Origin of the sequence: Actinacidiphila glaucinigra (genome assembly GCF_035918135.1) — a bacterium.
Taxonomy (GTDB): domain Bacteria; phylum Actinomycetota; class Actinomycetes; order Streptomycetales; family Streptomycetaceae; genus Actinacidiphila; species Actinacidiphila glaucinigra.
In genome coordinates this window covers 3,681,332-3,738,439 of sequence record NZ_CP109144.1, presented here as the reverse complement: position 1 = coordinate 3,738,439, position 57,108 = coordinate 3,681,332, and the positions used below count along the sequence as shown (strand labels likewise).

Sequence of the window (57,108 nt, the reverse complement as noted above, 5' to 3'; positions counted from 1 at the left end):
CACTTCCCCCGGGCGGTGCACGGCGTCGAGCGCGGCTCGCCTGACGCGGGACGGCCGAAGGGCCCGGCCCCCGCAAGGGTGGCCGGGCCCCGTGGAGCACGCGTCACGCGGCGGCGAGGACCGCCTCGGCGTCCAGGGTCGCCGCGACCGCCTGCACGACGGCGGCGATCTTGAAGGCCTCCTGGACCGTCTCGCGCTCGACACCCGCCTTGCGCAGCACCTGCTCGTGCGAGTCGAGGCACATCCCGCAGCCGTTGATCGCCGAGACCGCCAGCGACCAGAGCTCGAAGTCGGTCTGGTCGACGCCCGGGTTGCCGATGACGTTCATCCGCAGACCGGCCCGCAGGTTGCCGTACTCCGGGTCCGACAGCAGGTGCCGGGTCCGGTAGTAGACGTTGTTCATCGCCATGATGGCGGCGGCGGCCTTGGCGGCCTGGTAGGCCTCCGGCGAGAGGTTCTCCCGGGCCTCGGGCTCCAGCGCGCGCAGCACGACGGCCGAGCGCGAGGCGATCGCGGTCGCCAGCACCGTGCCCCACAGCTGCTGCTGCGGGAGCTCGGAGTTGCCGATCACGGAGCCCAGGTTGAGCTTGAGGTCCTTGGCGTAGTCCGGCAGCGCGGACTTCAGCTCATCGAGCGCCACGGTCACTCACCGGCCAGCAGCTTGACGACGTCGAGGGTCTCGTCGCCCTTCTTCCAGTTGCAGGGGCACAGCTCGTCCGTCTGCAGCGCGTCGAGGACCCGCAGGACCTCCTTGGGGTTACGGCCGACGGAGCCGGCGGTCACCATGACGAACTGGATCTCGTTGTTCGGGTCCACGATGAAGGTGGCGCGCTGGGCGACGCCGTCCTCGCCGAGGATGCCGAGGTCGGTGCACAGCTCGCGCTTGATGTCCGACAGCATCGGGAAGGGCAGGTCGCGCAGGTCCTCGTGGTCCTTGCGCCAGGCGTGGTGCACGAACTCGGAGTCGACGGAGAAGCCGAGGATCTGCGCGTCACGGTCGGCGAACTCGTCGTTCAGCTTGCCGAACGCCGCGATCTCCGTCGGGCAGACGAAGGTGAAGTCCTTCGGCCACGCGAAGTAGACCTTCCACTTGCCCTCGTACGACTTGTGGTCGATCTGGGCGAAGGCCTTCTCGGGGTCGAGGTCCACACAGGCGGTCAGTTCGAACAGGGGGAACTTGTCACCGACGGTGAGCACGCACACTCCTAGTGAGGGTCGGGACCCGGGCGCGGGGTGGCCGCGGCGGTCCCTCGATGGGTCCCGATCACCCTGCCATGAGCCCACTGATCAGTGAAATCGTCCCGACGGGTCGCATTGATCGGTCCCTCTTATCGACCAGTGAGGTTACGGCGACCTGCTGCGCAGAGTGACCGGTGCCACAGGGGTGCGGGTGGCGGCCGGGATCCGGCGGCCATTGATCGCCCGCGCAACTAGACTGGAAGCGGTTGATCGGAGGCGGTTATCAGCAGTCAGCGCGCGAGCCGGCGCCAGCCCAGTCTGTCCCAGTTGCGGGCCTTCGCGGCGGTCGCCGAGCACCTGCACTTCCGGGACGCGGCCTCGGCGATCGGGACGAGCCAGCCGGCGCTGTCCGGGGCGGTCGCCGCGCTGGAGGAGACGCTCGGAGTGGTGCTCGTGGAGCGCACCACCCGCAAGGTGCTGCTGACCTCGGCGGGGGAGCGCGTCGCGGTCCGGGCGCGGGCGGTGCTGGAGGCGCTCGGCGACCTGCTGGACGAGGCGGAGGCGGCGCGCGCGCCCTTCACCGGGGTGCTGCGGCTCGGGGTGATCCCCACGGTCGCGCCCTATCTGCTGCCGACCGTGCTGCGGCTGGTCCACGACGCGTACCCGGAGCTCGACCTCCAGGTGCACGAGGAGCAGACGTCCTCGCTGCTGGACGGCCTCGCGGCGGGCCGGCTGGACCTGCTGCTGCTCGCCGTCCCGCTCGGTGTTCCCTCCGTCGCCGAACTGCCGCTCTTCGACGAGGACTTCGTCCTGGTCACCCCGCGGGACCACTGGCTGGCCGGGCGGATGGACATCCCCCGGGAGGCGCTGCGGCAGCTGGACCTGCTGCTGCTGGAGGAGGGCCACTGCCTGCGCGACCAGGCGCTGGACGTCTGCCGGGAGGCGGGCCGCACCGAGGGGGCCACCGCCACCACGACCGCGGCGGGACTGTCCACGCTGGTGCAGCTGGTGGCCGGCGGGCTCGGGGTGACGCTGCTGCCGAGGACGGCGGTCCCGGTGGAGACCGGACGCAGCGCGGACCTGGCTACGGGGTTCTTCGCCGACCCGGCGCCGTCGCGGAGGATCGCGCTGGCGATGCGCGCGGGCACCGCGCGCGCGGAGGAGTTCGAGGCCTTCGCCTCCGCGCTGCGCGGTGCCCTGAAACCGCTTCCGGTGCGGTTCGCCCGCTGACAGGCGAACCGCCCGGGGTCACTCGGTGCGCAGCCCGTCCGGCCGCATCATGCGCCACAGCGGCGGCAGGCTCAGCAGGGTGACCAGGACGACCACCCCCGCGCCGGCGCCCGTCATGACGCCCACGCTCGCCCAGTCGACGCGGGGGCTCTCACCCACCATCGTCCGCAGGACGGCGCCGAGACCGGCACCGCCGACGAGGGCGAGGACGAGCCCCAGGGCGACCGGCAGCGCGGTCTGCCAGAGCACCGACAGTCCGAGCACGGAACGCCGGGTGCCGAAGGCGACCAGGACGGCCAGCAGCCTCCTGCGCTCCCGCAGTTGCTCCAGCATGGAGACCAGCAGGCTGGCGCCGATCAGGGCCAGGGTCGCCGTGGCACCGATGAACAGCCCGCGCCGGATGGTCGTGAACTTGCGGGACTCGTGGGTGGCGGTCAGCGCGAAGACGCTGAGCGCGGGGTCGATCCGCGCCGCGGTGTTGCGGGCGTGTTCGACGGCGTCCGGGGATCCCGGGTCGGTCCGGAGCATGAGCCGGAGGCCGGGCGAGTGCAGTGCCGCCACGTCGAGGGCGGCGGGGGTGGCCAGCACACCCCACGTCTTGTCCCCGTCCGGCGAGACGCGGGACTGCGCCGTGCGGGCGTCGGCCGGGATGCGCCACGGCTGTGGCGTGCCGGTGTACTTGTCCGAGACCGGCGTGTTGAGGTCGAGCGTGTCACCGGGCTCGGCGAAGCTCATGTCGCCGTAGCCTCCGGGATCCTGGACCAGGAACACGTCGCCGTCGGCGCAGCCGGCCCCGACGCGGGCGAGTTCGCGCAGCGTCGGGCAGTCGCCCACGACAAGGGTCGTGTACCGGATGTCCTCGGACTTCAGCGTCGAGGCGTTCCCCTGCACGGCGTCGTCCTGGATGACGCCGAGCACCTCGCGGATGCCCGGGGTGTCGGCGAAGGCCTTCTCCACGCGCTGCGCCTCGGACCCGCTGTCGACGGTCTGCGTGATGGTGAGCTGGGCACGGTCCGGGTCGTCGCCGGTCGCCGTGACGAAGTCGCTCTGCACCCCCGTGAAGAGCGACTGGAGGGCGATCGCCCCCGCGACGGCGACGGTGACCCCGCTGACCATGCGGGCGGCGGCACTGCTGTCGAGCTGGACGCGCCGCGTGGCCAGCTGCCAGGGCAGCGGGCCGCCGCGGAGGCGGCCGACGACCGACTCGACCAGCCAGGGCAGTACGGCGGTGAGACCGACCAGCAGCAGGACCACGCCGGCGGTCACCTGGTAGGGGTTGACCGAGGTGGTCTGGGAGATGCTCCCGAACAGCGGAGCCAGCAGTCCGAGGCCCGCCAGCGGGATCAGCAGTCGCCACCACAGCCGCCGCTTCTGCGCGGTGGCCTTGCGCACCACGCCGAGCGGCTCGACGGCGATGCCGCGCATCGCCAGCAGGGTGACCGCGACCGCCGCGCCGGGAACCGCTATCGCCACGAGGGCCGCCAGCCCGGGACCGGGGGTGATGTCGGACGGGAAGACGCTGATGTCGTACAGCGTCACATCGGTCGAGAACTGCCGGGTGACCAGGAAGATCCCCGTGCCCACGACGAGTCCGAGCAGGGATCCGAACAGTGCCTCCCCGGCCGCGATCCGCCGGGTCATCCTGCTGTCCGCGCCGACCAGCCGCAGCGCGGCCAGCCGCCGGTCGCGGCGCTCGCCGCCGAAGCGGACGGCGGTGCCGATGAACACGGCCACCGGCATCAGCAGTACCACGACGATGATGACGACCAGCATGGTCAGTACGCCGCCCAGGGGCTCGGGCTTCGCCTCACCGCGCCCGAAGTACGGGATGCGGGTGGCGTTCCCGGTGGACCCGTCCTGGCTCCGCGCGACGAGCTTGTCGCTCCCCGCGTAGTAGGCCAGCTCGGCGGGCCCGAGCAGTCCCTGGTCGCCGATGACGCCGGAGATGCGGTAGTCCAGCCGTCCCCGCAGCAGCTTGCTGCCGGGCTGGTCGAGCAGCTTCTTCAGCGCGGGGGAGACCACCATCTCGCCGGACGCGGGCATCGCCTTGACGCCCGGCGGCAGCACCGGCCGGTCGCCGTCGGCCTTGAGGAGCAGACCGCGGATGCTGTCGTCGCGGAAGCTGGTGTCGGCCGAGGAGTACAGCACTGTGCTGGCGGTCTGCCTGGGCGGGTCGTTGAACCAGGAGTAGTCCCGCTCGTATCCCCGGTCGTTGCGGGCGCTCATCATGGCCGGCACGGCGGCCGCCAGCAGCAGCATCGCCACACCGAGCCCGACGCCGACCGCGGTGAGCAGGGTCCGGGTCCAGCCCTCGCGGCCGCCGGTCGCCGCGAAGCGGACGCCCAGGCCGAGGTCGCGGACCCAGGTGGCGAGGGTGCCGCCGTTCGGGGACGGGTCGGTGGTGCTCATGCCACCCTCTCCATGTCGCGGGACTTGCCGTCGCGCACGACAACCTCGCGGTCGGAGTAGGCGGCCACCCGCGTCTCGTGCGTGACGAGGACGACGGCGGCGTCGGTGTCACGGGCGGCGTCGGTGAGCATGCGCATCACGCGCTCGCCGTTGAGGGAGTCCAGGGCGCCCGTGGGCTCGTCGGCGAAGATCACCCGCGGGCCGGTGACCAGGGCCCGGGCGACGGCGACGCGCTGGCCCTGGCCGCCGGAGATCTCGCCGGGGCGCTTGCCCGCCAGTTCGCCGACCTCCAGCCGGGCCATCCACTCCGAGGCGCGCGCCTCGGCCTCCTTGCGCCGGGTGCCGCTCAGCCGCAGCGGCAGCGCCACGTTCTCCACGCAGGTCAGCTCCGGGACGAGCTGGCCGAACTGGAAGACGAAGCCGAACTCGCCGCGGCGCAGCGCGCTGCGCTCGGCGTCGGTCATCGCGGTCAGGTCGCGTCCCCGGTACAGCACGCTGCCGGAGTCCGGCCGGACGATGCCGGCCAGGCAGTGCAGCAGCGTCGACTTGCCCGAGCCGGACGGCCCCATGACGGCGACCACCTCCCCGGCGCGGATCGCGAACTCCGCGCCGTCCAGGGCAGGGGTCGGGCCGTACGCCTTGTGCAGGCCGACGGCCTCCATCAGGTTGTCCGTGGTGCTCACTCGGCTACCTCCGCCGCGAGTAGGTCGAGGCGGGCGGCGGTGAGCTCCAGCCACCGCAGGTCCGCCTCCAGGTGGAACAGGGCGTGGTCGCAGACGAGCTGGTCCGCGAGGTCGCCGTGTCGTTTGCGTTCGGTCAGTTCCCGCATCAGCCGCAGGTGCTCGGACCGCTGGGTGTCGAGCAGACCGGCGGCGCTGCGCCCGGTGAGCAGCGCGAGGACGACCTTGGTGTAGAGGGTGTTCTGCAGGTAGGGCTCGGGCTTCTCCGGCTGCGCGAGCCACTTCTCGACGTCGGTGATCCCGGCCTCGGTGATCGCGTACCGCTTGCGCTCCGGGCCGCCGCCGGGCTCGATGCCCTCGACCTCGACCAGCCCGTGCTTCAGCAGCCGCGCCATCGTCGAGTAGACCTGCCCGTAGTGCAGCGGGCGGTCGTGACCGAACTTGCCGTCGAATGCCCGCTTCAGGTCGTAGCCGTGGCGCGGGCCGGACTCCAGGAGTCCGAGCAGGGTGTGGCCGATGCTCATGACCGAGGACTCTACACGACGCGTATACCTACGGTGTATAGAACTTGTGCATAGTGATGCGCCGGTGACCTAACCCTTTCTGAACAGGCCTTTTCCCGGTTCGTACCCGAGACGGGCCTGATACGCGGTGGGCTCGCAGCCCGGGCCGTTCGGCTGCCACTTGTCGAGCGTGACGTCGACGCGCTCGTCCACCGCGGGCCCGGCCGCGGTCCCCGGGGTGTCCTGCGGGGTGCCGGTGAAGCGCACCGCGACCCGCTTCGGCCCGGCCGCCCCGGGCAGGTCCACGGCGAGCAGCATCTCCTGCCCGTCGCCCGTTCCGCTCCGCGAGCACACCGCGCCGGCGCACAGCCGGTAGGTCGTGCCGGGCTCCGTGTCGAACACGAGCCGCACCCCCGACCCCGCCCCGATGTCGGTGCAGTCGGGGCCGTCCACCCCCAGGACCCCGCAGCCCACCGCCGTCACCAGGGGTATGACGGCCCCCGCCCTCGCCCACAGTCTCGTCGTCCGCATGCCGATGGGATGTGCGCGGGGCCCGCCCGGTTCCGTCCCGGCCGGCGCGATGCAGCCCCGGGGCACGGACGGACATCACGTGCACCGGGGCTGCGGCCGTGGGGAGGTCCGGCCTACAGGCCGTTGACGTTGGCGGCGATGCGGTCGCCGACCTCCTTGTCGATGTTGCGCCAGTACTCGACCGCGCGCGCCAGGACGGGGGCGCTGACCCCGTTCTTCAGATGGCCCGACACGTTGGAGACCAGCCGGTCGCGGGCGGCGTCGTCCAGGACCTTCCGGACCATCGTCCCGGCCTGGCCGAAGTCGTCGTCCTCGCGGTGCAGCTTGTACGGCTCGTGCACCATGTTCCCCGCGACCTCCCAGCCGGCCGGGTCGCCGAAGCGGGCGATGTCGGCCTCGGGCCCGCCGACGGAGTTCGGCGCGTACGGGGCGGCGGTGCGCGACGGCTCGTAGCGCATCGGGCCGTCCTTGGCGTACGAGCGCACCTCGGTGTGCGGCCGGTTCGGCGGCAACTGGGCGTAGTTGGGGCCGATCCGGTAGCGGTGGGTGTCGGCGTACGAGAAGAGCCGGCCGAGGAGCATCTTGTCCGGCGAGGGACCGACGCCGGGCACCATGTTGTTGGGCTCGAAGGCGGCCTGCTCGATGTGGATGAAGTAGTCCTCGGGGTTCCTGTTCAGGGTCATCCGGCCGACCTCGATCAGCGGGTAGTCGCCGTGCGGCCACACCTTGGTGAGGTCGAAGGGGTTGAACCGGTAGTCCGCGGCGTCGTCGAACGGCATGACCTGCACGTACAGCGTCCACGAGGGGTGTTCGCCGCGCTCGATGGCCTGGAAGAGGTCCCGGCGGTGCAGATCGCCGTCGGCGCCCGCGAAGTGGTCGGCCTCCTCCTGGGTGAGGAAGTCGATGCCCTGGTCGGTCTTGAAGTGGTACTTGATCCAGTGCCGCTCGCCGCCGCCGTTGACCCACATGTAGGTGTGGGAGCCGTAGCCGTTCATGTGGCGGTAGGTCTTGGGCACGCCGCGGTCGCCCATCAGCCAGGTGACCATGTGCGCCGACTCGGGGGACAGCGTCCAGAAGTCCCACTGCATGTTGTTGTCACGCAGGCCGGAGTCCGGACGGCGCTTCTGGCTGCGGATGAAGTCCTGGAACTTCATCGCGTCGCGTACGAAGAAGACCGGGGTGTTGTTGCCGACCAGGTCGTAGTTGCCGTACTCGGTGTAGAACTTCAGGGCGAAGCCGCGCGGGTCGCGCCAGGTGTCGGGACTGCCCAGCTCGCCGGCGACCGTGGAGAAGCGGGCCAGCATCTCCGTGCGGCGTCCCGGCTGGAAGAGGTCGGCCTTGGTGAACTGGCTGACGTCGTTCGTCACCTCGAAGACGCCGTACGCGCCCGAGCCCTTGGCGTGCACCACACGCTCCGGGACCCGTTCGCGGTTGAACTGCGCCATCTTCTCGATCAGGTAGTGGTCCTGGAGAAGGACCGGTCCGTCCGAGCCCACCGTGAGCGAATGCGCGTCGCTCTCCACCGGGATCCCGGCGTTGTTGGTGGTGTAGGGGGTGCTCATGTGAGTGTGTCCTCCCGTCGATCTTCGGAAGAGTCCGTCGGGGGCTCCTGGTCGCTAACGACCACACAAACACTGAATCACCGGCTCGGCACGCCGGACAATGGCTTCACGCCATAGATCTGGACAATGTCCAAAAATAAAACGTGTACGGATACGGAGTGTCTACCGGTCGACACCGCCCGGAATGCCCATTTCGAACCAGACCACCTTCCCGGCGCTCAGCCGGGTCGCTCCCCAGCGCTGCGCCATCCGGTTGACCAGGTAGAGCCCTCGCCCGCCTTCGTCCTGCGGCTGGGCGTGGCGCATCCGCGGCAGCGTCGGGGCGTCGTCGCCGACCTCGCAGCGCAGCACGTCGGTGCGGAGCAGCCGCAGCGTGATGGGGCGCTCGGCGTACCGCACCGCATTGGTCACCACCTCGCTGACCAGCAGCTCCGTCGCCTCGGCCAGCGGCTCCAGGTTCCAGCGGCTGAGCGCCTGGCGCACCAGCCGCCGGGCCCGGCCGGCCGTCTGCGCCCGCGGCTCCAGGAACCAGTAGGCCACGTCGCGCGGCGCGATGCCGTCGAAACGGGCGGCCAGCAGCGCGATGTCGTCGTCCCGGTCGCCCGGGCCCACGATCTCCAGCACCTCGTCGCACAGCGGCTCCAGCGGTGGCGGGCACACCACCGCCGACGCCGTGTGCAACCGCTCGCGCAGCATCTCGATGCCGCCCCACACGTCACGGGCGCGGGACTCCACCAGGCCGTCGGTGTACAGCAGCAGCGTCGCCCCGGCCGGGGCGGGCAGCTCCACCGCCTCGAAGGGCACACCGCCCACGCCGATCGGCGCGCCCGGCGGCACGCGCAGCACCTCGGCCAGGCCGCTGGCGTGCAGCAGCACCGGCGGCGGATGGCCTGCGTTGGCGATGGTCACCCGGTGCGCTATCGGGTCGTAGACCGCGTAGATGCAGGTGGCCATGCGGTCCTGGCCGAGCCGCTGGGCCTGCTCGTCCAGGTGGTAGAGCACCTCCTGCGGCGACAGGTCCAGGCCCGCCAGGGTCTGCACGGTCGTCCGCAGCTGGCCCATGATCGCCGCCGAGGTCATGGAGTGGCCCATGACGTCGCCGACCACCAGCGCCACCCGGCTGCCCGGCAGCGGGATCGCGTCGTACCAGTCGCCGCCGACCCGGGCCGACTCGGCGGCGGGCAGGTAGCGGCTGGCCAGCCGGACCCCGGTGGGTTCCGGCAGGGAGTCCGGCAGCATCTCGCGCTGCAGGGAGTCGGCGATGGACGCCTCGCGGTCGTAGAGCACCGCCTTGTCCACGCCGAGCGCGGTGTGGGTGGCCAGCTGGGCCGCGATCAGCAGGTCGTCCGGGTCGAACGGGGCGCGCTCGGGACGGCGCAGCAGCACGGTCGCGCCGATCACCCGGCGGCGGCCGCGCAGTGGTGCCAGGATCGCCCGGCGTCCGGCCGGAAGGTCTAACGTCTCGCCGAACTCCGCGTCCCGGCAGCCCCCGACCAGCTCGCGGAGGGCCGCCGTGGACTGGGCGTTCTCGGAGAACACCGGACGCACCCCGCGCAGCACCTCGGCGAGCGGGCCGTCCATGGGGACGTTCACGACCTCGGCGGCCGAGCCGTAGGCGCCCTCCGTGGAGGGGACGACCGGCATGAGCAGGCCCTCCACCGGCTCCGGGGCGTCCTCGTCCGGAACCCGGTCGGTGCGCCGCAGCCGCAGCACCAGCGGACCGGAGGGGCGCTCGTCGCCCACCGGCAGCGGGTCGCGCAGGTAGACCAGGATCGCGTCGGCGAAGGCGGGCACCGCCGAGCGGCACAGGCCCAGCACGATCTCGTCCAGGTCCAGGCCGCGCGCGATGCGGCGGGTGGCCGCGCCGATGTAGCGCAGCCGATCGGTCTCGGCCTGTCCCGCCCGGCCGCGGTTCTGCGGGCCGATCTTCTTCAGCGGCTGGCCGCCGGTGGAGTCCTCGTCCACGGGGTGCCCGCCTGCGGGGCCGCCGCGGCCGCCCTGCCGGCCGGTCGCCCGGGAGGTGGGCAGTGTCGTGTCGGGGGTGCGCTGCCGGGTGCGGGACTCGCCGCCCTCCGGCTGCGCGGGGCCGGGAACGCCCGGGACGTCCGGGGTCCCGCCCCCCGCGGTGGCCCGGCGGCCGGGCTCCACGGGGGCGGCCATCGCGGTGGCGGCCCGCCGGTCCCGGCCGGCGGAGCGGTTCCAGGGCTCACCGGTCGCCGGGTCGCCGCTGGGGGCCTCGGGGGTGCGCAGCCGTACGGTCTGCCGTCCGCGCGCGCCGTCCGCGGGGACGGCGGTCATGTGCTGGACGGCGGCCACGCCCTCCCCGGCGACCACCCGGGCGGCCTGACGGTCCCGCACCTCGGAGGACTGCCGCGCGGAACGTCCGCCGCGCGCACGCCGGCCGCCACGGCCGGGTTTGGCGGGGGCGGGGGCCGACGCGGGGGCGTCGGAGGGGGTCTGACGCTGCGCCGGCGGCGTGGACGCGCCGCCGGGATCGCCGGCGCCACCGGCAGCCGCGCCGCGCTTGGCGCCGCCGCTCCGGCGGCCCCGGCGCGGGCGGTCGCCCGCCGCGGCCGGGTCCGGGGACCGTCCGGGGGCCTTCGCCCCGGACGGGGGCGCGGCCGCCTCGTCGCCCGGGCCGTCCGCGGGCAGCCGGAAGCCGGCCCGTGGATCCGGTACCGGTTCGGTGTCGCCCGGACGTGCCGGGCCCGCCGTCGTCCCCTGGACGGCGGCCTGCTCAGAAATGCGCTCCGTGCTCACGCTGGTCGTTCCATCCGGTCGGGTGCGTCACATGCCGGGCACGTGGCGGGGCGGCCGCGTCAGGCGGGTCGTCGGCAGTGCAGGAAGAGCTGCTCCTCCGGCGGCACTTCGGTGGTGTGCGGCGCGTACGCGTACGAATCCTCCTCAAGGACCGCGAATCCCGCTTCGGCGACCACCTGGCGCAATTCGTCCCGTAGATAACCCGATACCCGGATGGTGTTACCAAGGAACGGAATCGCGAAGTCGTCCACGTCGGCTTCCACCATCGAAAGGGTGAACATACCGCCCGGGAGGAGGAGGTCGTGGACGCTGCGCAGGGCCAGCGGGATCTCCACGCGAGGCAGCATCAGCAGCGAGAAGAAGGCCACGACGGCGTCGAAGCGGCCCAGGTCCTCCGGGCCGCCCGGTCCGTAGCGGCCGCCGGTCCGCAGATCGGCGATGTCGGCCCGGTGGAAGTCCGCCCGCGGTACATGCCGGCGGGCGAGGGCGAGCATCCCCGCGGAGAGGTCCACACCCGTCACCTTGTGCCCGGCCTCGACCAGCTGACGGCTGGTCGGCAGCCCCGTGCCGCAACCCAGGTCCAGGACCCGGGAGCCCGCGGGGAGCCGCGTCAGGAGCCGTTCGCCCGCGGTGACCTGGCCCCCCTTGTGCGGGAAGGCCTCGTCGTAGCGGTCACCTATGGCGTCGAACCCCTCGGCCTGGCCGGTGCGGTCCAGCCGTATGTCCTCGTAGCCGCCGACTCCCACAGCCCGGGCCTCCCGTATGACCTTGGTGACATAGCGTCAAACTCTAGTGTGAGCCTGTGTTTTGTGCAGCACTATGGGCCACGATCTTACGTTTGGGGTAGGGGTCCCGGGCAAGCCGCTCACGCGGTCACCTTGCCGGACGATCCCAGTCAACCGGAAGGGCCGGTACCGGCCACGCCGGATTCGGACGCCAGTGCTCCCATCCGTCCCGGAAGGGCCGCCCCCAGGCGCCGATCACCCCGACGGCCCGGCGGCCGGCCTCCCGCACCCGCTCGGCCGTGGCCGCCGTCATCAGGCCGGCGGTCTGCGCCTGCGCGAACTCGTCCTCGTCCCGCCACTGCCAGCCGCGGTCGGGGGTGACGTGGATGTCCAGGAAGTGGTCCTCCGAGTCGACCCCGCCCGACCAGCGTCGCCGCGGCTCCTCCAGGTTCACGTACCAGTTCTTGAAGCGCCAGCCCTGCTCCCAGAACAGCCACACCGACCAGGGCTCCTCCGGCCGGGCCAGCTTCAGCACGCCCGCGCCCCACCAGCGGTCCACGCACGTCGTACGCGGCTTGAGGTAGCGGGTCTCCAGCGGCTCGTGGTGGATCGGCGAGCCGTCCGCGAGGACCGGCTTGACGCACTCGGTGCCCGGCGCCATCCACACCGCCAGCAGTTCCGGGTCGTCGCGGACCACGGTCACCGGACGGCAGATGTGCACCGCGTCGCTGCCGTTGCCGCGGTAACGCCACAGCACCTGCTCGCCGGGGGCCCAGTGGCCCACGCCACCGTCCCGGCCGGCTCCCGGAGAAAGAAGGGTGTCCGCTGTCATGAACGGATCTTACGGACCCCGTGTCACGGAGGCGTCACCCTTGAGCCGAGCGTTCGTCACGCCGGGCGCGGGACGGCCGGGGCGGCGGCGCGCCGCGCCGTCAGGGCCGGGTCATCCGCAGCACGTCCAGCGCCTCGTCCAGCTGCTCCAGGGTGAGCAGCCCGCGCTCCACGTAGCCGGACTCCAGCACCACCTCGCGGATGGTCTTCCGCTCGGCCAGCGACCGCTTGGCGACCTTTGCCGCCTCCTCGTAACCGATGTACTTGTTGAGCGGGGTGACGACCGACGGCGAGGACTCCGCGTACTCACGGGCCCGCTCCGCGTTCGCCGTGATCCCGTCGACCGTGCGGTCCGCCAGCAGCCGGGAGACGTTCGCGAGCAGCCGGACCGACTCCAGGACGTTCCGGGCGATCACCGGGAGCATCACGTTCAGCTCGAAGTTGCCCGCGGCGCCGGCCGTCGTGATCGTCACGTCGTTGCCGATGACCTGCGCGGCCACCATCAGCACCGCCTCGGGGATCACCGGGTTCACCTTGCCCGGCATGATCGACGAACCGGGCTGCAGATCCGGCAGGGCGATCTCGGCGAGACCGGTGCGCGGCCCGGAGCCCATCCAGCGCAGATCGTTGGCGATCTTGGTCAGGCCCACGGCGATCGTGCGGAGCTGCCCGGAGGTCTCCACGACGCCGTCGCGGGCGCCCTGCGCCTCGAAGTGGTCCCGCGCCTCGGTCAGCGGCAGCCCGGTCGTCCGCGCCACCTCGGCGATCACCGCCGCCGAGAAGCCGGGCGGGGTGTTGATCCCCGTGCCGACCGCGGTGCCGCCCAGCGGCAGCTCCGCCAGCCGGGGCAGCGAGGCCCGCAGCCGCTCCACCCCGTACCGGACCTGGGCCGCGTAGCCGCCGAACTCCTGGCCCAGCGTCACCGGCGTGGCGTCCATCAGATGCGTACGGCCGGACTTCACCACGTCCGCGAACTCCGCGGCCTTGCGCTCCAGTGACGCCGCCAGGTGCTCCAGCGCCGGGATCAGGTCGCCGGTCACCGCGGCGGTCGCGGCGATGTGCAGGGAGGAGGGGAAGACGTCGTTGGAGGACTGGCTCGCGTTGACGTGGTCGTTGGGGTGCACCGCGCGGCCGAGCCGCTCGCCGGCCAGGGTCGCGATGACCTCGTTGGTGTTCATGTTGGACGAGGTACCGGACCCGGTCTGGAAGACGTCGATCGGGAAGTGCCCGTCCCAGCGCCCCTCGGCCACCTCGGCGGCGGCCTCCTGGATCGCCTCCGACACGTCCTTGTCCAGGACGCCCAGCTCCGCGTTGACCTTGGCCGCCGCCGCCTTGATCCGGGCGAGCGCCTCGATGTGGGCGCGCTCCAGACCGCGTCCGCTGATGGGGAAGTTCTCCACCGCCCGCTGGGTCTGCGCGCGCCACTTGGCATGGGCCGGGACGCGTACCTCGCCCATCGAGTCGTGCTCGGTGCGGTACTCGTGCTGGTCCCCTGCGTCCTGCTCGGGCATGGCCGGAATTCCTTCCATCGCGGACATCGTCGGGCGTACCGGGTACTTACCAGTAGAACCCCACGGTAGGACAGCGGCACGGCACGTTTCATTCCCCTTCGCGGCCGCCCCGGAGGCGGCCCCGCACGGGCCGGGGGAGGCCGGGGAAACAGGACGGCCCGGCACCGCGCACGCGGTGCCGGGCCGTCCCGGACGGGTCACGCCCGGGGGCGCACCGGGATGCTGGTGAACGTCGGCGCGGGCGCCGGATCGGTGAAGAAGTCGTTGCCCTTGTCGTCGACGACGATGAAGGCCGGGAAGTCCTCGACCTCGATCCTCCAGACCGCCTCCATGCCGAGCTCGGCGTACTCGACGACCTCGACCTTCTTGATGCAGTCCTGCGCCAGGCGCGCCGCCGGGCCGCCGATCGAGCCGAGGTAGAAGCCGCCGTGCGCGGCGCACGCGTCGGTGACCTGCCGGGAGCGGTTGCCCTTGGCGAGCATGACCTTGGAGCCGCCCGCGGCCTGGAACTGCTCGACGTAGGAGTCCATGCGGCCGGCGGTGGTGGGGCCGAAGGAGCCGGAGGCGTAGCCCTCGGGGGTCTTGGCCGGGCCCGCGTAGTAGACCGGGTGGTCGCGCAGGTACTGCGGCATCTCCTCGCCCGCGTCCAGCCGCTCCTTGATCTTCGCGTGCGCGATGTCGCGGGCGACGACCAGCGGGCCGGTCAGCGACAGCCGGGTCTTGACCGGGTACTTGGACAGCTCCGCCAGCACCTCGTCCATCGGGCGGTTGAGGTCGACGCGCACGACGTCCTCGTCCGACAGGTGGTCGTCGGTGGTCTCCGGCAGGTACCGGGCCGGGTCGGTCTCCAGCTGCTCCAGGAAGACGCCCTCGGCGGTGATCTTCGCCACGGCCTGGCGGTCGGCGGAGCAGGAGACGGCGATGGCGACCGGCAGGGAGGCGCCGTGCCGGGGCAGCCGCACCACGCGCACGTCGTGGCAGAAGTACTTGCCGCCGAACTGCGCGCCGATGCCGATCCTCTGCGTCAGCTCGAAGACCTTCTCCTCCAGCTCCTTGTCCCGGAAGCCGTGGCCGGCCGGGGAGCCCTCGCCGGGGAGCTCGTCCAGGTAGTGCGCGGAGGCGTACTTGGCGGTCTTCAGGGCGTACTCGGCGGAGGTGCCGCCGACCACGATCGCCAGGTGGTACGGCGGGCAGGCGGCCGTACCGAGCGAACGGATCTTCTCCTCCAGGAACTTCATCATGGAGGCCTCGTTCAGGACCGCCTTGGTCTCCTGGTAGAGGAAGGACTTGTTGGCCGAGCCGCCGCCCTTGGCCATGAAGAGGAACTTGTAGGCGCCGCCGTCGGTCGCGTACAGCTCGATCTGCGCGGGCAGGTTGGAGCCGGTGTTCTTCTCCTCCCACATGGTGATCGGGGCCATCTGGGAGTAGCGCAGGTTGAGCTTGGTGTACGCGTCGAAGATGCCGTGCGACAGGGCGGCCTCGTCGCCGCCCTGCGTGAGCACGTTCTGGCCGCGCTTGCCCATCACGATCGCGGTGCCCGTGTCCTGGCACATCGGCAGGACGCCGGCCGCGGCGATGTTGGCGTTCTTCAGCAGGTCCAGGGCGACGAAGCGGTCGTTGGGGGACGCCTCGGGGTCGTCGAGGATCCGCCGCAGCTGGGCGAGGTGCGCGGGCCGCAGGTAGTGGGAGATGTCGTGCATCGCCTCGGCGGCGAGCTTGCGCAGCGCCTCCGGCTCCACCTTGAGGAACGTCCGGCCGTCGGCCTCGAAGGTGCTGACGCCCTCGGAGGTGATCAGACGGTACGGAGTGGTGTCCTCACCGAGGGGGAGCAGGTCGGTATAGGCGAACTCCGGGTGGGAGGAAGGGGGCATTTGTGGACATCCTCACTGGCGCTGCGTCATAGAAGCCCAACAAGCGTAGAACGTTCGCGGGGTGCCGGATGTGTGAGGTGACCCTCACCGGGCCTAGTCGCGATCTATCGCGTCTGTGTACGGTAGTCCAGTGGATGAGTCGTCGCTCCAGAAGCGTGAACAGCACCCCGTGCGCCCCGTGGCCGAAGCCGACATTCGCGCGTCCGACGCGGACCGCGACCGGGTGGCCGACATCCTTCGCGATGCCCTCGCGGAGGGCCGTCTGACCACCGAGGAGCACTCCGAGCGGCTCGACGGGGTCTACGCGGCCAAGACCGTCGGCGAACTGGAGCCGTACGTCCGAGACCTCCCCGCGGGGCGCACCGCGAGCGCGCCCGCCCCGTCGCCGGGGGCGCACCAATGGGTGCCCGACGGCTCCGGGGAGAACCCCAACCTGATCGGCATCCTCGGCGGCGCCGAGCGCAAGGGCCGCTGGCGGGTCGGTTCGAAGATCAACGCCGTGGCCATCCTGGGCGGCGTCGTCATCGACCTCACCGAGGCCACCTTCACCAGTCCCGAGCTGGTCATCAACTGCACCGCCATCATGGGCGGCGTCGAGATCAGGGTCCCGGAGAACGTCACCCTGCACGGCGGCGGCGTCGTGGGGATCATGGGCGGCTCCGACGTGAAGGCGTACGAGGCGCCCGATCCGAACGCCCCGGTCATCAAGGTGCAGGGCTTCGCCTTCTGGGGCGGCGTCGAGGCCAAGCCGCGCCGCGGCAAGCGCGTGAAGAAGAAGGGGCTCGGCCCCGCAGAACTCGACGGCTGACCGCGGCGCGGGTCAACTCCCGTGCCACGCAAGGGGATCGGCGGCACACGGCACCGGCCCGGCGGGTGTCGCGCCCGGCACTGTGCGCATGAACGCGCGTACAGCGGGTAGGGCAAGGGGACACGTCGCTCGCCGCAGCCCTCCTCACGCCGACAGACCCGTGGAGAGCACCGGCACCGCAGCGACGGGCAAGGGTGACACCAAGCCGAGCCGTCGTCAGGAGTATCCCGTGCTTCAACCGATCGAGCCCCCGGCAGCCTCCAGGTCCTCCCTGAGTCACCCCCGGGACCTGGGCGGCCCATGGCACTCGGAGGCGGCGTGCCGCAGTGACGAGGCGGGTCTGTTCTTCGCGCCGTCCAAGGAGCCGACAGCGGCGCGGCTGTCCCGGGAGGAGGCCGCCAAGCGGGTGTGCGCGCGCTGCCCGGTGATGCTGGAGTGCCGCGAGCACGCGCTGCTCCAGCCCGAGCCCTACGGCGTGTGGGGCGGGATGACCGCCGCGGAGCGCAGGGTCGTGCTGGCCCGCCGCCGCCGCCGGGAGGCGGAACTGCAAAGGCCCGGAACGCGGATCGCCGCGGCGGGCTGAATCAACGGACGAGGACCGGGAGCCCGCCGCGCCGGCGGGCTCCCGGTCCTCGTGCGCACGGTGCGGCGCGGGCCGCGGCGGCTCAGCGCGCGCGGTCGAAGTCGATGGTGCTGTAGGCGCGCAGCTTCGACAGGCGGTGCGTGGAGTCGATCTGGCGGATCGTGCCGGACTTCGAGCGCATGACCAGCGACTGGGTGATGGCGGTCTCGGCGCGGTACCGCACTCCGCGCAGCAGTTCGCCGTCGGTGATGCCGGTGGCGACGAAGAACACGTTGTCGCCCCTGACCAGGTCGTCCGTGTGCAGGATCCGCTCCAGGTCGTGGCCCGCGTCCAGGGCGCGCTGCTTCTCCGCCTCGTCCTTCGGCCACAGCTTGCCCTGGATCGTGCCGCCGAGGCACTTGATGGCGCAGGCCGCGATGATGCCCTCGGGCGTTCCGCCGACGCCCATCAGCATGTCGACGCCGGTGCCCTCGCGGACGGCCATGATCGCGCCGGCCACGTCGCCGTCGGAGATGAACTTGATGCGCGCGCCGGTCTCCCGGATCTCCTTGACGATGCCCTCGTGACGGGGGCGGTCGAGGATGACGACCGTGACGTCCTCGGGGGCGCTGCCCTTCGCCTTGGCGACCCGGCGGATGTTGACCGAGGGCGGGGCGGTGATGTCGACGTAGTCGGCGGCCTCGGGGCCGGTGACCAGCTTGTCCATGTAGAAGACGGCCGAGGGGTCGTACATCGTGCCGCGGTCGGCGGCGGCGAGCACCGCGATGGCGTTGGGCATGCCCTTGGCGGTCAGGGTGGTGCCGTCGATCGGGTCAACGGCGATGTCGCACTCCGCGCCGTTCCCGTCTCCGATGCGCTCACCGTTGAAGAGCATCGGGGCCTCGTCCTTCTCCCCCTCGCCGATGACGACGACGCCGTTCATCGACACGGTGGAGACGAGGGTGCGCATGGCCTTGACGGCCGCGCCGTCCGCGCCGTTCTTGTCGCCGCGCCCGACCCAGCGGCCGGCCGCCATGGCGGCGGCCTCGGTGACCCGGACGAGCTCCAGGGCCAGGTTGCGGTCGGGGGCCTCGGGGTTCACCTCGAGTTGCGGCGGCAGGTTGTGGTTTTCGTGCTGCTCGGTCATCACAGCGCACCTTTCTGTACGAGGACGGCCGGGATAAGAGGGTGTTACGACCTTATCCGGACCCCGCCAGGATGAGCAGGGCACCCGTCACATGAGCGGATTTCCCGCAGGGTGCGACCCCGGGCGGCCGGACGGCCCGGGGCATGGGGGACCATAGGGGGCGTGGCAAAGAAGCGCGGCACGGAAACACTGCGGGACATGGTGCTCTCGATGGCGGCGATCGGGGTCGTCGCCGGAGGCATCTGGCTCTTCATCCCGCACGATGAGAACCACGACCCCGTCAAGCCCGTCGGCTACCGGGTCGAGCTCGACCAGGCACGGCGCGACGCCCCCTACGGGGTGGCGGCCCCGGAGGGGCTCGGCGAGGACTGGCGGGCGACCTCGGTGACGTACGAGTCCACCGACCCGGAAGCCGTGCGGTGGCACCTGGGCTTCGTCGACCCGAAGAACGAGTACGCGGCCGTCGAGCAGAGCAACGAGGCCACGGAGAAGTTCGTCGCCCGCAAGAGCCACGCGGCGAAGCGGGTCGGCACCCGCACCGTCGACGGCGAGACCTGGCAGCGCTACGAGGGCGACAAGTACGACGCGCTCGTGCGCGAGAAGGGCGGGGTGACCACGATGGTCACCGGCACGGCCCCGATGGCCCGGCTCGCGGAACTGGCCGCAGCGCTCGAGCAGCGGGGCGGCCGGCAGGGCTGAACCGCGTCACCGCCGCCGGCCTCGGGCCGGCGGCGGTGACGGCGACGGGTCCTCGTCAGACGGTGGTGACGACCTCGTCGTACGCCAGGCGGGGTCCGCGCTCGCGCCAGGCGTTCTCGCCCGGCTTGCCGATGTTGACCACGGCCAGTACGGAGTGGTCGCCGTCGGGGAAGAACTCCTTGTCGACGGCACCGGCGTCGTAGCCGGTCATGGGGCCGGCGGCCAGGCCCGCGGCCCGCACGCCCAGGATGAAGTAGCCGACCTGCAGCGCGGCGTTGAAGCCCGCGGACGCCTCACGTGCCGGGCGCTCACCGAAGAGCACCTCCTTGGCCTGCGGGAAGGCCGGGAACTGGGCCGGCAGCTCCTCGTGGAACTCGTTGTCGGCGGCCAGGACCGCGACCAGCGGCGCCGCGGCGGTCTTCGCCCGGTTGCCCTCGTTCATGTGGCGCACCAGGCGCTCGCGGGCCTCGGGGGAGCGCACCAGCACGATGCGCAGCGGCTGCTGGTTGTAGGCGGTGGGGGCGTACTTGACCAGGTCGTACACGTCCTGGACCTGCTCCTCGGTCACCGGCTCGTCGGTGAACGCGTTGGCGGTGCGCGCCTCGCGGAAGAGGAGGTTCTGGGCGGCGGGGTCCAGCTGGAGCGTCATGGGGTACCTCGGTGGGGGTGTGGAGCGGCGCCCTGGGGACGGGCGCGTCGGAACTCCCCATCAGCATAGATGAAATTTCAACTAAACTTTCAACTATTACTCCGTGGAGCGGGTCACACCGCCCGCGCCCCGCTCACTCCTCCCCGGCGGCCTCCGGACCCTCCCCGGCGCCGCCGGACTCCTGCGCCAGGGCCGCGTCCAGCCGGGCGCGAGCGCCCTCCAGCCAGTCGCGGCACACCTTGGCGAGCTGCTCCCCCCGTTCCCACAGGGCGAGGGACTCCTCGAGCGTGGAGCCGCCGGCCTCCAGACGGCGAACGACGTCGACGAGCTCGTCGCGGGCCTGCTCGTACCCCAGCGTGTCCTGATCTGCCATGGCACCAGCCTAGGGCCGCCCTCCGACACGGCGGCCGGGCGCGCGGCGGACCGGCCGGTACCGGTGCCCTCGCGGTCAGCGCGTGACGCGGACGGTGAACTCGCCCTCGGCCACCCGGGCGCGCAGCTTCTCCTCCTCGGCCACCTCGTCCGCGGCGCGCACGACCTGCCCGTCCTCGCGCTGCAGCACCGCGTACCCGCGCTGCAGCGTCGCGGCGGGGGAGAGCGCCACGACCCGGGCCCGGGTGTGCGCCAGCTCGTCGTCCGCCCGCTCCAGCCGGTGCCGAAGATGGCGGCGGGACCGCTCCAGCAGGGCGGCGACCTGCTCCTCGCGCTCGTCGACCATCAGATGGGGCCGCGCCATGCACGGCCGGCTCACCGCGGCGGCAAGGCCGCGCTCCTCCCGGTCCAGGAGCCCGCGCATCACCCGCAGCGACCGCTGCCGCAGCTGCTCGACCCGGGCCAGCTCCTCGCCCACGTCCGGCACGACGCGCTTGGCGGCGTCGGTCGGCGTCGAGGCGCGCAGATCGGCCACCAGGTCCAGCAGCGGGGTGTCCGGCTCGTGCCCGATCGCCGACACCACGGGCGTACGGCACTCCGCCACCGTCCGCACCAGCCGCTCGTCCGAGAACGGCAGCAGGTCCTCCACGCTGCCGCCACCCCGCGCCACGATGATCACGTCGACCTCGGGGTGGGCGTCCAGGCCGCGCACCGCCTCGATCACCTGCGGCACCGCGTACGCGCCCTGGACGGGCACGTTGCGCACCTCGAAGCGGACCGCGGGCCAGCGCAGCCGGGCGTTCTCCAGCACGTCCCGCTCGGCGGCCGAGGCCCGGCCGCAGACCAGCCCGATCAGCTGCGGCAGGAACGGCAGCGGCCGCTTGCGCTCCGGCGCGAACAGGCCCTCGCCCGCCAGCCGCTTCTTCAGCTGCTCCAGCCGCAGCAGCAGGTCGCCGACGCCTATCGGGCGGATCTCCGCCGCGCGCAGTGACAGCTGGCCTCGCGGCGCGTACCACTCAGGCTTGGCGTTCACCACGACCCGGGCGCCCTCGCCGACCGCCCCGTCGAAGGCGTCGAAGACCGCCCGGCGGCACGTCACGCTGAGCGAGATGTCGTGCGACGGATCGCGCAGCGTCAGGAACACCACGCCCGCCCCCGGGCGCCGTGACAACTGGGTGATCTGCCCCTCGACCCACACCGGGCCGAGCCGGTCGATCCAGCCGCCGATCAGCCGGGACACCTCGCCGACCGGGATCGGCGTCTCCGCGGACGTGTTCACAGCCATACGCCGAGACTAGCCCCCGCCACGGACAGTGACGCCCTCCCGTCCGACCCGGATGGCACACCCCGCTGTCCTCCCGCCCCGCCGCCGCGCAGGCTGGGCAGGAGTGTCGCCGGTGACGCCCGCGTCACCGACAGGTCCTGGGAGGTCCCATGCACCGACCCGGCCGGTACGGCTGCCCCCCGTCCGAACGGCCGCCGCGCGTCCACGCCGGGTTCCGCGTCGGCCGCTACGGTCCCGGCTGCGGCTGCTTCACCTGCCTGCCCCTGGCGGGGGCCGCCCTCGCGGCCGGGTGGGTGCTCGCCGCCCGCCGTGCCGCACGGCGCCCGCGGCGCTGCCGCTGAGCCCCGCGTACCGCTCCCCGTCCGGCCTGTCCGGGCGGGTCCGTCGCGTGCGCCCCGGGACGCTCCGGCACCGCCCCCGCACCCCCGGCCGGGGCACCCGGGGCAGCGGTGGGGCCCCGTCCGGGCCCCGTACGATGGGCACATGACCGCTACGACTTCCCGCCGCGTCCTGCTCGCCGCCCCGCGAGGCTACTGCGCGGGTGTGGACCGTGCCGTGATCGCCGTCGAGAAGGCCCTGGAGCAGTACGGGGCCCCGATCTACGTCCGCCACGAGATCGTCCACAACAAGTACGTCGTGCAGACCCTGGAGCGGAAGGGCGCGATCTTCGTCGAGCAGACGGAGGAGGTGCCGCCGGGGTCGATCGTCATGTTCTCCGCCCACGGCGTCGCCCCGGTCGTCCACGAGGAGGCCGCCAAGGGCCGGCTCGCCACGATCGACGCGACCTGCCCGCTGGTCACCAAGGTCCACAAGGAGGCCGTGCGGTTCGCGGGCGAGGACTACGACATCCTCCTGATCGGCCACGAGGGCCACGAGGAGGTCATCGGCACCTCCGGCGAGGCCCCCGACCACATCACCCTGGTCGACGGCCCCGGCGACGTCGAGAAGGTCGAGGTCCGCGACCCGTCCAAGGTCGTCTGGCTCTCCCAGACCACGCTCTCCGTGGACGAGACCATGGAGACGGTCGACGCGCTCAAGGAGAAGTTCCCGCTGCTGATCTCGCCGCCGAGCGACGACATCTGCTACGCCACGCAGAACCGCCAGCTCGCCGTGAAGCAGATGGGCGCCGAGGCCGACCTGGTCATCGTGGTCGGCTCCCGCAACTCCTCCAACTCCGTGCGCCTGGTCGAGGTCGCCAAGCTGGCCGGCGCCCGCGCCTCGTACCTGGTGGACTTCGCCGACGAGATCGACCCGGCGTGGCTGGACGGCGTCTCCACGGTCGGCGTCACCTCCGGTGCCTCCGTGCCCGAGGTGCTCGTCGAGCAGGTGCTGGAGTGGCTGGCCGCCCGCGGCTTCGAGGACGTGGAGATCGTCAAGGCCGCCGAGGAGTCGATCACCTTCTCGCTGCCCAAGGAGCTCCGCCGGGACCTGCGCGCCGAGGCCGGCGAACTGATGCGGGGAGACACCTCCGAGGGGTGACCGGCCGTGCCACGTCGTAGCGTTGGGGCATGAGCGTTTTCGGTGTGGACATCGGCGGATCGGGCATCAAGGGTGCCCCGGTCGACCTCGGGCGTGGTGAACTGGCGGAGGAGCGCTTCAAAGTGCTCACCCCCCATCCCGCGACCCCCGACGCCGTCGCGGAGTGCGTGAAGCAGGTCGTCGACCACTTCGGGTGGACGGGCCCGGTGGGGGCCACGTTCCCCGGAGTGGTGACGCACGGCATGACGCGTACGGCGGCGAACGTCGACAAGGGCTGGATCGACATGGATGCCGCGGGGCTCCTGTCCCAGAAGGTCGGCTGCGCGGTGACCCTGCTCAACGACGCGGACGCCGCGGGCATGGCCGAGATGGAGTACGGGGCGGGCCGCGGCCGCAAGGGCACGGTCATCGTGCTCACCCTCGGCACGGGCATCGGCAGCGCGGTCTTCGTCGACGGCGGCCTGCTGCCCAACACGGAGCTCGGCCATCTGGAACTGCACGGCCACGACGCCGAGAAGAAGGCCTCCACCAAGGCCAAGGACGACGAGGGCCTCACCTGGGAGCACTGGGCCAAGCGCCTGGACAAGTACCTGGCCCACGTCGAGATGCTCTTCTCGCCCGAGCTGTTCATCCTCGGCGGCGGGGTCAGCCGCAAGGCCGACAAGTTCCTGCCGCTGCTGACCGGCGTCAGGGCCGAGATCGTGCCGGCCGCGCTGCAGAACAACGCGGGCATCGTCGGCGCGGGCATGGCGGCGGCCGCGGTCCGCTCCTGACCGCGGCGGCCGGCGGGAGGTGGCCGGGGACCGGCACGCGGAGGCGCCCCCCGGCCCCGGGCCGGGGGGCGCAGGGCGCTCAGCGGCGCCGTTCGCGCATCACATAGGCCACCTTCCGCGCGGCCGCGATCATCGCGGCGCCGACCGTGCCTCCGTACAGCCAGCCCGTCAGGGTGGCCAGCCCGGTCAGCAGGCCCATCACATGGCCCGTGAAGCCCCCGCCCTCGCCGTCGGCCGTCACGGCCAGCGCGATGGTGAAGGCGATGGGCGCGCTGACCGGCGCCGCCGACAGGTCGTACGGCCGTACGAAGAGCCCGGCGGCGAGGCAGGCCAGCAGGAAGACGACCCCGAAGAGGGTGCCGGGCTCGCCGGTGATCAGGGAGTCCGCGGCGCCTCCGGCGAGGGCGGCCAGCGTGATGAAGACGCCCGTGCCCAGTCCGGTCAGCCGGGGCTCCGTCCGGCGCAGCCGGGCGGCCCGCAGCAGCAGCGGCCCCCGGGGCAGACCGCCCCGGACGGCTGTCGCGCCCTGCGGGCGGCGCTGCGGGCGGGCCGGCCGAGGCAGCGGGGAGGCGGCGGTGGGGGCACCGCTGTTCTTGTGGGGTGTGCGCGCACTGTGTTGCTCCACGCACCCAACGTAGGCGCCGAGGAGGGGGAAAACGGGGGCAGGACACGACTTTTCACCGCCTGAGGGGGCCGCTCGGGGCGCGGCCGCTCCGTGGGCCGGTGCGTTCCGTAGACTGGTGGATCGGTCCGCCGGTCGCCCTGCCCGGGCGTGGCGGCCCATTCCACCCACCTCTCGCCCTGGGAAGTCGTCACGTGTCGCTCACGATCGGAATCGTCGGCCTGCCGAACGTCGGCAAGTCGACCCTGTTCAACGCCCTGACCAAGAACGACGTGCTGGCGGCCAACTACCCGTTCGCCACGATCGAGCCCAACGTCGGCGTCGTCGGTGTCCCCGACCCGCGCCTGGACAAGCTCGCGGGGATCTTCGACTCGCAGCGCAAGCTCCCGGCGACCGTGGACTTCGTCGACATCGCCGGCATCGTGCGCGGCGCCAGCGAGGGCGCGGGCCTGGGCAACAAGTTCCTCGCGAACATCCGCGAGTCCGATGCCATCTGCCAGGTCATCCGGGCGTTCGTCGACCCGGACGTGGTGCACGTCGACGGCAAGGTGTCCCCCAAGGACGACATCGAGACGATCAACACCGAGCTGATCCTCGCCGACATGCAGACCATCGAGAAGGTCCTGCCGCGGCTGACCAAGGACGCGCGCCTGCAGAAGGAGAAGGCGGCGGTGCTCGCCGCCGTCCAGGAGGCCCAGCAGATCCTCGAGGACGGCCGCACCCTGTTCTCCGCCGGCATCACCGCCGGCACGGAGAAGGCCGGCCTCCTGCACGAGCTGCACCTGCTGACCATCAAGCCCTTCCTCTACGTCTTCAACGTGGACGAGGACGAGCTGACCGACGAGGCGTTCAAGGCCGAGCAGCGCGCCCTGGTGGCGCCCGCCGAGGCGATCTTCCTCAACGCCAAGATCGAGTCCGAGCTGATCGAGCTGGACGACGAGGAGGCCCTGGAGCTGCTCCAGTCCATGGGGCAGGAGGAGCCGGGTCTCGCCACCCTCGCCCGCGTCGGCTTCGACACCCTCGGCCTGCAGACGTACCTCACGGCCGGGCCCAAGGAGGCCCGCGCCTGGACGATCAAGAAGGGCGCCACCGCCCCCGAGGCCGCCGGTGTCATCCACACCGACTTCCAGAAGGGCTTCATCAAGGCGGAGATCGTCTCCTTCGGCGACCTCGTCGAGTGCGGCTCCATCCCCGAGGCCCGCGCCAAGGGCAAGGCCCGCATGGAGGGCAAGGACTACGTCATGCAGGACGGCGACGTCGTGGAGTTCCGCTTCAACGTCTGATCCCACGTTCCGGCGACGTCGCCCGCGCGATGTCCCGTCCGGCGTCCGGGCCGGGCCCCTCGGGGTCCGGCCCCTCGTTGTTTCGGGCGTACATGCCAGGCGGGGGCCTGACGGGTGTACGGGGGGTCGCCGGGCGATGAATCGTTCGGGTCGCCGGGATGCACATCGTGTGCAGGTCCTTTCGGGCACGCGGGACGCGAGGTGGAATCGGCGCATCCCGGTTCTGAGATGTGAGGAAACGATGGCGTCCCTCGGCAGGCTCTACTCGATGTTCGACGACGTGGCACTCCCCGAGGACATCCCCTACGCCCAGATGAGCGACTGGGAGCAGAAGTTCCTCTACCTGGTGGCCCGTCACCACGTGAACGGCACCGGAGCCCTCGTCGAGCTGGGCTCCGGCGGTGGCGGCTCCACCTACGCCATCGCCAAGGGGCTGCGGGAGAACCCGGCGTTCGACGAGACGAAGGGCCGACTGCACGCCTACGACTTCTTCCGCGTGGGCAAGGGCACCTTCGCGACGCAGCGGTTCTTCAAGGCGGGCAAGGCGCCGGAGGGCGGCAACTCCTTCCGGGAGGACTTCGAGGCGGCGCTGGCCCCGTTCATGGGGTTCGTCGAGGTCCACGCCGGCGACATCTGGAACACCTCCGACCCGCAGGACAAGAGTCCCATCGAGTTCCTGCACGTCGACATCGCCAAGACGGCGCGGGTGTTCCGATGCGTGGCGGAACGTTTCCTCCCCCGCCTGGAGCCCGGTGCCGTCGTGCTGCACCAGGACTTCGCGAGCCCCCGCCTGCCCTGGCTGCACCACAGCACCGGCGCCCTGCTCCCGTACATCGAGATCGCCGGCGCGCCGATCCGTTCCACCCTCGCCTTCGAGGTCGTCCGGCCGATCCCGGCCGGGCTGCTGGCGCGCATCGCCGAGGACGACTACACGGTGGACGAGCGGCTGGCCCTGATCACCGCGGTGCAGGACGAGGTCGATCTCGACCACACCGGCCGGGTGCCCTTCAAGCCGGTCCTGGAGCTGGCCAAGGCGTACGTGTGCCACTACGAGGGCGACCACCGGCGCGCGTGGCGGATCGCCGGGCCGCTGCTGAAGGACCCGTACCTCTCCGAGACCCGCGCCGACCACTTCGCCCAGCTCCGGCGCGCGCTCGGCGAGGACGCCGCCCCCGCCCCCGCGCCGTCGGGGCTACGGCGGCTGCTGCGCAAGGTGACGGGGCGCTGAGCGTCCTCCCGTAGGTCACAGCACGGCGACGGAAACCGCGCACCGGCGGGGGCCGGACGTGCCGCGGGCCACCATGGCGGGCATGCGTACACGCCTCAGCACCGCAGTGCTCCTCGCCGCCGTGCTCCTCGCGCTCCCCGCCTGCAGCTCCGGCACCGGCGACGCCGGCGGCGGGCCCGAGGGCGGCGCCACGCCGTCCGTCGGGGCGCCCGGCTCGAAGGTGCCGGACATCAGCGAGGGCATCCCGGAGGAGCCGACCGGGGTCAAGCGCGCGGCGCTCCTCGCCGCGCTCAAGGCCGTCGACCCGGCCCTGGCCGCCGACGCGGACAAGGCCGTCGCCAACGCGCGCCAGCAGTGCGCCACCATCAACGGAGGCGGCAACGCGGTGGCCGCCGCGCAGTCGCGCTTCGGCAGTGCCGACCACCAGGTCACCGAGGAACAGGCCGAGGCCGTCAACGAGGTGCTGAAGCGGACGCTCTGCACGTCCTGACCCGTCCCCCGCCCCGGCTACGGCGTCGACGCGGCGGCCACCGGGTTGACGCTGTCGAAGCAGACCCGCCCCCGGGAGCGGGACAGGAAGAAGGAACCGCTGCAGGCGTCCGCGGTGATCTCCGCGTCGAAGGAGTCGCCGTGCAGCCACCCCGCGTCCGCCGGGAGGAGGGCGGCGAGACGGCCCGGGAGCACGGGCAGGCGGGCCGGGCGGAAGTCCCGCCGGGCGGTGAGCGCGGCGACCCGGCCCTCGGCGAGGGCGGCGAGGCCGACCACCCGGATGTCCGACGGACCGGGGACCGACCTGCCGTCGTTGCCCGCGACCAGGTGGTACGCCAGCCAGTGGGCACGGTGGAGCCGCCGCAGCAGCGGGAAGCGCCGCTGCAGCGGGGCGGTGTCCGTCCGCACCGGGCCCTCCGCGGCCTCACGCCGCTCCTGCGGCCGCCGCGAGGCGCATCCGGCCACGAGCAGCGCCGCCCCCGCGGCCAGCACCGTCCGTCGAGTCGTCATGTGCCCGCCCCCTGACGGTTCGTGTCGATCGCGCGGCTGCGCGGTGTCGTCCGGAACGTGCCGGCCGCCTCTGCGGACACAGTGCTTCCCCCTCGGGTGCCGGCGCCCGGCCCGGAGAACCCTAGCGGTGGCCGCCGACGGCGGGGGGCCGGGGCCGGGATATATTCGCGCGGCCGTTCGCCACGTTCGTCCGTCCGTGAGGAGCCGTTCCGTGCAGCCTCCGCCGTATCCCTCGTACCCCCACCAGCCCGCGCCGCCGCACGCGTTGCCGGCCGCGCCGCAGCGGCCGCCGCTGAACGGGCTCGCCGTGGCCGCGCTGGTGACCGGGCTGCTGTGCATGGTGCCGGTGGTCGGCGTCGTGCTCGGGGTGATCGCGCTGGTGCAGATCAAACGGACGGGCGCGCGCGGCAAGGGCATGGCCGTGACCGGGCTGGTGCTCTCGGCCGTCGGCACGCTGCTGTGCACGCTCGTGCTCGTCGGCGGCGCCGGCGCCTTCGTCAAGGGCTTCAAGGAGGGCGCCAGGGAAGGGGCCCGGGACGGCGGCGCCTTCTCGCTGCGCCGGGGCGAGTGCTTCGACACCCCCGGCGGCGGCTTGCAGGCCCCGGCCGCCGACATGGACACCGTGCCCTGCGCGCAGAGGCACACCGCCGAGGTGGTCGGGACGTTCCGGCTGCCCGGGCCCCAGGCCTATCCGGGCGACGCGGCGCTCAGGGACCGCGTGGAGGACCGCTGCCAGCGGCTGGCCGACGGCTACGCCATGGACGCGTGGGCGGTGCCGGCGGACGTCAAGGTGTACTACTACGCCCCGGACCGGGAGACCTGGAAGCTCGGAGACCGCGAGGTGACCTGCGTGTTCGGCAAGGAGAAGGGCACGCTCAAGGGCACTCTGCGGCAGGACGCGAGCACGCTCGACGCCCACCAGGTCGCCTATCTGGAGGCCGCCAACGCCCTCAACGAGGCCATGGCCGGGGGGCCGGAGGAGGAGTACGTGGAGGACGACCTCGAGGGCTACCGGAAGTGGGCCGGCGAGGTCACGGTGGCCCTCGCCGTGGAGGCCCGGGCGCTGCGGGCCCACGACTGGCCGGCCGGCGCCGCGGAACCGGTCGCCGCGCTCGCGGCGGAGGCCGGGAAGGCGCGCGCGTACTGGGCCGAGGCCGCCGCGGCGAAGGACGCGGACGCCTACTACGAGCACTACGAGGACGCGGACGCGCACAGCGGCCACGCTGAGGCGGTCAGGGCGCGGGAGGCGCTGGGGCTGGCCACGACGGTCGCTGCGGCGAACCCTTCGGTGTGATCAGCCCGGACTCGTAGGCGTAGACGACCAGTTGGGCGCGGTCGCGGGCGCCCAGCTTGGTCATCGCCCGGCTGACGTGGGTCTTGGCGGTCAGCGGGCTGATGACCATCCGTCCGGCGATCTCGTCGTTGGCGAGCCCGCGGGCGACGAGCGCGAGCACCTCGCGCTCCCGGTTGGTCAGCGCCTCCAGGCCCGCCGCGTGCGTGGCGTCGGGGGGCCGCGAGACGAACTCGCCGATCAGCCTGCGGGTGATGGCGGGGGAGAGCAGGGCGTCGCCGCGCCGGGCGACGTGGATGGCCTGGACGAGGTCGGCGGGTTCGGTGTCCTTGAGCAGGAAGCCGCTGGCTCCGGCGCGCAGCGCGTCGAAGACGTACTCGTCCAGGCCGTAGTTGGTGAGGATGACCACGTGCACGCCGGCCAGCCGCGGATCGGCGGCGATCAGCCTGGTCGCGCCGATCCCGTCGAGCACGGGCATCTGGACGTCGAGGAGCACCACGTCGGGCACGTGCCGCCGGGCGAGTTCGACGCCCTGCTGCCCGTCGCCCGCCTCGGCCACCACCTCGATGCCCTCCTCGGCGTCGAGGAGGGCGCGGAAACCGGCCCGCATCAGCGCCTGGTCGTCCACGATCAGCACGCGGATCACGACACCTCCTCCAGCGGCGCCCCGGCCGCCCCGGCCGCCGTCCCGCCGTCGGCCGGGGGAAGGGGGTCCAGGGGGAGTTCGGCCCGTACGGAGAAGCCGCCCCCGGGCCGCGGCCCGGCCCGCAGCCGCCCGCCGAGCGCGGTCACCCGCTCCCGCATCCCGGTCAGCCCGACCCCGGGCACCGGGCCGTCCCCGGGGGCCGCCGTGCCGTCGTCGTCGACCTGCACCACCAGCTCCCGGTCGCCGTACTCGATGCGGACGGTGGCCCGGGGCTCCGGCCCGGCGTGCCGGGCGACGTTGGTGAGCGCCTCCTGCACGATGCGGTACGCGGCCCGGTCGACCGCGTCGCCCAGCGGCCGTTCGCGTCCGCCGACCGTGACGCCGGTCGGCAGCCCGGCCGTGCGCGAGCGCTCCACCAGGTCCTCGATCCGGTCCAGTCCGTGACCGCCCCCGGTGCCGCGCAGCACCTCCAGGGTCGCGCGCAGCTCCCGCATCGCCTCCCCGCTCGCCTCCTGGATCGCCAGCAGCGCGTCGGGCACCTCCTCGCCGCGCTTGCGGGCCAGATGGACGGCGACCCCGGCCTGCAGCTTGATGATCGAGATGCTGTGGGTGAGCGAGTCGTGCAGCTCCCGGGCGATCCGCAGCCGCTCCTCGCCGGCCCGGCGCAACGCCGCCTCCTCGCGGGTGCGTTCGGCGTCCAGCGCCCGCCGCTCCAGCTGCTCCAGGTAGGCCCGGCGGTGCCGGCCCACCACGGCCATGGCGACCGAGGCCAGGAACCAGCCGAGCAGCAGCGCGGTGGACTGCGCAGACGTGGGCGCCGGCTGCCCGGAGGCGAGATAGCCGGCGAGGAACGCCAGCGCCGACAGCTGCACCGGCAGCCGCTTCCCGCCCGCCCTGACCGCCATGTGGATGGCGACGAGCACGGGGAACGCCGCCGAGGGGCCGGGGTGCACCCGCAGCGCGTAGGCCAGCATGCAGCCGGTGCACAGCAGCAGCGCCGCCGCGGGCCGGCGGCGGCTCCCGGCCACCGCCAGCGCGCCCACCAGACCCAGCGTCAGGTCGAGGGCGTTCGAGGGGCGCGGCACCCCGGGCAGCAGCAGGACGTCGACAGCCAGGACGACGCCGATCACCGCGTCGAAGGCGACGCCCCGCCACCCCCGCAGCCCGGCCAACCCCTGACGCCCGATCAGCGTGCCACCCATGCCCGCAGCCTACGCCGCCGCCCCGGGCGGCACGTCCTCCCCGAAGACGGCTCCGCGGATACTCCCGGTGGAGTAGTCCCGCCCGCGGCCCCGGCGCCCGGAGCAGTGCCGGACCCCTTCCCCCGGACGACGACCGGACGGCCCCCGGGCGGTCACGATCGACCCGACGCGAACACCACCGTCCACGAGCCGTCAGCGAGGAGGCCCGGCCATGGCCACGCCCTTCCGTCTCACCACTCCCGCGCCGCCCGGCGACGCCACCGGCCGGACCGCCGAGGTCTACGCCCAGCTCGCCGCCGACTTCGGCGTCGGGCACGCCCCGACCTTCGTGGCGCTGTCGGCCGCCCCCGACCTGCTCGCCGCGACCTGGGCCGTGCTGCGCGAGTCGCTGCTCGCCGGCCGGGTCCCGCGCACCGACAAGGAGCTGGTCGCCCTGGGGGTGTCGGCCGCGAACCGCTGCCCCTTCTGCGTGGACGCGCACACCGTCCTGCTGCACGCCACCGGTGACCACCGCCTCGCCGAGACGGTCGCCCGCGGAGGCACGCCGGACGACCCCGCCCGGGCCGCGCTGCTCGCCTGGGGCAGGGCGACCGCGCCCCCCGGCGGTCCGGCGGCAACGGCGCGCCCTTTCGGCCCGCGGGACGCGCCGGAGTTCATCGGCACCGCCCTCGCCTTCCACTTCGTCAACCGGATGGTGTCCGCGCTGCTGACCGAGGACCTGCTGCCCGGCGGGCTGCAGCGGCTGCGGCTGGTGCGCAGCCTCGGCGGCCGGGCCCTGGCCCGTACCGTCCGCAGGCCGCTGCCGCCCGGGGCCAGCCTGCCCCTGCTGCGCGGTCCGGCCGGGCCCGCGCCGCAGTGGGCGGAGGACGCCCCGGTGGGCGCCGCCTTCGCCGCGCTGCGGCGGGCCGCCGCCGTGGGAGGGCGACGGCTCGGCGACGCCGCCCGGGAGGCGGTGGTGGCCGCCGTGGACGCCTGGGACGGCACGCCCGAGCCGCTCGGCGGCGACCGGACCGCCGAGGCGCTCGCCGGGGTGCCCGCCGCCGAACGCCCCGGCGCCCGGCTCGCGCTGCTCGCCGCCCTCGCCCCGTACCGGATCACCGAGGCGGACGCGGAGGCCTGGCGGATCGCCGATCCGGACCCCTACGACGCCGATCTGGTGCGGGTGCTGGCCTTCGGCGCCATGGCCGCGGTGTGCCGGATCGAGGCCTCGGTCCACGAGCCTTTGCTTCGCCCCAGGTTGACAGCCCATTGACAGAGCCACGACGATGCGTGGTGCCACTGGGGCCGATGAGCCCCGTGTGCACTTCGACCACTCGCCCGGTGACGCCTCGGCCTGCTCACGTACGGGGAGAGCTGCCGTCAGCCGCGCCCGCCGGGCCACGCAACGCCAAGATTGGGTTCTGCATGTCCATATCGCGACGTGTCACCGTCGGACGGCTGCTGGGCGTGAGCGCCGCGGCCGTCGCCCTCACCGCCGTGGGTGCCACCTCCGCCTGGGCCGGCGACTGCCCGGGCGGCAAGGGCTGGGACCGCGGTGGCCACCACGGCTACAAGCCCGGCCAGGGCGGCGGCACCAAGACCTCCACCGACCGCTGCGAGTTCTCGCTCGACGGCACGGCCTGGTACCCGTCGGTCAAGGTCGACGACGTCAACCTCAAGCCCGGCGAGGACGGCAAGGTCCACGTCAAGGTCCGGGTCGCGGACGGCTCCGCGTCCTGCACCGTGTCCCTCGCCTCCTACCGCACCCACGGTGCCACCTTCCAGACCTCCGGCAAGCAGGTGTTCCACGACTGGGACACCGTGAAGATCACCACCGGCACCGACACGCTCGACGTGGCCGTGCCGGACGTCACCTGCTTCGCGCAGGTCGACCTGTACTACGGCAACAAGAAGTACGACGGCGTCCTGGACGCCAACGACGGCTACGAGCACGGCGACCTGCCCGAGGGCCCGAACCACGCGGTCATCGGCGACAAGAAGATCGCCTGGTGGAACGGCGGCACGAAGGACTGCACCACGCAGACCGTCCCGTCCACCCCCGCCACCTCCACCCCGACCACCCCCTCGGGCGACGAGACCACCCCCGCCGGTGACGAGACCACCCCGGCCGGCGGCGAGGAGACCACCCCCGCCGCGACCGAGACCCCCTCGGCCACCGCCCCGGCCTCGGAGTCGGCGCCGGCCTCGGCCGCGCCGTCCGAGTCCGTCGAGGCCGAGACCTCCGAGTCCCCCAACGGCGGCTCGGGCGACCTCGCCGAGACCGGCAGCGGCAACGTGGGCATGCTCTCGGCCGCCGCGGCCGTGCTGCTGGCCGCCGGTGGCGGTGTGGTCCTCGCGACCCGTCGCCGTCAGGCCGCCCGCCGGCACTGACACCCGCCGAGCGCAGGAGGGGTACGGCCGCGTCGGCGGCCGTACCCCTCCGTCGTGCCGGGCCGGACCGCCGCCCGACGCGCTCGACGCCCCCGTCGTCGAAGTGGCTCCCCCTGGCACCCGGCCGGGGGAGCCACTTTGACGACAGGGCCTAGCCCCGGCTCCGTACGGATTGGAACAATCCGAACCTGACCGTAGGGACCGAAGCGGGGGGCTGCATGACATCTCCGGGGGACACCGCTGTCGGCGAGCGCTATCCGACCGTGGACGAGGTCGCCGCGGCGGCCAGGGCCCTGGCGCTCCGCCGCCCCGACGTCTGCCGACTGCGGACGGTGGGGCTGTCCCGGGCCGGGGAGCCGCTGCTGCTGCTCTCGGTCGGGCACGGATCGCGCAACGTCCTGGTGGTGGCCGGCCCGCACGCCAACGAGATGGTCGGCGGCGCCACCGCGCTGCTGCTGGCCCGGCGGGTCACCGCCGACCCCGTGCTGCGCGACGGCACCGACGCCGCCTGGCACTTCCTGCTCTGCGCGGACCCGGACGGCGCCCGGCTCAACGAGGCCGTCCCGGACGCCCGGTTCACCATGCTCGGCCACTACCGGCACTTCTTCCGCCCGCGCGCCGCGGAGCAGCCCGAGTGGCTGCCGGACGACGGCACGCTGGACGGGGCCCTGCCCGAGACCCGGGCGCTGATCGGGGTCATCGACGAACTGCGGCCGGTGCTGCAGTGCTCGCTGCACGGCATCGACGTGGGCGGCACCTTCATCCAGGTGACCCGGGACATCCCGCGGCTCGCGGAGCGGATCGCCAAGTCCGCCGCCGAGTTCGACATCCCCCTGGAGGCCGGCTCCTCCGACGCCTTCCACTGGCCGAGCCCCGGCCCCGGGGTGTACGTGCTGCCGCCGCCCGGCGGCCCGCGCGAGGACGCCTCCAACTCCACCTGGACGTACGCCCACCGGTACGGCGGCGTCACCGCGATCGCCGAGGTGCCCATGTGGGCGTGCGACCGCGCCGCCGACACCTCGCCGCACCCGAGTGCCGAGCGCGCGCTGCGCACGGCGGGGGAGGCGCTGCGCCGCGCCAGCCTGCTGGTCGGCGGGCTCATCGGGGAGGTGCGGCCGCACCTGCCCGATGACGGCGGGCCGTTGCTGCGCGCCGCGCAGGAGATCGTCGCGGTCGGCCCGGCGCTCGCCGCGGACTGGGACCCGGCGCTGCGCACGGCGGCCGCCCCGCCGCTGCCCGCGATGACCCGGGCCCGGGTCAGCAGCGTCGAGATCTACGCGCAGCGACTGCCGTTGCGCGCCGCCGCGATGCTGCTGCGGGTGGTGCGTACCGCTGAGCTCCCGCCCGCCCCGCCGGCCCCCGTGCGGGAACTGCTGGAGCGGCTGGTGGCGGAGTGGTGCGAGGCGTACGAGACGGCGCACCGGGCCCGCTGGATCCCGGTGCGTCAGCAGGCGGAGCAGCACGCGAGGGTGGTTCTCGCGGCCTTCGATCTGCTGCCCGGGTGACGCGACACGGGTAAAGCCCTGCGGAAGGCTTGCGGGTGGCAACCCTGAGTTGTCAAGCTGTTGCACACAGTCAACCCGAGGGAGGGGCACGTGCCTTTCGGTGAGCAGCCCGCGTACCTGCGCGTCGCCGAGGATCTCCGCCGGAAGATCCTCGACGGCAGCCTCCCCCCACACACCCGCCTGCCGTCGCAGGCCCGCATCCGCGCGGAGTACGGGGTGTCGGACACCGTCGCCCTGGAAGCCCGCAAGGTGCTGATGGCCGAGGGCTTCGTCGAGGGCCGGTCCGGCTCCGGCACGTACGTGCGCGAGCGCCCCGACCCGCGGCTGGTCGTGCGTACGGGCTACCGGCCGGGCAGCGGCCAGGCGACGCCGTTCCGGCAGGAGCAGGCCGACGAGGGCTTCAAGGGCACCTGGGAGTCGAACAGCTTCCAGGACACGGCCACCGCGCGCATCGCCGAGAGGCTGGGCATCAAGCCCGGCGACCGCGTGATGCGCACGCGCTACCTCTACCGGACGGAGGGCGAGCCGATGATGCTCGCCACCTCGTGGGAGCCGCTGTCGGTGACCGGCCGCTCGCCCGTCCTGCTGCCGGAGGAGGGCCCGTTGGCCGGGCAGGGAGTGGTGGAGCGCATGGCCGCGCTCGACGTCGTGGTCGACAACGTGGCCGAGGACGTCGGCGCCCGGCCCGGGCTCGCGGAGGAGACCGCGGTGCTGGGCGGGGTGCCCGGGCACGTGGTCATCGAGATCCGCCGTACGTACTACGCGTCGGGACTGCCCGTCGAGACCGCGGACCTCGTCATCCCGGCCGACCGCTACCGGGTGTCGTACCGGATGCCGGTGAAGTGACCCCGCCCGGACACCGGGCCGCTCCGGCGGGGCGGGGCGGCCGGGTCCGGGCCCGTACCGCGGGCCGCGCCCCCTGTGCGCCGTCGCCGGCAAGCCCACTGGTGGGCCGGGTGCCGGCGCGGCGCCGGTGGTGCGCGGGCCGTACGGGGCGGCGCCGGGGCGCACACCGATGCGCGAACGGCGCGGACAAGAGCCCCTTCTGAGTCAACTCCCAATCGAACATGGCCCGATCGAGTCGAATACTGCCCGAACGTGTCCGGCGCGTCACGTTCGGGCGTAGGCTCCGGCATATGCGCATCGCCGTTTCCTCGGACATGGACGAGCCGGTTGCGCGGCTGGTCGTCGACGAACTGCGCCGCCGCGGCCACACCGTGATCGCCTACGGCGCCCTGCGCGCCGGCGACCGCAAGGACTGGGCCTGGAGTGCGGAGAACGCCGCCCGGGACCTCGCGACGGGCCGCGCCGACCAGGCCGTCGTGTGCTGCTGGACGGGCACGGGAGCGTCCATCGCCGCCAACAAGGTGCCCGGCGTCCGCGCCGCCCTCTGCGCCGACGCGTACTCCGCGGACGGCGCCCGCAAGTGGAACGACGCCAACGCCCTCGCCCTGAGCCTGCGTCTGACCAGCGAGCCCCTGCTCAGGGAGATCCTCGACGCGTGGTTCGCCGGCGCCCCGAGCGGCGAGGACGACGACCGGGCCAACGTGGCGCACCTGGAGGAGATCCGATGAGCGAGCTGGTCTGGGTGGTCATACGCCAGGACGACAACGGCAACCGTTACCGGGTCGGCCGCTACGCCACCCGGCAGGAGGCCGAACACGTCGCCGACACCCTCGACGCGCGCGGCCACAAGCAGCTCTACCTCATCGAGCGGATCGACCGGCGCGCGTCCTAGCCGTCCGCCGCGGAAGCCTTCCCGGAAGCCGCCGGGGACAGCCGTCCCGGATAAGGTGCCGCCCATGACGACGCAGGACGTGACGGTGGTGGTCGGCGCGGCCGTGCTCGACCGCGGCAGGCTGCTCGCGGCGCGGCGCAGCGCGCCGCCGGAGCTGGCGGGGCGCTGGGAGCTGCCCGGCGGCAAGCTCGAGGCGGGTGAGACGGCGCCGCAGGCGCTGATCCGGGAACTGCGCGAGGAACTGGGCGTGGAGGCCGAGGCGCTGGAGCGGGTCCCCGGCGAATGGCCGCTCAAGCCCGGTTACGTCCTGCAGGTGTGGACCGCCCGCATCCTCTCCGGGGAGCCCCGGCCCCTGGAGGACCACGACGAGCTGCGCTGGCTCACCCCCGACCGCCTCGACGAGGTCGACTGGCTCGACCAGGACCGTCCCGCGGCCGCCTGGGCGGCGGCCCGGGCAGCCGCCCAGGGCCCGACCCGGGGCTGACCGCACCCACCCGGCGCGCACCGGGTCGTCGACGCGGGGGGTGCGGGTTCGTCTCGCGCCCTTCGGGCGCACAGCGGCCGGCTGCGGAGGGGAGGGCGGGGGCTGCCCTCCTCGGCCGTGTGCGGGTGGGTGCGTGGCGGGGGTTCGGGCTCCGGAACGGGGTGCCTTCGCGTCGGCGGGGGTCTCGTTGCCGTCCGCGGGTGCAGACGGCCGATTCCACGCCTGCTCCCGGTGGTGGGCGGGCCTGCCGTAACCGGCGTCTGCCGGTGATTCGAGGTGCTGTCGAGGGGCCCACGGAAGATCGGGCCCGCTTTCCCCGACATGTCCGGCGGAACGGGGCCCGATGTCGGGGAAGCACCCGCGGACGCGGGTCACGGCAGGCGAGCCTCCCACGAAGGGCGGGCGTGGCAACCAGCGATCCGCACCCGCGGACGGCGACGAGACCGGCACCCCCCGAACAACCGGCCTCGCTCCGGAGCCTGAACCCCCCGCCGACCATCGGTCCGCACACCGCCGACCGGCCCCGGACCCCACCCTCCCGTCCGCGGCCCGCGTCCGTGCGCCCGAAGGGCGGGACCCCCGCGGCACGCCGGGACGGATATGCGGCGCGGAATATCGGGTATGTGGGGATTGATCCGAAGACGGTCGGCCGGCCCCGAGCCGGTGGCCCTGCAATGGTCTGGGGTCCCCACACGTGAGCGGGAGCGAGGGCGGCACTGCGAAGGGCGAGGACCCGGGACACCCCGAGTCCCCGGCCGCGCACGAGCGCGCCCACGCCGGGCTCCGGCCCGGATCCGCGGGACCGGCGCCGGGCGGGCCCACCGCCTCCGGGACGCTGATGGACACCCTGCGGCCGGCCGTCGTCATCCTCGACACCTCTGGCCGGGTCCTGCTCTGGAGCCCCCTCGCGGAGGAGATGCTCGGCTGGCCGGGCGAGCACATCGTGGGCCGCCGGGTCTCCGCCCTGATCGACCCCGCCGAGGACGGCGGGCGGGCGGGGCGGCCCGGGACATCCGCGCCCGCCGGGCGCCGGACGGCCTCCGTGCCCCGCCCCGGCCCCGCCGAGCCGATCCTGGCCGAGGTGCTGCGCACCGGCCGCTGGGACGGCGTCCTCGCCGTCCGGCACCGCGACGGCCACCGGGTGCAGGTCGAGGCACGGGCCTCGCTCCTCGTGGACGGCGACGGCCGGCCCTTCGTCCTGGTCTCGATCGCCGAGACCAGCCGGATCCGCGGCATGGAGCACGACCTGGCGGCACTGGACTCGCTCTTCGACTCCTCGCCCCTGGGCGTCGCGATCTTCGACACCGAGCTGCGCTACGTCCGTGTCAACGACGCCCTGACGCGGATGAACGAGGTCCCCGCCGCGCAGACCCTCGGCCACCACGTCGAGGAGATCGTGACCGCCGGAGCCGCCGACGAGCTCACCACCCTCCAGCGGCACGTGCTGGCCACCGGCCGACCGGTCATCGACGTCGTCGTGCCCGGACCGTCCGGCGGCTGGCGCTCGGTGTCGTACCACCGGCTGGAGGACCGCGCGGGCCGGGTGCTGGGGATCAGCTGCAGCGTGATGGACGTGACGGAGCGCCAGCAGAGCGCCGAGAAGATCGAGCGCACCCGGCGCCGGCTGGCACTGCTCAACGACGTCGGCTCGCGCCTGGCGGACCTGCTGGACGTACGGCGCATCGCCGAGCAGCTGGCCGGGACCGTCGTCCCGCGCTTCAGCGACTACAGCGGGGTGATCCTGCACGCGGCCGTGCCGGACGGCGGGGAGCTGCCCGGCGCCCCGTACGGGGAGCGCACGGAGATGCGCCAGCTCGGCATCGGGGCGATCAAGGAGGGCCCCCTGGTCGACCGGATGATCGGCATCGGCAAGGTCGTCGAGGTCGACCGGGCGTCCGTCTTCGGCTCCGTGCTGCACAGCGCGCGGCCCGCCCTGGTGCGCAGCGCGGACGAACTGCGCGACTCCGTCGCCACCTTCCCCGGCGACCCCAAGGTGCAGGCCGCCCTGGACCTCGGCATCCACTCGCTGCTGGTCGCCCCGCTGCGCGCCCGCGGCATCGTCCTCGGGCTGCTGGTCGTCAGCCGCGCCGGCGGCCGGGACCCCTTCGACCAGGACGACGTCGAACTCGCCATGGAACTGTGCGACCGCTCCGCGGCGGCCCTGGACAACGCGCGCCTCTACATCCGCGAGCGCGAGGGCGCCCTGATGCTGCAGCGCAGCCTGCTGCCGCGGAGCGTGCCCGAGCCGCCCGGCGTCGACCTCGCCTTCCGCTACGTCCCCGGCAGCAGCGGGGCGGCGGCGGGCGGCGACTGGTTCGACGTCATCCCGCTCGCCGGCGGGCGGGTCGCCCTCGTCGTCGGGGACGTCATCGGCCACGGGCTGCGCGCCGCCGCCACGATGGGCCGGCTGCGTACCGCCGTGCGGACCCTGGCCGCGCTGGAGATGGCGCCGGAGGAACTGCTGCGCCGCGTCGACGACCTCGGCGACGACCTCGCCGCGGGCACGGCCGAGGGCTGGACGGCGACCTGCGTGTACGCCGTCTACGACCCCTCCACCCGGCGGCTCGCCGTGGCCCGCGCCGGGCATCCGCCGCCCGTCCTGGTGGAGCCCGCGAGCCACGGGGGCGGCCGGGCCCGGCTGCTGGATTCCCCGGCCGGGGTGCCGCTGGGCGTCGGCGGCGTCGACTTCGAGTCCGTCGAGCTCGACGTGCCCGACTCCTCCGTCCTCGTGCTCTACACCGACGGGCTGGTCGAGGCGCGCGGCGAGGACATCGGGGTCGGCATGGACCGGATGCGGTCGGTGCTCGCCCGCCGGCCGCTGCGCTCCCTGGAGCAGGCCTGCGACGACCTGCTGGCCACCCTCGCCCAGGGCCGCGAACCCGACGACGTGGCCCTGCTCATGGCCCGCCTCGGCGGCCTCCCGGAGGGCAGCACGGCCCACTGGGCGTTCACGGCCGAGCCGAGCGCCGTACGCCGTGCCCGGCGGAACGTGACGGACACCCTGGCGCAGTGGGGGCTGCGCGAGCTCACCGACGTCACCGTGCTGCTCGTCAGCGAACTCGTCACCAACTCCCTGCGGTACGCCCGCGGTCCCATCGGGGTGCGCATGGTGCGCGGCACCTCGCTCCTGGTCGAGGTCTCCGACCCGCTGCCCGACCCGCCCCGCCGGCGCGCCGCAAGCGAGGAGGACGAGGGCGGCCGCGGGCTGCACCTGGTCGCCCACACCTCCCGGCGCTGGGGCACCCGGCACGGCCCGCAGGGCAAGACGGTCTGGTTCGAGCTCGCCCTCCCCGCCGCGGCGAACGCCGCGGGCGGCCCCCGCGGATGACCGGTCACGCACGGTTCGGCGGGCCGGAGCAGGGTAGTTGAAGTGGGGCGTCGGCGGAATTCGTACGCCTCGAGATGATGCTGTGATCGACAAGTGCATGTGCGGAACGGGGGTAATGCTGAATACTCGGCACCAGCCGGTCCGTATGTGTGAGCTGGAGGGGTCGGGCGTGAGCGATGAGCCGTCGGGGGTTGTTGGGCCCCGGAACGCTGAGGCCGTGACACAGAGCGCCTGGCAGTCCAGTCCGCCCGGCTCCCTCTACGACTACATCCGGGTGGCCTCGTTCTCCCTCGGCCCCGACGGGCGGATCGAGCAGTGGAGCGAGCGCGCCGAGGAGTTCTTCGGCGTATCCGCGTCCGAGGCGCTCGGCCAGGACCCCATCACCGCCTTCGTCCCCGAGGACCAGCGCACCCGGGCGCACGAGCGCGTCGCGGAGATCCTCGACGGGCGCGAGTGGATCGGCACCGTGCCGTACCGCGACAAGGCCGGCCAGGAGGGCCTGGCCGAGGTCTACGTCATGCCCTCGCGGAGCGAGACGGGCCGGCGCGGGGCGCTCTGCATCGCCGTGGACGTCCGTGTGCTGCGCCAGATCGAGACCGACCTCGCCTCCTCGCAGGCGGTGTTCGGCCAGTCGCCGATGGGCTTCATCCTCTTCGACACCAACCTCAAGCTGCTCCGCGTCAACCAGCGCTTCTCCACCGTCTTCGGCCGCAACCCCGGCGACCACCGCGGCCGCACCCCGCACGACTTCCTCTCCCGCGTCGAGGCCGACCGGCTCACCGCCGCCCTCAAGCAGGTGCTGGACAGCGGCGACCCGGTCCTGGACATGACGATCGTCGGCACCGTCCCCTCGGGGTCCGGCACCAACAACCGCAGGCGCTGGGCGATCTCCCTGTACCGGCTGCACAGCGGCAGCGGGCGGCCCATCGGCGTCGCCGGCGTCGCCCAGGACGTCACCGGACGCCAGCGCGCCGAGCGGGAGGCCGCGCACACCCGCCGCAACCTCGCCCTGCTCAACGAGGCCAGCCGGCGCATCGGCAGCTCCCTGGACCTGGAGACCACCGCCCGCGAACTGCTCGACGTCGCCGTGCCGCACTTCTGCGACCTGGCCTCGGTCGACCTCTACCAGGCGCTCCTGGTCGGCGAGGAGGGCCCGGTCGGCACCGCCGACGGCAGTGGCGAGGTCCGCCGGGTCGCCTTCGCCAGCGCCGTCTCCGACGCGCCCGTGACCCCCCTGGACGGCGGCCACGCGGGCGGCCCGGTCTCGGTGGGCGCCGTCCACCGCTACCCCTTCAACTCGCCCTGGGCGAGCGCCCTGCGCACCGCCCAGACCCAGGTCATAGGCGCCGACGCCGGCGACGGGGAGGTGGAGCTCGGCGAACTCGGCGGTGGCCTGGTGCAGTCCACCCTCGCCGTGCCCGTCGTCGCCCGCGACACCGTGCTGGGCCTGGTCCAGTTCGCCCGCGCCAAGGGCAGCGAGCCCTTCTCCGAGCGCGACCGGATGCTCGCCGAGGAACTCGCCGCCCGCGCCGCCGTCTTCATCGACAACGCCCGGCTCTACCGGCGCGAGCACGAACGCGCCCTCATCCTGCAGCGCAGCCTGCTCCCGCCCGGCAACCCCGAGGCCGCCGGACTCGACATCGCCTGCCGCTACCTGCCCGGCAACATGGAGACCGAGGTCGGCGGCGACTGGTTCGACGTCATCGAACTCCCCGGCCACCGCACCGCGCTCGTCGTCGGCGACGTCATGGGCCGCGGTCTGCGCGCCGCCGTGGCGATGGGCGAACTGCGCACCGCCGTACGCACCCTGGCGCTGCTGGACATCGAACCCGCCGACGTGCTCTCCGCCCTCGACGAGGTCGCCCGCGGGCTCGGCGGCAGCGGCGACGGCCGCAGCAGCCGGCGCGGCAAGGGGAGCGACGGCTCGGACCTGTCCGAGGTCTATCTCGCCACCTGTGTGTACGCCGTCTACGACGCCATCACCCGCCGCGTCACCATCGCCAACGCCGGCCACCTGCCGCCGGTCCTCGTCGAACCCGGCGAGCAGGCCATGATGCTGGAGGTGCCCACCGGCATGCCGCTGGGCGTCGGCGGCGAGCCCTTCGAGGAGGTCGAGGTCGACCTGCCGGACGGCGCCCTCCTCGCCCTCTACACCGACGGCCTCGTCGAGTCCCGCAACCACCCGCTCGACGAGGGCCTGCGCGCCTTCCGCGCCGCGCTGGACGAACCCCAGCGCCCGCTGGAGGACGTCTGCGACCACATACTCGCCCGGCTCGACACCGCCCACGGCGAGGACGACATCGCCCTGCTCATGGCCCGCGTCCACGGCCTGCCCGCCGACTCCGTCGGGGACTGGACGCTGGAGCCCAACCCCCGCTCCGTGGCCCGCGCCCGCGAGCTCGCCCGCGACTGCCTGGTCTCCTGGGACATGGCCGCGCTGGTCGACACCACCGAACTGCTCGTCAGCGAACTGGTCACCAACGCGCTGCGGCACGGCCAGGGCGACATCCGGCTGCGCCTGCTGCGCGACCGCACGCTGGTCTGCGAGGTCTGGGACGACGCCCTCGCCCAGCCGCGCCGCCGGCGGGCCCGCGCCACCGACGAGGGCGGCCGCGGACTGCAACTGGTCTCCCTGCTCAGCACCCGCTGGGGCTCCCGCCGCACCCACCGCGGCAAGACCGTCTGGTTCGAGCTGGACCTGCCCTCGGACGGCGGGGGCAGCACCGGCGAGGACACGATAGAGGCGCTGCTCAGCCTCTTCTGAGCAGCGCCTCCACCACGGGGGAGAACCGGTGACTCAGGTCCTGCGCCGGATCTTGTCGCCGAGCCAGACCAGCGGGTCGTACTTGCGGTCCACCGCGCGCTCCTTGAGCGGGATGAGCGCATTGTCGGTGATCTTGATGTGCTCGGGGCAGACCTCGGTACAGCACTTGGTGATGTTGCAGTAGCCGAGCCCGTGCTCGTCCTGTGCCGACCGCTTGCGGTCCAGGCCCTGCTCCTCCGCCGCGTCCAGCGGGTGCATGTCCAGTTCCGCCACCCGCATCAGGAAGCGCGGACCCGCGAAGGCCTTCTTGTTCTCCTCGTGGTCACGGACCACATGGCAGGTGTCCTGGCACAGGAAGCACTCGATGCACTTGCGGAACTCCTGAGAGCGCTCCACGTCCTCCTGGAGCATCCGGTACTCACCCGGCGCCACTCCCTCGGGCGGGACGAAGGACGGCACCTCCCGCGCCTTGTCGTAGTTGAAGGACACGTCCGTCACCAGGTCCCGCACCACGGGGAAGGTCCGCATCGGCGTGACCGTGATGGTCTCGTCCCGGCCGAACACCGACATGCGGGTCATGCACATCAGCCGCGGCCTGCCGTTGACCTCCGCGCTGCACGAGCCGCACTTGCCGGCCTTGCAGTTCCAGCGCACCGCCAGGTCGCCCGCCTGGGTGGCCTGCAGCCGGTGGATGATGTCGAGGACCACCTCGCCGTCGTGGACCTCGACCCGGTAGTCCTGCAGCCCGCCGCCGTCCGCGTCGCCGCGCCAGACCCTGAAGTGCGCCGTGTACGTGCTCACCGGTCCAGCTCCTCGTCCGTCAGGTACTTGAGCAACTCGTCCTTCTCGAAGAGCGCGAGCAGGTCGGGCCGGATCGGGTCCATCTCACGCCGCCCGACCGACACCTCGCCGAACGCGTCGGCCGGGTCGGAGAGTTCGCAGACCAGGTTGAGCTTGCGCCAGCGGCGGTCCATCTCCGGGTGGTCGTCCCGGGTGTGACCGCCCCGCGACTCCGTGCGCTCCAGCGCCGCCCGGGCCACGCACTCGCTCACCAGCAGCATGTTCCGCAGGTCGATGGCGAGGTGCCAGCCCGGGTTGAACTGCCGGTGCCCCTCGACGCCGGCCCGCCGGGCCCGCACCCGCAGCGCGTCCAGCCGGGTCAGCGCCTCCTCCATCTCGCCCTGCCGGCGGATGATGCCGACCAGGTCGTTCATCGTCTGCTGCAGCTCCTGGTGGAGCGTGTACGGGTTCTCCGGGACGCCGTCCGGTACGGCCTCGGCCTCCGCGCTGAACGGCCGCAGCGCCTCGGCGGCGGCGGCGTCGACCTGCCACTCCACGACGGCCGGACGTGTGCCGCCGAGCCCGGTCGCGTACTCGGCCGCGTGCAGGCCCGCCCGGCGCCCGAAGACCAGCAGGTCGGACAGCGAGTTGCCGCCCAGCCGGTTGGAGCCGTGCATGCCGCCGGCCACCTCGCCCGCGGCGTACAGCCCCGGCACCCCGGTCGCCGCCGCCGTGTCCGGGTCGACGTCCACACCGCCCATCACGTAGTGGCAGGTGGGGCCGACCTCCATGGCCTCGGCGGTGATGTCGACGTCCGCCAGCTCCTTGAACTGGTGGTGCATCGATGGCAGTTTGCGCCGGATGACCTCGGCGGACAGCCTGGTCGACACATCAAGGAACACCCCGCCGTGCGGGGAGCCGCGGCCCGCCTTGACCTCGGAGTTGATCGCGCGGGCCACCTCGTCCCGGGGGAGCAGCTCGGGCGGCCGGCGGTTGTTGTCCGGGTCCTCGTACCAGCGGTCGCCCTCGTCCTCGCTCTGCGCGTACTTCTCCTTGAAGACGTCCGGGACGTAGTCGAACATGAACCGCTTGCCCTCGGAGTTGCGCAGCACCCCGCCGTCGCCGCGGACCGACTCGGTGACGAGGATGCCCTTCACCGACGGCGGCCAGACCATCCCCGTCGGGTGGAACTGCACGAACTCCATGTTGATCAGCGGTGCCCCGGCCAGCAGCGCCAGCGCGTGCCCGTCGCCGGTGTACTCCCACGAGTTCGACGTCACCTTGAAGGACTTGCCGATGCCGCCGGTCGCCAGCACCACGGCGGGCGCCTCGATGACGAAGAAGCGGCCCGACTCGCGGACGTAGCCGAAGACGCCGCAGACACGGCCGTCCTCACCGTCCTCCTTGAGCACCCGGGTGACCGTGCACTCCTGGAAGACCTTCAGCCGGGCCTCGTAGTCCCCGTGCTCGCGGTGGTCCTCCTGCTGCAGCGAGACGATCTTCTGCTGGAGGGTGCGGATCAGCTCCAGGCCGGTGCGGTCGCCGACGTGCGCCAGGCGCGGGTACTCGTGGCCGCCGAAGTTGCGCTGGGAGATCCTCCCGTCCTTCGTGCGGTCGAAGAGCGCGCCCCAGGTCTCCAGCTCCCACACCCGGTCCGGAGCCTCCCGGGCGTGCAGCTCCGCCATCCGCCACTGGTTGAGGAACTTCCCGCCGCGCATGGTGTCGCGGAAGTGGACCTGCCAGTTGTCGTGCGGATTGACGTTGGCCATGCTCGCGGCGATGCCGCCCTCGGCCATCACGGTGTGCGCCTTGCCGAAGAGCGACTTGCAGATCACGGCGGTACGCATGCCCTGCTCGCGCGCCTCGATGGCGGCGCGCAGCCCCGCCCCGCCCGCGCCGACCACGACGACGTCGTACGCGTGCCGTTCGACTTGTGCCATCAGAAGAACCTCGGATCGTCGAACGCCCCACTGGCGACCAGGTAGACATAGAGATCGGCGAGCGCCACGCTCGCCAGCGACAGCCAGGCCAGCAGCATGTGGCGGGAGTTGAGCTTCCCCACCCAGGTCCACATGCGGTACCGCACCGGGTGCTTGGAGAAGTGCCGCAGACGGCCGCCGACGATGTGCCGGCATGAGTGGCACGAGAAGGTGTACGCCCAGATCAGGGCGATGTTCACCAGCAGCACCAGGGTGCCCAGGCCCATGTGGCCCCACGCCCCGTGCTCGTCCCGGAAGGCGAGCACGACGTCGTAGGTCAGGATCACGGCGACCGGGATGGCGAAGTAGAAGAAGTACCGGTGGATGTTCTGCAGGATCAGCGGGAACCGCGTCTCACCGGTGTACTTCTCGTGCGGCTCGGCCACCGCGCAGGCGGGCGGCGAGGCCCAGAAGCCGCGGTAGTACGCCTTGCGGTAGTAGTAGCAGGTCAGGCGGAAGCCCAGCGGGAAGATCAGCACCAGCAGGGCGGGGGACAGCCCCCACCAGTCCCCGAAGAGCGGCCAGCGGGCGCCGAGCGGCATGTCCACGCAGTTCGAGCCCAGACAGGGCGAGTAGAACGGCGATACGTACGGCTCGGCGTAGTAGTGCGCGTTCGCGAAGGCCCGCCAGGTCGAGTAGACGACGAAGGCGCTCAGGCCGAGCGCGGTCAGCAGCGGCTGCAGCCACCAGCGGTCGGTGCGCAGATGTCGTGCCGCAATGGCCGCGCGCCCGGCGGAAAGGACGCCGTGGCGCGCGGGTGGAGCGGGTGGAGTCGGTGGAGCGGGGGGTTGTGTGTCGGTGGCCAAGGACTACTCCCTAGGGCGCTCGGCGGTCCGGCGCCCCCAGCCCTTCGTCTTCCGCGCCGGACCAGAGACTGGGGTCGTACGGCGTATCCGGGATCGTCACCATCTCCTGCCGCGGCTTCTGCCCGGCCGGGGTGGTGCCGACGCTGTCGCGCAGCAGCGCGAGATCGTCGCTGAGGTGCTTGGTGTCGGCTCGCACACGCCTCATGTCGAGGCTGTCGCCGACGTGCTGCTCCAGCTTGGACACGGCCCGGCCCAGTTCATCCAGCCGGCGCTGTACCGAAGCAAGTTCGTCCTGCAGGGACATGGCTGTCCTCACCTCCGCCACGTTGCGGGTGCACGACGCTGGCGCCAAGCGAGTGTCGCGCGTCACAGTCGCGCTTGGGAAGAGATCTGCAGGGATTCTCCCACCTACGGGTGGCGCGCGCCCGGTGCGAACGCGCCGTGGCGCGTGATTCCCCCGAAGGCCGCGCACCCGTGCGGGGGGTCTCCGGTGCACGGGGGCAGGAGCCCGCGGAGGCGTTGCGCCGGGCGGGTGGGAGGGCGGGGGCACGCGACGTGTCGAGGGCGTCCCGGTCGCGGAATGGCTTTCAGTAGGTGCGATAAGCGGCAAATAGACCGCCCCGTGATCATGGCTCCCTCGCGGAGGTACGCACGCATGGCCCGCAGCGCCACCTTGATCCGCTCCGCGACCGCCGTGGCACTCGCCGCCGTGGTCGCCGCCTCCGCCGGGTGCACGGCCGGCAAGGACGACCCCCTCGCAGGGACCGACCTCGCCTCGGCGCCCCGGGACGGGGTACGCGACGGAGGCACCCTGCGCTGGGCCGTGGACGCGGCCCCCGGCACCCTGAACGCGTTCCAGGCCGGGGCGAACGAGACCACCTCCCTGGTCGCCGGGGCCACGTTGCCGGCCGCCTTCCGGCTGGACGGCCAGGGCCGCCCGCAGATGGACACCGACCTGCTGCGGTCGGCGAAGGTGGTGCGCACCGAGCCGCAGCAGGTCGTGTCGTACCGGCTGAACCCCAAGGCGGTCTGGAGCGACGGCCGCCCGATCGGCGCCGCCGACTTCACCGCCCAGTGGAAGGCGCTGCGCGGCGCCGACGACGCGTACTGGACCGCGCGCAACGCCGGGTACGACCGGATCTCCTCGGTCACGGCCGGCAAGGACGCGCACGAGGTGAAGGTCACCTTCGGGAAGCGGTACGCGGACTGGCAGTCGCTGTTCACCCCGCTCTACCCCAAGGCCGTCACCGGCACCGCCAAGGCCTTCAACGAGGGGGCGCGCCGCGAGCTGAAGGTGGCCGGCGGACCCTTCTCCGTGCGCAGCGCGAGCGGCAAGTCCGTCACGCTGGTCCGCAACACCAAGTGGTGGGGCGACCGCGCCAAGCTGTCGCAGCTGGTCCTCGCCGCCACGCCCGCGCACCAGCGTGCCGCCGACCTGACCTCCGGCGCGCTGGACGTGGCGGAGGTCGACCGCGACGTGAGCGGCAAACACGTGGCGGTCTACCGGACGCGCGCCGCCTCCTACACACAGCTCGCGCTCAACGGCTCCACCGGGCCGCTCGCCGACGAGGAGGTGCGGCACGCCGTGGCCCGCGCGGTGGACCGGCGGGCCATCGCCAAGTCGGTGCTGGGGCCGCTCGGCCTGCCCGACGAACCGCTCGGCAACCATCTGCTGCTGCTCACCCAGTCCGGGTACGCCGACCACAGCTCCGCTCTGGGCACCTCCGACACCAAGGCCGCGCGCGCCATGCTGGACGCCGCGGGCTGGCAGCGCACCGCCCTGGACCCAGGTTCCGGGGGAGCGTCCGGCAGCGGCGCCGGGGCCGCGGAGCGCAACCAGGCGGCGCCCGCGCACAAGGTCGAGGTCAGCGTCGTCGAACCGGCGAAGACGGTGCTGCGCAAGAACGGCAAGGCGCTGACGCTGCGCTTCGTCCTGCCCAAGTCCTCGGCGACCCTGAACACGGTCGGCGACCGCATCGCCACCATGCTCTCGGGCATCGGCGTCCGCACCGAGCTGCAGCGGGTCGCCGACGACAGCTTCTTCCGCGACCACGTCGCGGCCGGCGACTTCGACCTCGCCCTCTACGGCTGGCCCGGCACCCCCTTCCCGGCGACCGACACCCGCCCGATCTTCGCCAAGCCCGAGCCCGCGCCGGACGGCTCCCTGGTCGTCGAGCAGAACTACCCCCGGGTCGGCACCGACCTCATCGACCAGCTCTTCGACCAGGCCGCCGGCGAGCTCGACCCGGCCAAGGCCCGCGACTACGCCGCCCGCGCCGACGCCCGCATCTGGTCGACCGCCGGCTCCATCCCCCTCTACCAGCGCCCCGAGCTGGTCGCCCTGCGCAAGGACGTCCTCAACGCGGGCGCCTTCGGCTTCGCGACGCCGCGATTCCAGGACATCGGCTTCAGGAAGTAAGGGGAGCGCCGTGGGGCGCCGGATCGGGGCCGGGGCCGTGACGCCGTTCGTCGCGGCCCCGGTCGTGTGCGCCGTGCACACGCCTGTGACCTCCGTCATGGCCGGGGCTCGCGCTCCCCGCAGGGACGTACCGCTTTCCCCCGCCCCGGTAGAGAGGGGAGAGCGCTGCCCGGCGACGAGCCCGGTGACCCGGCGTTCACCGGACAGTGGCCGGCGCGCCGGATACGAGGAGGCGAACCGGACCGAAAGGTGCCCGGCGCGGGACGATTCGTGCGGTGGACGGACGCGAGAGCCGTCGAGGCGGGCGAGCCGACGGCCCTGGCACTCGCGCCGGGCGCGGGCCCACAGGCCGTGGCCGGAGGCCGGACGATCATGCCCGGGCGGTCGTCGCAGCCCGGGCCCCGTACCATGGGGTGAGGCCGCGGCTCGACTCGCCCGGCGGCAGGTGTGCCGAGGAGGGTATGCCGCCACACCCACCAACCCGGGAGAAGCGCCCCAGTATGCCCACGCGCAACGACATTCGTAATGTCGCCATCGTCGCCCACGTCGACCACGGCAAGACGACGCTGGTCGACGCCATGCTCAAGCAGGCCGGAGCCTTCGCCGCGCACCAGCATCTGGACGACCGGATGATGGACTCCAACGACCTGGAGCGCGAGAAGGGCATCACCATTCTCGCGAAGAACACGGCCGTGAAGTACCACCCCAAGGGTGGCGGCGACCCCATCACGATCAACATCATCGACACCCCCGGCCACGCCGACTTCGGTGGCGAGGTCGAGCGCGGTCTGTCGATGGTCGACGCGGTCGTGCTGCTGGTGGACGCCTCCGAGGGCCCGCTGCCGCAGACCCGCTTCGTGCTGCGCAAGGCGCTGTCCGCGAAGCTGCCGGTCATCCTCTGCATCAACAAGACCGACCGCCCGGACTCCCGGATCGACGAGGTCGTCAACGAGACGTACGACCTGTTCCTGGACCTGGACGCGGACGAGGACCAGATCGAGTTCCCGATCGTCTACGCCTGCGCGCGTGACGGTGTGGCCTCGCTGACCAAGCCGGAGAACGGCACCGTCCCGGCCGACAGCGACAGCCTGGAGCCCTTCTTCTCCACCCTGCTGGCGCACGTCCCGGCCCCGGTGTACGACGAGGCCGCGCCGCTCCAGGCGCACGTCACCAACCTGGACGCCGACAACTTCCTGGGCCGTATCGCGCTGCTCCGCGTCGAGCAGGGCGAGCTCAAGAAGGGCCAGACGGTCGCCTGGATCAAGCGTGACGGTTCGATCGCCAACGTCCGCATCACCGAGCTGCTGATGACCGAGGCGCTCACCCGCAAGCCCGCCGAGAAGGCCGGCCCGGGTGACATCTGCGCCGTCGCGGGTATCCCGGAGATCACCATCGGCGAGACGTTGGCCGACCCGGAGAACCCGATCGCGCTTCCGCTGATCACGGTGGACGAGCCCGCGATCTCCATGACCATCGGCACCAACACCTCCCCGCTGGTCGGCCGCGGTCCCGGCGGCAAGGGGGCCGTCAAGTCCGCGGTCAAGGACCGCAAGGTCACCGCTCGCCAGGTCAAGGACCGTCTCGACCGCGAGCTGATCGGTAACGTCTCCCTCCGGGTGCTCGACACCGAGCGTCCGGACGCCTGGGAGGTGCAGGGCCGCGGTGAGCTGGCGCTCGCCATCCTGGTCGAGCAGATGCGTCGTGAGGGCTTCGAGCTGACCGTCGGCAAGCCGCAGGTGGTCACCCGCGAGGTCGAGGGCAAGGTCCACGAGCCGGTCGAGCGCATCACGATCGACGTGCCCGAGGAGCACATGGGCGCCGTGACGCAGCTCATGGGCACCCGCAAGGGCCGGATGGACAACATGTCCAACCACGGCTCCGGCTGGGTCCGCATGGAGTTCGTCGTGCCCTCGCGCGGTCTGATCGGCTTCCGTACCGAGTTCCTGACCGGAACGCGCGGCACGGGCATCGCCCACTCGATCCACGAGGGCCACGAGCCGTGGTTCGGCCAGCTGGTGACCCGCAACAACGGCTCGCTGGTCGCCGACCGTGCCGGTGCCGTCACCGCCTTCGCGATGACGAACCTCCAGGAGCGCGGTGTGCTCTTCACCGATCCGGGCACCGAGGTGTACGAGGGCATGATCGTCGGCGAGAACTCCCGCTCCGACGACATGGACGTCAACATCACCAAGGAGAAGAAGCTCACGAACATGCGGTCCTCGTCGGCCGACTCGTTCGAGGCGATCGTCCCGCCGCGCAAGCTCTCCCTGGAGCAGTCGCTGGAGTTCTGCCGTGACGACGAGTGCGTCGAGGTGACCCCGGAGACCGTCCGCATCCGCAAGGTCGTCCTGGACCAGAAGGAGCGCGGCCGCACCGCCTCCCGCGCCAAGCGCTGAGTCGCACCGAGGGCAACGCCCGGCCGTCCGTCCCCACGGGCCGCCGGGCGTTCCCATGGGGTGAGCGCGGCGGACGGGCGGAGGACCCACGCGTCACGGCCGCCCCTCAGATCTCCCTCAAGTCCACGACCCCCGTCCGTCACGGCTGTTTGTATCGTCCGTGACCGGCCGACTTCGTTCGGCGACGGCGTCCCGCGCTCCGCAGGGGGCGGTGGGACGCACACGACGGGGAGAAACACCATGAAGATACGCTCGGCCCTCGCCCTCGCGGCACTCGCCGGCTCGCTGCTGGCGGCCGTACCGGCCGGCTCCGCGGGCGCCGCGGAACCCATCTGCAACCCGGGCAAGCACAGGTTCACCTGGACCGACGTCTCCAAGCAGTGGGTGGTGACCCACAAGGCCCAGATCGAGAACTACACGGGCGGCACGGCGTCCCGGACCTACACGGCCAAGAAGATCACCAAGGTCGCCGCCTCGGTGAAGGCGACGGTGGGCGCGAAGGTGGGCGCCAACATCGCCATCGCCAGCATCGAGGAGCACGTCGACCTCGAACTGCAGCTGAGCGGCGAGCACACCCGGGAAAGCTCCGTGTCGGTGTCCTACAAGTTCACGAAGGACGGCGACTACATCATCTACTCGGGCACGAGGAAGGTGTCCGGGTACTACACCTACTGGCGCTGCGACCGCGGCACGAAGTGGGTCAAGACAGGGCAGTACGGAAAGACCCAGAGCTGGACCCTCGAGGTCGACGGCGGGGTGCGCTGCACCGCCAAGCCCGGCAAGAGCACCCTCGCGTACGCGGTGAAGAAGAAGTACTGCAGGTCCTGAGGGCCGGGGTCCGTGCCGCCTGACGGACCCCTTGCCGCACCGACGGGCCGCCCCCGGCAGCACCCGGGGGCGGCTCGGCCGTTCTCCGGACGTTCCGGAGGGTGCTCGGCGCCTCGGGAAGGGAATTCCCGTGTTGTCCGCCGGTGATGCGGAGAGTGACGGGATGTGTGGGGATCGGCCGCTTCGCGTGTCCGATTCCATGAATCAGGTCACATCGAACGGGACATTTCCCCGCCCGTGTGACCGAACTCACCGATGGTGCGGGCGCTGCGCGCGGTTCGGGGCGGGGGTGGCGATCTGTCGCGGTTGCGCCAGTGGCGTGGGCGCGACAGTTCGTTCCCTGTCGGCCCGTCAGGCACGTACATTCGCGTGGAATCTACGCGCTTTGCGGGCAACCGGATTTCAGTCCGGCGACGTCCGGATACAGGACGGCGTTCACCGATGCTTGTGTTACAAGTCCGTTTCGTCGGTGTCTGTCTACAATCCAAATGTCCGAATTGCGGGATTGTTTTGGACCGGTTGTGACCAAAACGAGATCGTAAGTGTGTGGTTCGTAGGCCCAACGTGACCGATAGTTGGAGCCGTTGAGCTCGGGTCAATGGGTCCAAGCGCTTATGGGGAGCGCCGACTCACGAGCACAGGTGACCGGTATCACTGTCAGGGGTGTCAGTGACGCCAGTCACCTTTCACGTAAGAACAGTGAACTCATGAGGAGGCAAACCCATGCGCGGTGCCAAGAGCGCCACCTGGGTCGCAGGCGCGATCATCGTCGCCATGGCCGCAACTGCTTGCGGTGGTGGCAAGGACAATGCCGGCGGCAGCAGCAGCAAGTCGGACGGCATTGTGTCGATGGAGATTGGCGAGCCGCAGAACGGTCTCGTCCCCTCGAACACCTACGAGACCGAGGGTGGCGAGGTCGTCCACGCCCTCTTCGTCGGGCTCACCAAGCTTGACGCCGACAACAAGATCGTCGACGACATGGCGCAGTCCATCGAGACGACGGACTCCAAGGTCTGGACGATCAAGCTCAAGCCGGGCTACACCTTCCACAACGGTGAGAAGGTGACCGCGAAGTCCTTCGTCGACGCCTGGAACTACGGCGCCAACCAGGACAACGCGCAGCAGACCAACGCGCTGTTCTCGCACATCGACGGCTACGCGGACCTGAACCCGGGCGAGGGCAAGAAGCCGAAGACGGACAAGCTGTCCGGTCTCCAGGCCGTCGACGACTCGACCCTGAAGGTCACGCTGACCGCGCCGTTCTCCGCGTTCAAGGCCCAGCTGTCCTTCAACGCGTTCTTCCCGCTGCCCGAGGCCTTCTTCAAGGACCCCAAGGGCTTCGGCGAGGCTCCGATCGGCAACGGCCCTTACGAGATGAAGGGCAAGGTCAAGCACAACGAGTCGATCAGCGTCGTCAAGTTCGACAAGTTCCCCGAGGCCTCGAAGTACGCCGTCAAGGGCATCAACTTCAAGGTCTACTCGAACGCGGACACGGCCTACCGTGACCTGCAGGGTGGCAGCATCGACATCGATGACAGCATCCCGACCTCGGGTCTGGCGACCTACAAGCAGGACCTCGGCGACCGCGCGATCGACGAGTCCGACTCGGGTGTGGGCTACATCGGCTTCCCGCTGAAGTACAACAAGGCCTTCCAGAACCCGGACCTGCGCAAGGCCATCTCGATGTCGATCGACCGCAAGACGATCGCCGACAAGATCTTCCTCGGCTCGCGCATGCCCGCCGACGACTTCATCAGCCCGATCATCCCGGGTTACCGCCAGGGCGCCTGCGGCGACGCCTGCACCCTGAACCCGACCGAGGCCAAGAAGCTCTACCAGGAGAGCGGCGGCCTCCCGGGCGACACCCTGGAGATCGGCTACAACGCCGACGGTGACCACAAGGCGTGGATCGAGGCTGTCGCCAACCAGATCCAGACCAACCTGGGCATCAAGGTCACGGCCAAGCCGTTCGAGCAGTTCCAGACCATCCTGAACGACCTGGACGCCAAGAAGTACAGCGGCGGCTTCCGTATGGGTTGGAACATGGACTACCCGAACATGGAGAACTACCTCCGCCCGATCTTCTCCAAGGACGCCATCGCCAACGGCTCCAACTACGCGGGCTACACCAACCCCGAGTTCGAGAAGCTCCTCGCGGCGGGTGACAAGGCGGCCACGGACGCCGACGCGCAGAAGGAATACCACGCGGCCGACGACATCCTCCTCAAGGAGATGCCGTACATCCCGGTGTACTTCTACAAGCTGAACGCCGGCTACAGCGACAAGCTGTCCGCCGTGAAGATCGCCGGTGGCAACGTCCTGTGGGACACCGTCAAGCTCGCCTGAGCGAGCTAGCCCTTGATGTAGCGGGCTGACAGGGGTGGGGCAGGGGGAACCGAAGGGTTTCCCCTGGCCCACCCTGTCCGCGTCCGCGTCCGTCCCGCCGCCCCCTCCCAGCCGTCCGGCGGCGGGCGGGTCAGCACCCCTTCTGGAGAACCGATGGGCCGATACGTCGCGCGCCGTTTCTTGCAGGCGATCCCTGTATTGATAGGCGTCACGTTGATCATCTATGTCCTGGTCTTCGCCCTTCACGGCGACCCGATCCAGGCATTGGCGGGCGAGAAGCGCGCCGACCCGAACATCGCCGCGATCCTGAGAGATCAGTACCACCTGAACGATCCCTGGTACGTGCAGTACTGGTACTACATCAAGGGTCTGTTCACCGGCGATCTGGGCACCACCTACACCGGCCGGCCGATCTCCGAGATCGTCTCCGAGCGCTTCCCGGTCACGCTGCAGCTGGCGATCACCGCCTTCGTCATCGAGGCCGTCGTCGGCATCCTGGCGGGTGTGCTCACGGCGCTGCGCAAGGGCAAGTTCCTGGACCAGCTGGTGCTGCTCAGCACCCTGCTGCTGATCTCGATCCCGGTCTTCGTGCTCGGTAGCGTGCTGCAGCTCGAGCTCGGCGTGCACCTGGACCTCTTCCCGATCTCCGGCAAGGACGAGGGCTGGCCCACCAGCTACATCCTGCCCGGCCTCGTGCTCGCCTCGACGTCGATGGCGTACATCACGCGCCTGACCCGCGCCAGCATGATGGAGTCGGTCCGCGCCGACTACGTGCGTACGGCCGTGGCGAAGGGCCTGCCCCGCCGCCGGGTCATCGGGATGCACGCGCTGCGCAACTCGCTGATCCCCGTCATCACGTTCCTGGGCATGGACCTCGGCGCGCTGATGGGTGGCGCGATCATCACCGAGCGGATCTTCAACCTCCCGGGCATCGGAGGGCAGCTGGCCCAGTCGGTGTACCTGCGCGAGCGGCCCGTGGTGGTCGGACTGGTGACCCTGCTGGTCGTGATCTACCTGGGGGCCAACCTGCTCGTCGACATTCTCTACGCCGTGCTCGACCCGAGGATCCGCTATGAGTGACCAGACCATCGACAAGTCCATCCCGGCCAAGGACGGGATGCCCGGCGAGCCGATCGCCGCGGCGGAGGAGAAGCCGGCGCGCGCGGCCAGCCTGCTCAGCGACGGCTGGACCGACCTGCGCAAGAACCCGATGTTCATCATCTCGGGCGTCATCATCCTGTGCCTGCTGGCGCTCGCCGTCGCGCCGGGCCTGTTCACCTCGCGCAGCCCGTTCGTCGACGGCTTCTGCCAGCTGCAGCACTCGCTGGACCGGCCCTCCTCGGGCCACCTGTTCGGCTACGACCTGCAGGGCTGCGACATCTACACCCGTACCGTGTGGGGCACCCGGAACTCGATCGTCGTGGGTGTGGTCACCACGCTGCTGACCTCGCTGGTCGGCTGCGCGCTGGGCATGATCGCCGGCCTCCAGGGCGGCTGGCTGGACACGGTCCTCTCCCGCCTGACCGAGGTCTTCTTCGCCGTCCCGCTGCTCATCGGTGGTCTGCTGATCACGTCGCTGTTCGCGACGGGCAACGTGTGGACGGTCTCCCTGGTGCTGGCGGTCCTCGGCTGGCCGCAGGTCTACCGCATCATGCGCGGTGAGGTCATCTCCAACAAGCACAACGACTACGTCAGCGCCGCCAGGGCGCTGGGTGCGGACAGCAAGCGCATCGCCTTCCGGCACATCCTGCCGAACGCGCTGGCACCGGTCATCGTCATCACGACGATGAACCTGGGCGTCTACATCGCGGCCGAGGCCGCGCTGTCCTACCTCGGCATCGGCATCCAGGCCCCGAACATCTCCTGGGGTCTGATGATCAGCGACGTGCAGAACCGGTTCCTGTCCGCGCCGCACGCGCTGCTCTTCCCGGCCGGCGCGCTCAGCCTCACGGTGCTGGCGTTCATCATGCTCGGCGACGCGGTCCGCGACGCCTTCGACCCCAAGCTGCGCTGAGGAGGGCGTACATGACCACCATCGACATGACGGAGGGCGTGCCGGCTCCCCGGCGCGCCGAGGGCAGCGGTTCTCCGCTGCTCGAGGTCCGAGACCTGCACGTGGAGTTCCACACCCGGGACGGTGTCGCCAAGGCCGTCAACGGTGTGAACTACACCGTCGACGCGGGCGAGACCCTGGCGGTTCTGGGCGAGTCCGGTTCGGGCAAGTCCGTGACCGCGCAGGCGATCATGGGCATCCTCGACATGCCTCCTGGCCGGATCCCGCAGGGCGAGATCCTCTTCCAGGGCCGGGACATGCTCAAGATGTCCTCCGAGGAGCGCCGCAAGATCCGCGGCCGGAAGATCGCCATGATCTTCCAGGACGCGCTGTCCTCGCTGAACCCGGTGCTGAGCGTCGGCTACCAGCTGGGTGAGATGTTCCGCGTCCACCAGGGGCTCTCCCGCAAGGCGGCGAAGGCCAAGTCCATCGAGCTGATGGACCGCGTGCGCATCCCGGCCGCCAAGCAGCGGGT

51 protein-coding genes (1 of these 51 running past the window's edge) are annotated in these 57,108 nt (G+C 72.2%); 27 read left to right on the top strand and 24 right to left on the bottom strand.

Annotation, left to right across the window (positions count from 1 at the left end):
- Positions 1–103: 103 nt before the first annotated feature.
- A complete protein-coding gene (locus OIE69_RS16365; protein WP_326572666.1) occupies positions 104–640 on the bottom strand; it encodes an alkyl hydroperoxide reductase in 537 nt (178 codons plus the stop codon).
- A 2-nt stretch (positions 641–642) separates the two neighbouring features.
- Complete coding sequence (locus OIE69_RS16360; RefSeq protein WP_326572665.1) at positions 643–1,197, bottom strand: peroxiredoxin; 555 nt, start codon at positions 1,195–1,197, stop codon at positions 643–645.
- Positions 1,198–1,506: 309 nt separating this feature from the next.
- Here OIE69_RS16360 and OIE69_RS16355 point away from each other — a divergent pair, with 309 nt between their 5' ends.
- Positions 1,507–2,409 carry a hydrogen peroxide-inducible genes activator gene (locus OIE69_RS16355; protein ID WP_326572664.1) on the top strand — a complete coding sequence of 301 codons (903 nt, stop codon included), beginning with the start codon at positions 1,507–1,509 and terminating at the stop codon, positions 2,407–2,409.
- An 18-nt stretch (positions 2,410–2,427) separates the two neighbouring features.
- On the opposite strand, the gene OIE69_RS16350 is transcribed toward OIE69_RS16355, so the two are convergent.
- The 10 genes from OIE69_RS16350 to OIE69_RS16305 all read right to left on the bottom strand — a co-directional run bounded on the left by OIE69_RS16350 (position 2,428) and on the right by OIE69_RS16305 (position 15,792).
- Entirely contained in the window at positions 2,428–4,818 is a 2,391-nt protein-coding gene (locus OIE69_RS16350) for an FtsX-like permease family protein (protein ID WP_326572663.1), read from the bottom strand.
- Entirely contained in the window at positions 4,815–5,480 is a 666-nt protein-coding gene (locus OIE69_RS16345; RefSeq protein ID WP_392567661.1) for an ABC transporter ATP-binding protein, read from the bottom strand. The genes OIE69_RS16350 and OIE69_RS16345 overlap by 4 nt, the downstream gene beginning before the upstream one ends.
- Positions 5,481–5,497: 17 nt before the next feature.
- Positions 5,498–6,022: a PadR family transcriptional regulator gene (locus OIE69_RS16340; protein ID WP_326572661.1), complete on the bottom strand. Its 525-nt coding sequence runs from the start codon at positions 6,020–6,022 to the stop codon at positions 5,498–5,500.
- 69 nt (positions 6,023–6,091) lie between these two features.
- A complete protein-coding gene (locus OIE69_RS16335; RefSeq protein ID WP_326572660.1) occupies positions 6,092–6,532 on the bottom strand; it encodes a hypothetical protein in 441 nt (146 codons plus the stop codon).
- Positions 6,533–6,645: 113 nt separating this feature from the next.
- The gene (locus OIE69_RS16330) at positions 6,646–8,094 is read right to left on the bottom strand and encodes a catalase (protein ID WP_326572659.1); all 1,449 of its coding nucleotides are present in this window, start codon (positions 8,092–8,094) and stop codon (positions 6,646–6,648) included.
- Between the two features lie 162 nt (positions 8,095–8,256).
- The gene (locus OIE69_RS16325) at positions 8,257–10,854 is read right to left on the bottom strand and encodes a SpoIIE family protein phosphatase (protein WP_326572658.1); all 2,598 of its coding nucleotides are present in this window, start codon (positions 10,852–10,854) and stop codon (positions 8,257–8,259) included.
- Between the two features lie 59 nt (positions 10,855–10,913).
- A complete protein-coding gene (locus OIE69_RS16320; protein ID WP_326572657.1) occupies positions 10,914–11,600 on the bottom strand; it encodes a class I SAM-dependent DNA methyltransferase in 687 nt (228 codons plus the stop codon).
- 127 nt (positions 11,601–11,727) lie between these two features.
- Complete coding sequence (fomD, locus tag OIE69_RS16315) at positions 11,728–12,411, bottom strand: cytidylyl-2-hydroxypropylphosphonate hydrolase (RefSeq protein WP_326572656.1); 684 nt, start codon at positions 12,409–12,411, stop codon at positions 11,728–11,730.
- Between the two features lie 100 nt (positions 12,412–12,511).
- Positions 12,512–13,921, bottom strand: coding sequence for a class II fumarate hydratase (locus OIE69_RS16310; protein WP_326572655.1), 1,410 nt, complete (start codon positions 13,919–13,921; stop codon positions 12,512–12,514).
- 197 nt (positions 13,922–14,118) lie between these two features.
- Positions 14,119–15,792 (bottom strand): fumarate hydratase, encoded by a 1,674-nt coding sequence (locus OIE69_RS16305; protein WP_326572654.1) that lies wholly within the window; start codon positions 15,790–15,792, stop codon positions 14,119–14,121.
- A gap of 130 nt (positions 15,793–15,922) precedes the next feature.
- Between OIE69_RS16305 and OIE69_RS16300 the strand changes: the two genes are divergently transcribed.
- Together OIE69_RS16300 and OIE69_RS16295 are read left to right on the top strand one after the other, a co-directional pair.
- On the top strand, positions 15,923–16,600 hold the full coding sequence (locus OIE69_RS16300) for a DUF1707 SHOCT-like domain-containing protein (protein WP_326572653.1): 678 nt from the start codon (positions 15,923–15,925) through the stop codon (positions 16,598–16,600).
- A 229-nt stretch (positions 16,601–16,829) separates the two neighbouring features.
- A complete protein-coding gene (locus OIE69_RS16295; protein ID WP_018561404.1) occupies positions 16,830–17,183 on the top strand; it encodes a WhiB family transcriptional regulator in 354 nt (117 codons plus the stop codon).
- Positions 17,184–17,265: 82 nt separating this feature from the next.
- Here the strand turns inward: OIE69_RS16295 and glpX are convergent, their stop codons facing one another.
- Positions 17,266–18,309: a class II fructose-bisphosphatase gene (glpX, locus tag OIE69_RS16290; protein WP_326572652.1), complete on the bottom strand. Its 1,044-nt coding sequence runs from the start codon at positions 18,307–18,309 to the stop codon at positions 17,266–17,268.
- A 162-nt stretch (positions 18,310–18,471) separates the two neighbouring features.
- Here glpX and OIE69_RS16285 point away from each other — a divergent pair, with 162 nt between their 5' ends.
- The gene (locus OIE69_RS16285) at positions 18,472–19,008 is read left to right on the top strand and encodes a DUF4245 domain-containing protein (protein WP_326572651.1); all 537 of its coding nucleotides are present in this window, start codon (positions 18,472–18,474) and stop codon (positions 19,006–19,008) included.
- A gap of 55 nt (positions 19,009–19,063) precedes the next feature.
- On the opposite strand, the gene OIE69_RS16280 is transcribed toward OIE69_RS16285, so the two are convergent.
- The 3 genes from OIE69_RS16280 to xseA all read right to left on the bottom strand — a co-directional run bounded on the left by OIE69_RS16280 (position 19,064) and on the right by xseA (position 21,314).
- Entirely contained in the window at positions 19,064–19,657 is a 594-nt protein-coding gene (locus tag OIE69_RS16280) for a malonic semialdehyde reductase (RefSeq protein ID WP_326572650.1), read from the bottom strand.
- A gap of 133 nt (positions 19,658–19,790) precedes the next feature.
- Positions 19,791–20,030 carry an exodeoxyribonuclease VII small subunit gene (locus OIE69_RS16275; RefSeq protein WP_326572649.1) on the bottom strand — a complete coding sequence of 80 codons (240 nt, stop codon included), beginning with the start codon at positions 20,028–20,030 and terminating at the stop codon, positions 19,791–19,793.
- Between the two features lie 75 nt (positions 20,031–20,105).
- Positions 20,106–21,314 carry an exodeoxyribonuclease VII large subunit gene (xseA, locus tag OIE69_RS16270; RefSeq protein ID WP_326572648.1) on the bottom strand — a complete coding sequence of 403 codons (1,209 nt, stop codon included), beginning with the start codon at positions 21,312–21,314 and terminating at the stop codon, positions 20,106–20,108.
- Between the two features lie 149 nt (positions 21,315–21,463).
- Between xseA and OIE69_RS16265 the strand changes: the two genes are divergently transcribed.
- The 3 genes from OIE69_RS16265 (at position 21,464) to ppgK (ending at position 23,566) form a co-directional block, all read left to right on the top strand.
- Positions 21,464–21,655 (top strand): hypothetical protein, encoded by a 192-nt coding sequence (locus OIE69_RS16265; protein WP_326572647.1) that lies wholly within the window; start codon positions 21,464–21,466, stop codon positions 21,653–21,655.
- 142 nt (positions 21,656–21,797) lie between these two features.
- On the top strand, positions 21,798–22,793 hold the full coding sequence (locus OIE69_RS16260; protein WP_326572646.1) for a 4-hydroxy-3-methylbut-2-enyl diphosphate reductase: 996 nt from the start codon (positions 21,798–21,800) through the stop codon (positions 22,791–22,793).
- Between the two features lie 29 nt (positions 22,794–22,822).
- Entirely contained in the window at positions 22,823–23,566 is a 744-nt protein-coding gene (ppgK, locus tag OIE69_RS16255; RefSeq protein ID WP_326572645.1) for a polyphosphate--glucose phosphotransferase, read from the top strand.
- 79 nt (positions 23,567–23,645) lie between these two features.
- Here ppgK and OIE69_RS16250 read toward each other — a convergent pair whose 3' ends face one another.
- Positions 23,646–24,191: a DUF6542 domain-containing protein gene (locus tag OIE69_RS16250; protein WP_326572644.1), complete on the bottom strand. Its 546-nt coding sequence runs from the start codon at positions 24,189–24,191 to the stop codon at positions 23,646–23,648.
- A 191-nt stretch (positions 24,192–24,382) separates the two neighbouring features.
- Between OIE69_RS16250 and ychF the strand changes: the two genes are divergently transcribed.
- The 3 genes from ychF to OIE69_RS16235 all read left to right on the top strand — a co-directional run bounded on the left by ychF (position 24,383) and on the right by OIE69_RS16235 (position 27,189).
- The gene (ychF, locus tag OIE69_RS16245) at positions 24,383–25,471 is read left to right on the top strand and encodes a redox-regulated ATPase YchF (RefSeq protein ID WP_326572643.1); all 1,089 of its coding nucleotides are present in this window, start codon (positions 24,383–24,385) and stop codon (positions 25,469–25,471) included.
- A gap of 241 nt (positions 25,472–25,712) precedes the next feature.
- Complete coding sequence (locus OIE69_RS16240; RefSeq protein ID WP_326572642.1) at positions 25,713–26,699, top strand: class I SAM-dependent methyltransferase; 987 nt, start codon at positions 25,713–25,715, stop codon at positions 26,697–26,699.
- 82 nt (positions 26,700–26,781) lie between these two features.
- Positions 26,782–27,189 (top strand): hypothetical protein, encoded by a 408-nt coding sequence (locus tag OIE69_RS16235; protein WP_326572641.1) that lies wholly within the window; start codon positions 26,782–26,784, stop codon positions 27,187–27,189.
- 17 nt (positions 27,190–27,206) lie between these two features.
- On the opposite strand, the gene OIE69_RS16230 is transcribed toward OIE69_RS16235, so the two are convergent.
- Positions 27,207–27,698, bottom strand: a complete 492-nt coding sequence (locus OIE69_RS16230; protein WP_326572640.1) for a hypothetical protein — start codon at positions 27,696–27,698, stop codon at positions 27,207–27,209.
- A 211-nt stretch (positions 27,699–27,909) separates the two neighbouring features.
- On the opposite strand from OIE69_RS16230, the gene OIE69_RS16225 reads away from it, so the two are divergent.
- Complete coding sequence (locus tag OIE69_RS16225) at positions 27,910–28,992, top strand: DUF4190 domain-containing protein (protein WP_326572639.1); 1,083 nt, start codon at positions 27,910–27,912, stop codon at positions 28,990–28,992.
- On the opposite strand, the gene OIE69_RS16220 is transcribed toward OIE69_RS16225, so the two are convergent.
- A complete protein-coding gene (locus tag OIE69_RS16220) occupies positions 28,931–29,635 on the bottom strand; it encodes a response regulator (protein WP_089224172.1) in 705 nt (234 codons plus the stop codon). The genes OIE69_RS16225 and OIE69_RS16220 overlap by 62 nt on opposite strands.
- Complete coding sequence (locus OIE69_RS16215) at positions 29,632–30,837, bottom strand: sensor histidine kinase (protein WP_326572638.1); 1,206 nt, start codon at positions 30,835–30,837, stop codon at positions 29,632–29,634. Before OIE69_RS16215 ends, OIE69_RS16220 begins: the two co-directional genes overlap by 4 nt.
- A 211-nt stretch (positions 30,838–31,048) precedes the next feature.
- Here OIE69_RS16215 and OIE69_RS16210 point away from each other — a divergent pair, with 211 nt between their 5' ends.
- From OIE69_RS16210 to OIE69_RS16170, 9 genes are all read left to right on the top strand, one after another.
- Positions 31,049–32,089 carry a carboxymuconolactone decarboxylase family protein gene (locus OIE69_RS16210; RefSeq protein WP_326572637.1) on the top strand — a complete coding sequence of 347 codons (1,041 nt, stop codon included), beginning with the start codon at positions 31,049–31,051 and terminating at the stop codon, positions 32,087–32,089.
- A 152-nt stretch (positions 32,090–32,241) separates the two neighbouring features.
- Complete coding sequence (locus tag OIE69_RS16205; protein WP_326572636.1) at positions 32,242–33,207, top strand: hypothetical protein; 966 nt, start codon at positions 32,242–32,244, stop codon at positions 33,205–33,207.
- Positions 33,208–33,425: 218 nt separating this feature from the next.
- Positions 33,426–34,712, top strand: coding sequence for a M14 family zinc carboxypeptidase (locus OIE69_RS16200; RefSeq protein WP_326572635.1), 1,287 nt, complete (start codon positions 33,426–33,428; stop codon positions 34,710–34,712).
- A gap of 90 nt (positions 34,713–34,802) precedes the next feature.
- Positions 34,803–35,558, top strand: a complete 756-nt coding sequence (locus tag OIE69_RS16195) for a GntR family transcriptional regulator (protein WP_089224167.1) — start codon at positions 34,803–34,805, stop codon at positions 35,556–35,558.
- A 290-nt stretch (positions 35,559–35,848) separates the two neighbouring features.
- A complete protein-coding gene (locus OIE69_RS16190) occupies positions 35,849–36,286 on the top strand; it encodes an RpiB/LacA/LacB family sugar-phosphate isomerase (protein WP_326572634.1) in 438 nt (145 codons plus the stop codon).
- On the top strand, positions 36,283–36,450 hold the full coding sequence (locus OIE69_RS16185; RefSeq protein WP_326572633.1) for an SPOR domain-containing protein: 168 nt from the start codon (positions 36,283–36,285) through the stop codon (positions 36,448–36,450). The genes OIE69_RS16190 and OIE69_RS16185 overlap by 4 nt, the downstream gene beginning before the upstream one ends.
- A gap of 64 nt (positions 36,451–36,514) precedes the next feature.
- Positions 36,515–36,934 (top strand): (deoxy)nucleoside triphosphate pyrophosphohydrolase, encoded by a 420-nt coding sequence (locus OIE69_RS16180; RefSeq protein ID WP_326572632.1) that lies wholly within the window; start codon positions 36,515–36,517, stop codon positions 36,932–36,934.
- 694 nt (positions 36,935–37,628) lie between these two features.
- A complete protein-coding gene (locus OIE69_RS16175) occupies positions 37,629–40,262 on the top strand; it encodes a SpoIIE family protein phosphatase (RefSeq protein ID WP_326572631.1) in 2,634 nt (877 codons plus the stop codon).
- Between the two features lie 145 nt (positions 40,263–40,407).
- Positions 40,408–43,026, top strand: coding sequence for a SpoIIE family protein phosphatase (locus OIE69_RS16170; RefSeq protein ID WP_392567517.1), 2,619 nt, complete (start codon positions 40,408–40,410; stop codon positions 43,024–43,026).
- A gap of 33 nt (positions 43,027–43,059) precedes the next feature.
- Here the strand turns inward: OIE69_RS16170 and OIE69_RS16165 are convergent, their stop codons facing one another.
- The 4 genes from OIE69_RS16165 to OIE69_RS16150 are packed head-to-tail and all read right to left on the bottom strand — an operon-like array spanning position 43,060 to position 46,895.
- The gene (locus OIE69_RS16165) at positions 43,060–43,827 is read right to left on the bottom strand and encodes a succinate dehydrogenase/fumarate reductase iron-sulfur subunit (protein WP_326572629.1); all 768 of its coding nucleotides are present in this window, start codon (positions 43,825–43,827) and stop codon (positions 43,060–43,062) included.
- On the bottom strand, positions 43,824–45,746 hold the full coding sequence (locus OIE69_RS16160) for a fumarate reductase/succinate dehydrogenase flavoprotein subunit (protein WP_326572628.1): 1,923 nt from the start codon (positions 45,744–45,746) through the stop codon (positions 43,824–43,826). Before OIE69_RS16160 ends, OIE69_RS16165 begins: the two co-directional genes overlap by 4 nt.
- A complete protein-coding gene (locus OIE69_RS16155) occupies positions 45,746–46,591 on the bottom strand; it encodes a hypothetical protein (protein ID WP_326572627.1) in 846 nt (281 codons plus the stop codon). Before OIE69_RS16155 ends, OIE69_RS16160 begins: the two co-directional genes overlap by 1 nt.
- Positions 46,592–46,601: 10 nt before the next feature.
- On the bottom strand, positions 46,602–46,895 hold the full coding sequence (locus tag OIE69_RS16150) for a hypothetical protein (protein ID WP_018561431.1): 294 nt from the start codon (positions 46,893–46,895) through the stop codon (positions 46,602–46,604).
- A gap of 351 nt (positions 46,896–47,246) precedes the next feature.
- Here OIE69_RS16150 and OIE69_RS16145 point away from each other — a divergent pair, with 351 nt between their 5' ends.
- The 7 genes from OIE69_RS16145 to OIE69_RS16115 form a co-directional block, all read left to right on the top strand.
- Positions 47,247–49,010 carry an ABC transporter family substrate-binding protein gene (locus tag OIE69_RS16145; RefSeq protein ID WP_326572626.1) on the top strand — a complete coding sequence of 588 codons (1,764 nt, stop codon included), beginning with the start codon at positions 47,247–47,249 and terminating at the stop codon, positions 49,008–49,010.
- 500 nt (positions 49,011–49,510) lie between these two features.
- Positions 49,511–51,406 (top strand): translational GTPase TypA, encoded by a 1,896-nt coding sequence (typA, locus tag OIE69_RS16140; protein ID WP_326572625.1) that lies wholly within the window; start codon positions 49,511–49,513, stop codon positions 51,404–51,406.
- A 240-nt stretch (positions 51,407–51,646) separates the two neighbouring features.
- Positions 51,647–52,234 carry a hypothetical protein gene (locus OIE69_RS16135; protein WP_326572624.1) on the top strand — a complete coding sequence of 196 codons (588 nt, stop codon included), beginning with the start codon at positions 51,647–51,649 and terminating at the stop codon, positions 52,232–52,234.
- 723 nt (positions 52,235–52,957) lie between these two features.
- Positions 52,958–54,580: a peptide ABC transporter substrate-binding protein gene (locus OIE69_RS16130; protein WP_326572623.1), complete on the top strand. Its 1,623-nt coding sequence runs from the start codon at positions 52,958–52,960 to the stop codon at positions 54,578–54,580.
- A gap of 153 nt (positions 54,581–54,733) precedes the next feature.
- Positions 54,734–55,660, top strand: a complete 927-nt coding sequence (locus OIE69_RS16125; RefSeq protein WP_326572622.1) for an ABC transporter permease — start codon at positions 54,734–54,736, stop codon at positions 55,658–55,660.
- The gene (locus OIE69_RS16120) at positions 55,653–56,594 is read left to right on the top strand and encodes an ABC transporter permease (RefSeq protein WP_326572621.1); all 942 of its coding nucleotides are present in this window, start codon (positions 55,653–55,655) and stop codon (positions 56,592–56,594) included. Before OIE69_RS16125 ends, OIE69_RS16120 begins: the two co-directional genes overlap by 8 nt.
- Positions 56,595–56,605: 11 nt before the next feature.
- Positions 56,606–57,108, top strand: partial view of an ABC transporter ATP-binding protein gene (locus tag OIE69_RS16115; RefSeq protein WP_326572620.1) — the start only. It continues 556 nt past the right edge of the window; the window shows 503 of its 1,059 coding nt (coding positions 1–503); the start codon lies at positions 56,606–56,608; the stop codon falls past the right edge of the window.

Bases quoted from the DNA above. Each gene is read 5' to 3' on its own strand.
- OIE69_RS16350 (WP_326572663.1), bottom strand. From the start codon at position 4,818: ATGAGCACCACCGACCCGTCCCCGAACGGCGGCACCCTCGCCACCTGG.
- OIE69_RS16345 (WP_392567661.1), bottom strand. From the start codon at position 5,480: ATGGAGGCCGTCGGCCTGCACAAGGCGTACGGCCCGACCCCTGCCCTG.
- OIE69_RS16340 (WP_326572661.1), bottom strand. From the start codon at position 6,022: ATGAGCATCGGCCACACCCTGCTCGGACTCCTGGAGTCCGGCCCGCGC.
- OIE69_RS16335 (WP_326572660.1), bottom strand. From the start codon at position 6,532: ATGCGGACGACGAGACTGTGGGCGAGGGCGGGGGCCGTCATACCCCTG.
- OIE69_RS16330 (WP_326572659.1), bottom strand. From the start codon at position 8,094: ATGAGCACCCCCTACACCACCAACAACGCCGGGATCCCGGTGGAGAGC.
- fomD (WP_326572656.1), bottom strand. From the start codon at position 12,411: ATGACAGCGGACACCCTTCTTTCTCCGGGAGCCGGCCGGGACGGTGGC.
- OIE69_RS16310 (WP_326572655.1), bottom strand. From the start codon at position 13,921: ATGCCCGAGCAGGACGCAGGGGACCAGCACGAGTACCGCACCGAGCAC.
- OIE69_RS16305 (WP_326572654.1), bottom strand. From the start codon at position 15,792: ATGCCCCCTTCCTCCCACCCGGAGTTCGCCTATACCGACCTGCTCCCC.
- glpX (WP_326572652.1), bottom strand. From the start codon at position 18,309: ATGACCGAGCAGCACGAAAACCACAACCTGCCGCCGCAACTCGAGGTG.
- OIE69_RS16280 (WP_326572650.1), bottom strand. From the start codon at position 19,657: ATGACGCTCCAGCTGGACCCCGCCGCCCAGAACCTCCTCTTCCGCGAG.
- OIE69_RS16275 (WP_326572649.1), bottom strand. From the start codon at position 20,030: ATGGCAGATCAGGACACGCTGGGGTACGAGCAGGCCCGCGACGAGCTC.
- xseA (WP_326572648.1), bottom strand. From the start codon at position 21,314: ATGGCTGTGAACACGTCCGCGGAGACGCCGATCCCGGTCGGCGAGGTG.
- OIE69_RS16265 (WP_326572647.1), top strand. From the start codon at position 21,464: ATGCACCGACCCGGCCGGTACGGCTGCCCCCCGTCCGAACGGCCGCCG.
- OIE69_RS16260 (WP_326572646.1), top strand. From the start codon at position 21,798: ATGACCGCTACGACTTCCCGCCGCGTCCTGCTCGCCGCCCCGCGAGGC.
- ppgK (WP_326572645.1), top strand. From the start codon at position 22,823: ATGAGCGTTTTCGGTGTGGACATCGGCGGATCGGGCATCAAGGGTGCC.
- OIE69_RS16240 (WP_326572642.1), top strand. From the start codon at position 25,713: ATGGCGTCCCTCGGCAGGCTCTACTCGATGTTCGACGACGTGGCACTC.
- OIE69_RS16235 (WP_326572641.1), top strand. From the start codon at position 26,782: ATGCGTACACGCCTCAGCACCGCAGTGCTCCTCGCCGCCGTGCTCCTC.
- OIE69_RS16230 (WP_326572640.1), bottom strand. From the start codon at position 27,698: ATGACGACTCGACGGACGGTGCTGGCCGCGGGGGCGGCGCTGCTCGTG.
- OIE69_RS16215 (WP_326572638.1), bottom strand. From the start codon at position 30,837: ATGGGTGGCACGCTGATCGGGCGTCAGGGGTTGGCCGGGCTGCGGGGG.
- OIE69_RS16210 (WP_326572637.1), top strand. From the start codon at position 31,049: ATGGCCACGCCCTTCCGTCTCACCACTCCCGCGCCGCCCGGCGACGCC.
- OIE69_RS16205 (WP_326572636.1), top strand. From the start codon at position 32,242: ATGTCCATATCGCGACGTGTCACCGTCGGACGGCTGCTGGGCGTGAGC.
- OIE69_RS16200 (WP_326572635.1), top strand. From the start codon at position 33,426: ATGACATCTCCGGGGGACACCGCTGTCGGCGAGCGCTATCCGACCGTG.
- OIE69_RS16190 (WP_326572634.1), top strand. From the start codon at position 35,849: ATGCGCATCGCCGTTTCCTCGGACATGGACGAGCCGGTTGCGCGGCTG.
- OIE69_RS16185 (WP_326572633.1), top strand. From the start codon at position 36,283: ATGAGCGAGCTGGTCTGGGTGGTCATACGCCAGGACGACAACGGCAAC.
- OIE69_RS16180 (WP_326572632.1), top strand. From the start codon at position 36,515: ATGACGACGCAGGACGTGACGGTGGTGGTCGGCGCGGCCGTGCTCGAC.
- OIE69_RS16170 (WP_392567517.1), top strand. From the start codon at position 40,408: ATGTGTGAGCTGGAGGGGTCGGGCGTGAGCGATGAGCCGTCGGGGGTT.
- OIE69_RS16160 (WP_326572628.1), bottom strand. From the start codon at position 45,746: ATGGCACAAGTCGAACGGCACGCGTACGACGTCGTCGTGGTCGGCGCG.
- OIE69_RS16150 (WP_018561431.1), bottom strand. From the start codon at position 46,895: ATGTCCCTGCAGGACGAACTTGCTTCGGTACAGCGCCGGCTGGATGAA.
- OIE69_RS16145 (WP_326572626.1), top strand. From the start codon at position 47,247: ATGGCCCGCAGCGCCACCTTGATCCGCTCCGCGACCGCCGTGGCACTC.
- typA (WP_326572625.1), top strand. From the start codon at position 49,511: ATGCCCACGCGCAACGACATTCGTAATGTCGCCATCGTCGCCCACGTC.
- OIE69_RS16135 (WP_326572624.1), top strand. From the start codon at position 51,647: ATGAAGATACGCTCGGCCCTCGCCCTCGCGGCACTCGCCGGCTCGCTG.
- OIE69_RS16130 (WP_326572623.1), top strand. From the start codon at position 52,958: ATGCGCGGTGCCAAGAGCGCCACCTGGGTCGCAGGCGCGATCATCGTC.
- OIE69_RS16125 (WP_326572622.1), top strand. From the start codon at position 54,734: ATGGGCCGATACGTCGCGCGCCGTTTCTTGCAGGCGATCCCTGTATTG.
- OIE69_RS16120 (WP_326572621.1), top strand. From the start codon at position 55,653: ATGAGTGACCAGACCATCGACAAGTCCATCCCGGCCAAGGACGGGATG.